We start from the raw sequence: 48471 nt of genomic DNA on the forward strand, positions 1-48471 counted from the left end.
CAGCCCGATGCGGAACGGCTCGGTTCCCCACACGCCCTCGTCGTCGCGGCGGAGCGTCTCGCACGCGCATATCAGCGCCGTGGCGCGCTGGAACTGCTGGATCGTGAGCAGCCGCAGCGTGTACCGCATGAGGACGGCCACCCCGGCACGCGAGTCCAGGCCGCCCAGCGGGGCCTGAAGGCGCCGGATCGCCAAGGTGAACGCGGTCAGGCCGAGGTACGCCTCGGTCTTGCCGCCACCGGTGGGGAACCACAGCAGATCCGCCAGGGCCGTAGCCCCGTCGGCGCGTTCGTCGTGCGCGGGGTCGGCCAGTGAGGGCAGGTTCAGGAGGACGAACGCGAGCTGGAACGGGCGCCAGCTCCGGTTCCTCGTCACATCGACGGACGCAACCGCGTGGTCGAGCGACCGGTCCGGGTCCTTGGCGCGGATACCGGCGGCCATCGTGTGCACCCGCTGAAGGTGCATCGCCCGGTTGGCGAACGCGAAGGCCCGGCGCACGGCCGGGTCGTCCAGCAGCCGGATGCCCGCCTCGATCCTGTCGGCGGCACGCGACGCTTTGCGAAGCGTCTCCTCGACCTCACGGGCGTAGCCGTCCAGGTGCCGCTCCCGATCGGACAGACCGGCATGCTGCCGGTCGATCCAGTTCCGATAACCCGTGACCAGCGGCATCAGCGCACCGGCGAGGTCGCCCGCAGGGCTGCTCGCGAGCCCCGCGAGGTCGCTCATGTCCAGGACGAGGTCGGCCAGCTCGGGCAGGTCGGGATCGGTGCGCACGTCGGGGACGCCGGTGGCGGGCAGCTCGTGGTCGGGCACGGCCACCGTGTCGATCCGGACCGCCCGCATGGGATCGCCCGGCGACGGGATGACCCGCACGCCCGCGCCGTGCCCGACGGCGAACTCTGGGGTGAACCGGTAGGCCATCATCAGACGCTTCTGCTCGGCCTTGTCGGCGCCGTCGCCGCCGCTGGGGACAGAGGGCCGGGGCCGGAATGCCGCCGCGCCGTCCGGTGCCGTCACGCTCATACCGACCTGGAACATCCAGGCCGTGTCGGGAAGCTGCGAAGGCTTGGCCTTGCCGTTCACCAGGAACACCGAGACCAGCCAGTGCCCGTCGAGCAGCCGTGCCCGGCCGCTCACCACAATCTCGGGGTGCTCAGCGGAGAGCCGCTCCGGCTCCAGCACCCCCTCCTTAAGTTTCAGGGTGGCGGTACCGCGCTCGGGCACCCGACGCCACACCGGCTTCGACGACTCCTCGTCCTCGGGGTATACGCGCTCGTGGTAAGCCCACTGCGCCTCGACCACGAGCTCCTGGACATCGCCAGAGACGTAGCAGGTGCAGCCGAGCGACGACGGCGCCAGGCTGACCATGTTCGGTGCGTTGCGGTCACGGTCGTCCTCACCGTGGTCGCCTCCGGCCCCGTCGGCCTTCTCGTCCTGCTCGTCCGGCTCGATCACCTCGCCCTCGGGCGCGAGCCGCCCGAGGATGTAGCGATCGGTGGGCCGCTCCTCGAACTCCTCGTCCGTCCCGGCGAGCGGCCCATGCAGATCCTTCACGACGAGCCCGAGCAGCTCGTCACGGATCTCGGCAGGCCCGGGAACCCGCAGTACCGTGTCGTCGCTCACGGCGTCACACTAGCGCCGACCCCCGACGCTCCACCGTCACTGTCCGCGAATCATGCGAACACTGATCATGGATGCTTCCAGAGGAACCCTCAGTGGATCAGCGCAGGTCGTGGCGACCCGCCTTGATGGTGCCGGTGAAGGCGGTCCAGTCGGCGCCAGTGAACGACAGCCTCGGACCTTGTGGATCCTTCGAGTCACGGACGGCCACGGCCGGACGAAGCGCCGCCACCTCCACACACTCGCCACCAGTTCCGGTGCTGTAGCTGCTTCTACGCCACGGCATTGTTGTCAACTCGACGCACTCACCGCCGGTGTCTCCACTGTGGCTGCTCTTTCGCCAACCGGAATTCTGGTCTGCTCCAGTCATAGACCCTCCACGATGGTTTGAAGCAGGTCCAGGGACTGATCCGCGGACAGCGCCGCACCCCTGATCAAGTTGAAGACTAGCGCGTGTTCGTGAACTTCACGAGAGTCCTCTAGAAGCTGACCTGATGTCTGGCCTTCCACGTAGACGACGTCTCTCTCTCGCTCAGAGCTGAGGATCGTGAAGGAGCCAGCCGTCCCACGATAGGCGCCCTTACTGCTCGGAACGATTTGGAGAGTGATCTTTGGGTCCTGGGCCAGCATGGACAAGTGCAGAACTTGCTCCTTCATTGTCGAGGCTCCACCTGTGGGGCGGTGGAGTACACCCTCATCGACGATCATGGAGACTTGGGCAAGGTGTGTCTGGTGAAGGATTTTCTGGCGTTCAAGTCGAGCCGCAAGTAGCTTCTCGGTCTCGTCCTTGCTCCGCCCTTCTCTGAGGATCTCACGGGCATACTCCGGAGTCTGGAACAGGCCGTGTAACGCTAGAGCGGTGAAGATCTGAAGCACCGTTGCCTGCGCCTCCCGACGGACGTAGCCCGGATATCCGGGCGGGCCCGCCGGGTACTTGCCTTCCTTCTTGATCTCACTCCAGATGGTGTGGAAGGTGCGAGCCGAGGTCTTGAAGTACGTGTCGAGATCGTCGGACGTCGCCTCTGACGGAGGCTTCTCGCAGATCTCCAGCTTCTCGATCCATCCTGGTGAGCAGCCGAGTGCCTCAGCCAGCTTGGCTCGTGACAGGCCCGCCGCCTCGCGGTGGGAGCGCATCAGAGCCGCATAGGCCCTGATAAGTGGATCACGTGTGAGGTCACCAGAGTCAGTGGACATGAAACTCCGTTCCGGTTCGTTCGAAGGCCCGGGCGGGTCCGGCGCCTCGCCGGGGGGTGGGCGGTGTGACGCCGGTATGTAGCCGATCGTAACTCCCCGTACAAGGCTGGTCACAAGAATTCGACCAGAGAGTGACGCGAGGTCAGTCGAAATGAGTACAAACGCCCTCACTGACGATCAAATACTTGATCAACTGCGCTCGGAGTTCACGGGCCACCGGATCTGGCGATCGATCCGACATGATGGAGGATTCGGCGGCTGGGTGGCGACTCTCCACGACCCGGCGGCCGGCGTAGATTCCACTATCTTCAGCGACACGGCAGCGGAACTGCGCGAAGCACTCCTGCGAGAACGTGACCGCGCAGCGGCTACGTTCAGCCGTATGCCATGACAGGTTGCGCACGACACCGACGCCGCCGGTGGCCGAAACGGCGGAACCACGCCGGGGCCAAGCCCCTGCCCAGGCGCGAGTCTTCCGACCGTTTTCTTCCGCTGACCCCGTCGGTAGCGAAGGCCAGCCTGAACGACCTGGCTGCTGTACTCGAAGGCAGAGGGTGGACGACGCTCCCGCTGTTCGACCATTCGCAGCCGCTTCTCCGGGTCATCGATGCCCGGGTGCCCCACATCGGCGAAAGCGTCACACTTGTTCCTGCACCGAAGGTACCGTCGGCCGAGCAGGTGCCGTGGTTCCAGTCCTCAACGGGAGTCTTGTTCGCTCCGTGCACTTCTCCGGTGAAAGCGGCGGATGCGATCCACTTCCTGCTCGCCCCCTGGGTCGCCATCGCCCTGCGGGAACGCCGCGATGACCGCGGCCACCGCCGGTGAATACCGCGCGCTCTCAGAAGAGCGCGTCAGGCGGCGCGAACAGCCCATCGTCGATCGAGTGCTGCGAGCTGCCGGCAGGCGTCGACGCGGGCTTACGCTTCGCGGCGCGCTTCCTCGGGGTATGAAGCCCCTTTTGCTGCTCCTGCTCATACCGGTAGTGGTTCAGCGCCAAGAGCTTGTCCAGCACGTCAAGCTGAGCCTGCGGACTGATCGTGAACCGCACACCCTGCCGGGTCTCATGGAATCCATGCCCAAGATCGACCTCGCGCCACGAAGGCAGCGGCGCCGACGCAGTCCGCTCCTCGAACTCTCGGATAGCAGGCTCCCGCTCCTCGTCCAGCGCATAAGCCTCCCGAACCGCCTCATCCACCTCTACATGAGTGTCCCGCATTCGGACAATATCGACACCTGATTCCGAAGGAGAATTTACCTGATTATAGAGATGAGTCAATCCTCCGCCTCGATTGACGCCAACTATTTCCTTTCGCTGCACGTCTAGCACAGAACCAACGAGAGACATCGCCTCTGTTGCTTTGGCCTGAGGGAAGGTCTCAAATCCATCTGAGGGTGTGTATCTAGCATCGACTCTCATCGTCGACTGGCCTTTATTTGTCCACCAAATGAAATGTAGGGCACTAGACAACAGTGACAATTTATCGGGTCGGTCGCTTGCAATTATCACAACCTGCTCACTCATTACTTGGGTGGTCGATATAGCAATCGGAAGACCCGTTTTACTAACCCGAGCAATTGCAATTACATGATCTAGTGAATCAATGGCGGCTAGCATTCCTGGACGCTTCTCAGCGTACTGCCACCAGTAGTCTCGATAGATCTTTCTGTTGTTCCCCAGTCGTATCTTCTTGACTCGCTCCTCCGCTATTGCAAAAACCGAACCATATGACTTCGCTTTTTCTTCGCTCCAGTCATGAAAATTAATAACCCAGCGACTTGCAGAAGAGTCCCAGCGTTGATTTAGGTCCTCGCCAGTTAGGTACGGGAAGAGAACGTCCTTGTTCCGAGGATCTTCGGCGATGAGTGCTTGGGCTTCCTCCGGGGTGAGGATGAAGCCCTTGCCGAGCACGTATGAGCCGATGAACGCCTGGTCCTTGTTGGCGGCGAGGCGGTAGGGCTTGCCGGTGACCCTGGAGATGGGGTCGAGGGAGGTGGTGATGGCCGGGACCTTGTTGCCGTCCAGCACGCGGGTCTCGTCCTTGGAGGCGTGGCCCTCCCAGACGAGGGAGACCTCCAGGGAAGCCGTTCCGGGCCAGGGCTGGGATTTGACGGCGCGGTAGATGTCCCAGTTCCAGTCGGCGGCCTGGTCGAGGCCGACTTCTCTGGTGTCTCCCTGAGCGATGGTGTTCGTAGCGATGATGCCCGTCCTGCCCTGTGGCGCCAGGCCCAGGTTGCGCAGCAGGAAGTAGGAGCACAGATCGGCGCTGCCGCGCTGGTCGCGCGCGATCCAGCGGACCAGGTACTCGCGGACGTCCTCTCCGATGCTCCCGGTCAGTTTCTGGCCGCCGATGAACGGCGGGTTGCCGACGACGGCGTCGAAACCGCCACGTCCGATGACCTCGGGGAATTCAAGTGGCCAGTGCAGCGGACGGATCGGTTCCTTGCGCGGTCCCTGAAGCATCGGAGTGATGAGGTCGCGGACCTTCCCGGCGGCGCTCTCGGCCCTCTCCTGGACGTCCACCAGTCCTGCATCCTCCGCCGATCCGTGGAGCATCGCGTCGAGACGCGTGCTGTATTCGGCGGGGTCGAGTTCTTCCCCTTCGAGGAAGCGAAGGGTGGCGGCGACACCGGCGAGCGCCTCCTCCACGTCCTCGGCGAGGCGGAAGAGACGAGCCTTGTAGTGGTCCTCTTCGCCTCCGTCCGCTTCCTCCCAGAAGGGTTTGCGGTTCTGCTTCTTGTCGAGTGCCGCTGTGAGGGCGGCGGCCACTACGGCGTCGGCGGCGAAGCGCAGGTCGTCCACCAGCCGGTCGGCGAGGGCCAGCTTCGTCGCCAGTTGCTCGCCGTGGACGGCGTCGCGGACCGGCTCGGCCTCGATCTCCTGACGCAGGCGCTCGACCTGTTTCACGATGACGGCGGTTGTGTCGGCGAGGGTGTTGGTGAGCCGGGAGTTGACGCGGTAGCCCTCCTGCGGGTCCAGGTGGAAGGCGTGGAGCTGCTCGATCGAGGTCAGGCCAACCAGGGAGTCGCCTGCGCGCAGGGCGTGGTCCAGGAACGAGAAGGGCTTGTCCTTGGCGAGCGTCACCAGCCACATCGACAGTTTGGCCAGTTCCACGGCCATCTCGTCACGGTCCACGCCGTAGATGCAGCGGGCCGCGACGCGGCGGCGGGCTTCCAGGACGAGGTCCTCGCGGTCGTGGCCGGGCCCGACCGCTGTCTGGACGTCGTCGGGGAGGCCGTCGCGGTCCCAGGCGTCCATGACCCGGTCCGCCAGGTACCGGCACGCCGACACCAGGAACGCGCCGGAGCCCATCGCGGGGTCGAGCACCTTCAGGTCGAGGAGTTCGTCCGCGGACTTGGCATGCCAGGCGGCCGGCTCGGCGCCCTGCGCGGGGCCGGGTGAGAAGCAGAGCGGCGCGAGGGCGTGTTCGACCACCTCGTCCGCGAGTTCGCGCGGCGTGTAGTGGGTGCCGGTCGAGCGGCGGTCGCCGACCCGGCTGATGATCAGCGAGTCGGTCGGGTAGACGGTGGGACGGCCGCGCAGGTCCTTCTCGTACAGGCCCCAGAAACGCGCCGCACGGGATGCGAGGTCAGGGTCGTTGTCGCAGGCCGCGTCGAGCCTGCCGATGGCGTCCTTCGCCGGTTTCGCGGCGAGGGCCTTCTTGAGCTGTGACGCAGTCGCGCCGCTCTTCTGTGCCAGCCAGTCCGTGAAGTCGTCGCCGTCGGCGGCGGCCTCCAGTTCCGACAGCGCGAGCTTCACCTCCTGCTTGCCGATGAGCCGGACGTACGGCTCGCCGGTGACGGTGCAGGAGAACTCCAGCAGGCCCTCGTAGACGTGCCCGATCTGCTCGACGCCGAGGCCCTTGTAGGACAGGCGCTCCCCGCGCTTCTTCAGGAACAGCAGCGCTTCCAGGATGGCGTGGACGACGAGGTCCGAGACGGGGAGGTGCTCAAGCCAGGGGAAGCGTTCCGGGTCGAACAGCCGTCCACCGTACGGGGGGATGCGCATGGCGTCGTGCTGGGAGCCGCCATGCACGGCGCGGAACGTGGCGATGAGCCGGGGCCACGCGGCAGCCCGCCGGTCGCCGACGCCCTGCCCCTGCCGAGCCTCATCCTCCAGCTGGTTGAAGAGTCTGCTGACCGAGTACGACAGGTCGTACAGCCGGGTGCCGACGGGCATCAGCCGCGCCTCCTCGGCGTACAGGAGGAAGACCAGCCGCATCATCACGACCAGGGCGCTGCGGTAGGCGTCGCGGGGATCCACCTCCCCCAGCATCCGGCCGCCCACGGCCCTGTCGAGCTGCCCCATCTCGGCGACCAGCAGTTCGACGGCGTCCCGCACCTGGGCGCCGAGAGTGTTGGTGATCTCCGCCTGGGCCTCGGCGCTGCGTGCGAAAAGGGCCGCGAGGCTCGTGGAGTGGGCGCCGTCCGGTGCCGTCGCCGGGGGGAGGACGCGCTGTGCCGACAGGAGCGTCGCGAACGCGCGGAGAAGGTCCGTCTCCTCCAGCCACAGGTCGGCGTCGAACGCCGCGATCGTGGTGGCCTCGTTCGGACGCGCGTGCACGAGGGTCCACGATCGGCCGTTGGTCAGCAGTGCCAGCGGCATGCCCCGGCGGCGGCACAGCTCGGCCGCGTGCTCCGCGGGTGTGCCGCCGCCCGGCCCCGCCTTGTCCAAGGGCTCGCCCCATGGACGCCGGTACAGGTGCAGGCGCTCGGCCCGGCCGCCCTTGCCGTCGGGGCCGTACAGCACGCCGTCCGGCCGCGGACGGGGATCGCCCGGTGCGGCGCGGAGCGCGCCCGGCACGGCCGCGCCCTCGGCGATGACGCCGCCGGTCATCCGCAGCACTTCGCGCAGGATGAAGCCGCACCAGGCCGCGTTCAGGACGTCCGGCGCGTCCTGAACCTCTCTCCATGCGCGCCGTAGACGGTCCATCACCGGAGCGGGGACGGTGTCCAGGCCCTGCCCGAACACCGCGGTGAGGACGGGGACGGCGATGAACGGCCCCTCGGTCGGCAGCAGCCGAACCCAGGTGGCGTGCTGCTGGGCGATGGACGGGGCCTTCGTCCTTGCGCGCGGCGGCATTACTGGTTGCTCCCGTGGGCGATCGAGGCGGGTACGAGGAAGGTCACGGCGGCGGGGAACCACCGGGCCTTGGGGTCGGCGTAGCGGCGGCGGAGCGCCTCGGTCTCGTCCTGGAGTTGCGCCGGGATCGCCGCCAGCCGGTTGCGCAGCGCCTCCCGGTCGGCGCGCAGCTGGCGCTGTTCCACCTCGAACAGGCTGGGCTGCTCCCAGTGCCCGTCGTCGTCGAGCGCGGTGCGGATCGACTGCTCCAGCTCGGCCAGGATCGTCTCCATCGCGGTCACCTCCTGGGCGCAGCGGCCGTCGAGGTCCGCGCCGAGCCGCCCCTTGCGCTGGTTGGCGCGGGTCTCCAGGATGCGGGCCAGACGCGGGTCCAGCTCGTCGTCCCAGAGCGCGGTGAGCCGGTCGAGGACGTGTGCGGGTGGCTGCTCGTGCGACGCCGCGGCCAGCCACGCCTCCAGGTCCTCGGCCCTGACCCGGACGAGTTTGCCGCCCTCCAGCACACCGCCCGCGACGATGATCTCCTCGTGCAGGCGGGTGCCCTCGGCCCCGGTCACCACCACCCGCATGTGCGCGGCGATGGCGGGCGCGCGCAGGAGATCGCCGGGGACCACCCGCGCCGTCACACGGTTCAGCCTCGTGCGCCGGGCGACGTCATGGGCGCTCGACCACAGTTCCGCGCGCAGCAGGCGCAGGCACATCTGGACGAGGCGGTGGCCGAGGTGCAGCAGGACCACGTCGGTGCGGTTACCGACGGCGTCGCCGTCGAAGGTCACCACGCGCTCGGCGCCGGTGAGTGGGTGGTGCAGCCCGTCATTGCGGGCATCCGCCCACGACCCGGACAGCGCCGGCAGCCGGAAGCAGGCCGCCGGGAACTCCGGTGGGGCGGGCGCCGTGATCAGGTCCTTGTTGTGTTCCAGGCGCAGGGCGGTGCGCACGACCCGTTCGACGGTCCCGGGGGACAGGTTCAGTTCGGTGCGGCTTCCGCTGAGGGTCTCGGCGAGCCGCTGGAGGTCCTGGGCGAGGTCGTGTTTGACCTTCAGCGCCGCCCGGCTCCCGCGCTTGGCGATCTCGCCGTCGGCGGTCTGCCAGTCCGTTCGCCTGCCGAGCATCTTCTGCTCGACCTGGACGGCGATCACGTCGCCGGCGCTGCCGAGGTCCTCGCGGATCTGCTCGACCTTCCTCGCCGCCACGAAGAGGAAATGCAGCTCGTCCTCCAGTGAGCCGTCTTCACGCGGCTGCGCGCCCTCCCATCCCTGCGGGACGAAATGGAACACCTCGACGCGGTCGGCCGTCTGACCGTGCCGGTCGATGCGGCCATTGCGCTGCTCCAGCCGGTTCGGGTTCCACGGGATCTCCCAGTGCAGGAGCCGATGGCAGTGGTTCTGGAGGTTGATGCCCTCGCTGGCGGCGTCGGTGGCCAGGAGGACGCGGATCTCGCCGCCCTTGATGTGGGGGTCCTCCTGGAAGACGTTCTTGACGTGCTCACGTTCCTTGACGTCCTGGCCGCCGTAGAGCTGGCCGATCCTCGCCGCCGGGTACCCGGCCGAGATCAGCCGGTCCCGCAGCCAGCGCTGGGTGTCGAGGTACTCGGTGAACACGATCACGCGCTGGTCGGTCCAGGTGCCGTCCGGACGGCGCACGATCGGATCCAGCCAGTCGAGAAAGGCCGAGAACTTGCTGTCCCGCCGGTCCGCTGCCAGGCCCGCCCACGCCTGGAGTTCCCGGAGCAGCCGCTTGTCGTCGGCGCTGAGCGGCGCCATGACACGTCGAGCGGCGCCGAGTGCTTCGGCCTCGGTCTCGGTGTAGGCGTCGTCCTGCTCGGCGGTCTCCTCCAAACGTTCGATCAGAGGACGCAGGACGCGTTCGCCCGCGTGTGCGCTCGCCTTTTCGAGCCCGTCCGCTTCGCCCGTCGCACGCTCCCTGTCGAGCATCGTGCGCAGATGCGTGCTCACCGTCTCGTGGAACGCCTTCGGTGAGGAGAACAGGCGCTTCTTCAGCAGCATCGTCACGAAGTCCGCGGCGGTCCGATCGCCGTCGGAGGAGCCGGCCTTCCGGCGGTTCGCCGCATAGGTGGCGAGTTTGGCGTGCGCCTCTCGCTCCTCCTCGGAGTAGACGGTCTCCAGGTAGGACGTCACGCGCTCGGGGAACTCCGGTGACCCGTCCCACCGGCGGGGCAGCTCGCGCTTGAGCCGCCGGACCATGATCTGGGCGAGTTGCTCCTCACGCGGCGGGACGTTGCGCGCGAAACGCTGGTCGTCGAGGAGCTCCAGCAGCGCCGTCCACGACTCCGGGTATCCGTTGTGCGGGGTCGCGGACAGGAAAAGACGATGCTCACAGTGCGGTGCGAGCTCGCGGATGGCCTCGGTCCGCTTGGAATCCATCGCGTAGCGGCCTCGGGTGGTCGGCGCGCACGTGTGGACCTCGTCCACGACCAGCATGTCGAACCGGCGAGGGTACTTCGGGGCGTCGGGCAGGATCTCGCGCAGCAGGCGTCTCGGGCGGTCGCGCTTCAGCCAGTCGATGCTGACGATGATCCGCGGATAGTGGTCCCAAGGATTCACATACAGACCCCGCGACCTGCGCAGTTCCTTGAGCAGCGCGGAGTCGAGGACGACGAAGTCCAGGCCGAACTTGTCCCGCATCTCGCCCTGCCACTGGAGGGTCAGGCCGGCGGGGCAGACGATGAGCATCGTCCGGGCCCGGTGGCGCAGCATGAGCTCCTGCATCACCAGACCCGCCTCGACCGTCTTGCCGAGGCCGACGTCATCGGCGATCAGCAGGTTGGTGCGGGGCATGGACAGGGCCCGCACGACCGGGTCGAGCTGGTAGTCCTTGATCTGCACGCCCGAGCGGAACGGCGCCTGGAGGACCGTCCGGTCGGCCGAGGCGATGGCGCCCCACCGGACCGCGTCGAGGAAGGCGTCCAGTTCACGCGGGTCATCGATGCCCTTGCCCGGATGGGGCAGGGCATGCTGGTCGTGGGCGACAGCGCCGGGCTCCAACTCCCAGACGACCTCCAGCCGCTCGTCGCGGGCGTCGTCCTCGATGCTGATCAGCTCGACCAGGTGCGGTGTGCGGCCGGTCAGCACATTGTCGGTGGCGCCGCTGACCGTCCCGGGCATGATGTTGGCGGCGACCCACACGCGGTTGCGCACCGTGACGAGCTGTCCATGGGCAGGCACATCGCTGTCGAGGGCCACCGTCTCCGTCATACCTGCCCCCACCTCACGTGAACGCGCTCCGTCATACCCCCGGTGGACATCGTGCCTTACCAATCACGAGAATTCACCGGGAACCGCCCGCATCATCGCACCCTCTAAGCCGACACATGGAGGCGACCAAGCGTGCCGAGACTAGCGATCGCAAAGAGCTTTCTGACAGGCTACGCAAACCTGGAGAAATCGGTACGCAAGTCGGTCGATGAGGCGATTGCCAGATTCGAGCACCATACCTTCGCGGGCCTGCACCTGGAGAAGCTGCACGGAGCCCTTGACCCGCACGTGCGCACGATCCGCATCGACGGAGGCCGGCGTGGCATCGTACTCAAACCCGACACCGGCGACGTCTACTGCCTCCTCGCGGTCATGGAGCACGACGCCGCGATCAAGTACGCCAAGAGCCGGAAGTTCAGCGTCAACCAGAGGCTGGGCGTACTGGAGGTCCGCGACGCCACCGCGCTGGAGCAGGTCAAGCCCGCCCTCGACGCCCTCGCGCAGACGCGGACGGAGAAGCTGTTCGCGGAGTACGGCGACGGCGATCTGATCAACCTCGGTCTGGACGCGGAGGTGCTCCCGATCGTCCGGCTCCTGACAAGCGAGGACCATCTGGTGGCGCTGGAGAGCATGCTTCCGCAGCCCCAGTACCTCGCCCTCGTGGCCCTCGCGAGCGGCATGAGCCCGGAGGAGGCGTGGGAGGAGATCTGCCGGTTGCTGCCGGACGCCCTGCCGCCAGCGGAGGTGGACACCGACGACCTGGTCACCGCGATGGAACGGACACCGGGAGAGGTGGTGTTCGTCTCCGGCCCCGACGAGTTGGCCCAGATGCTCGCCCACCCCTTCGCACTATGGCGCGTCTTCCTGCATCCGGCCCAACGACGTCTGGCTCGGCGCCCTTCCTTCAACGGCGCCGTCCAGGTCACCGGTGGAGCGGGGACGGGCAAGACGGTCACCGCCCTGCACCGGGCCCTCCACCTCGCGGAGAAGGGCGGTTCCGTGCTGATGACCACCTACACAACGACCCTCGCGGAAAGCCTCGACCGCCAACTCGACCTGCTCATCGACGACGCCGGGGTTCGCGACCGGATCACAGTGATCAATATCGACAAGCTCTCCTACCGGACCGTCAAGAACACGAGCGGCCACAACCCGAAAATCGCGGGAAGAGCGGAAATCCAAGCCCTCTGGGAGATCGCTATCGAACAGACCGGCGCACCGTTCTCGGCGGCTTTCCTGCATCGCGAATGGGAACAGGTGATCCTGGCCCAGGACCTCGCCGGCCGGGATGCCTACCTCCGCTCCGAGCGGCGGGGGCGAGGGCGGCGGATCAGTCCCGGCCAGAAGGAAAGGACCTGGGCGGCGATCTCCCGGTTCCTGGAGTTGCTGTCCGACTCGGGCGCGCACACCTACACACAGATCGCCTCCGAGGCCGCGCGGATCCTGGCCGCCGAGCCCGTTCCCCGCTATCAGCACGTCATCGTGGACGAGGCTCAGGATCTGCACCCCGCGCAATGGCGCATCCTGCGCGCCGCCGTCGCCGTCGGACCAGACGACATGTTCATCGTCGGTGACCCGCATCAGCGCATCTACGACCACCGCGTGTCGCTGAAGAGCCTCGGCATCACCGTCACCGGGCGCAGCCACAAACTGCGGCAGAGCTACCGCACGACCGCCGAGATCCTGAACTGGGCCGTCCGGCTGCTCGGCGTGGAACCGGTCGCCGGGCTGGACGACGCGCGGGACGACCTGACCGGCTACCGGTCGTCGTTGCACGGCAGGCGACCGGTCGTCAGGGGCCTCCCTGACCGGAGGGCCGAACTGGACGCGTTGGAGGAGCAGGTCAGAGCGTGGCTCGATGCCGGTGTCGAGCCTCATGCCATCGGGATCGCGACCCGGTTCACCAGCGGTCTCACCAGAATCGAGAAGGCGCTTTCGGCCGCCGGAATCGACACTGCCTCCCTGGCGGCGACCGGGTCGGCGCAGGATTGCGTGCGAGTCGGCACCATGCATCGTATGAAGGGCCTGGAGTTCCGCTGCGTCGCGGTGACCGGTGTCGACGCCGGGGCCGTCCCGGCTTCGGCCGCACTCACCTCCCAGGACGAGGACCCGACCGCGCACGCCCACGACCTCCAGCGAGAACGTTGCCTGCTGTTCGTCGCTTGCACCCGGGCACGCGACGCCCTGTACGTCTCCTACGCCGGTCGACCGAGCGCGTTTCTCCCAGATCACCACAACTGAGCTCGCTTGCCAGCAGCCTGCCCAGATCCAACATAGTGAAGAGATTCTTACACAATCCATCCAGAAACAGTCGCTGGACCTGAACGGTGGACGGAGTCAGACTAGGGGTGCGACGGGAAAGAGGCGGAGACCCCGCCCCACCCCGATCGCCCCGCGCGGGAACGTCACGGCCCCTCGGGCCCACTGCGATCCCAAAGGAACGAACCATGTTGGTCATGCTCGCGTTCGTCATCGCCCTCGCCGTCCTCGGCCCCCTCTTCGGTTCCGACAGCCGCGACGGCCTGGACTGGACCTCCGACAACTTCTGGCTACGCCGCCTATCTCGGACGGGACGGGTCAGAAAGAGCGATAGTCCCGCACCGGCATGCGCGGGCCGCGCCTCGGCGGACGCATGCCGGACGATCCCAGCAGCAGGGTGACCCGGTGACGGTGCCCCGCGTACGGCTCCAGCAGTTCGAGCATCCCGGCGTCGTCCACCTTCCGTCCGACCAGCGCCCAGCCCACGATCCCGGGCAGGTGGTAGTCGCCCACGGAGACGGCGTCGGGATCCCCGGCCGCGCGCTGCCGGACCTCGGCGGCCGTCCAGATCCCGACACCCGGCAGGGAGCGCAACCGCCGCTCCGCCGGGTCGTCCTCCAGTTGGCGGGCGACCCGCGCCGCGCCGATGATCGTCCGGGCTCGGACGGCCTCCAGGCCCGACCGGTGCCACTCCCACGACGGGATCCGGATCCACACCGCGGGCGGCGGCGGCACGCGCATCCGCAGCACGGCGGGCGCGCCGGGGGCGGGCGCGCCGAAGCGGCGCAGCAGATACCCCCAGGCCCGCCACGCCTCCTCGGCCAGGACCTTCTGCTCCATCACCGCGGGGACGAGCGCCTCGAAGACACGGCCCGTCCGGCCGATCCGCAGGTTCGGGCGCCGCTTCAGCTGTTCCCGGACGATGTCGTGCCGCGCCTCGAACGCCTCCGGCGCGTCGCCCTCCCCGAGCAGGGCGGGAACCCCGTCCAAGAGCCATCCGGCGCCCGGCCCCCAGGCCGTGCAGTCGATGACGTCCCCGACCCTCTGTAGCCGAACGGTTCCGGCGCCGTCCGGAGTGTGGGATGTTCTCCAGATCGCACCATCCCGGTCGGTCCGGAACGCCGGATCGTGGGGGCCTCGCCGATGCGGCGCGAGGACCGCGTACAGGTCGACCGGCCACGGCGGGCGCCATGTGCGCCGTCTCCCGGAGCCGTGCCCGGGGAGCCGCCCAGCGGTCGGCTCCCCGGCCACCCGGACGGACGCCGCGCCCGTGTCCTGGCGGTCAGGCATCGCTCGAGAACCGCACGGCCGTGGGCGGCAGTTCGATGCCGGGCCAGATGCGCAGGCCGCCGCGCAGCTCGTTGCCCGGCCCGACCACCGCGCCGTCACCGAGGATGACCTCGTCCAGGACGGCGCCCGGCCCGACCCGCGCGCCCCGGCTCAGCACCGACCCGCGGACGGTGGCGCCCTCGGCGACGAACGCCTCGTCCAGGAGCACGCTGCCGAGGACCGTCGCGCCCGCCTCGACCACCGCGCCGCGCCCTACCGTGGTGCCGCCGCGCACGACCGCGCCGGGCGACACGCTCGCGCCGGTGAGGGTGAGCCGCTCACCCGGGTCGCCGGGCATCGCGGGCGAGGCCAGCCGTCCGAGCACCAGGTCGCACGAGCCGCGGACGAACGCCTCGGGCGTGCCCACGTCCAGCCAGTACGCCGACTCGACATGTCCCATCACGACCGCGCCGGACGCGATCAGCGACGGGAACGTCTCCCGCTCCACCGAGACGACCTCGTCCTCGGTGATGGTGTCGATCGCCGAGCGCCGGAAGACGTAACAGCCCGCGTTGATCTGGTTCGTCACCGGGTGCGAGGTCTTCTCCAGAAACGCGGTGACGCGCCCGTCCGCGTCGGTGGGCACGCAACCGAACCGCGACGGGTCCTCGACCTCGGTGAGGTGCAGCGTCACCGCGGCGCCGGCCTGCTCATGCAGCTTGACCTGAGCCGGGACGTCATGGCCGGACAGGATGTCGCCGTTGAGGATCAGCACCGGGTCGTCGGGGCCGCAGGTCAGCGCGCGCGCCGCGTTGCGGATCGCGCCACCGGTGCCGAGCGGCTCGTCCTCGCTGACGTAGGCCAACTCCACACCGTGTGCGCGCGCGCCGAAGGCCGCTTCGAACATCTCCGCGCGATAGGACGTGGCGAACACGATCCGCTCCACACCCGCCGCGTGTGCCCGCGCAAGCTGGTGCGCGAGAAAAGCGACGCCCGCCGTGGGCAGCAGCGGCTTCGGCGTGGAGATCGTCAGCGGACGCAGGCGAGTGCCCTGTCCCCCCACCAGCAGGATCGCTTCCACAGGGTTCCTTTCGCGCGCCAGGACATAGGTCCAGCAAGCCTAGAGGCCCCACCCCACGACCTCAGCCGTCACGCGAGTGCGCTACCTGACCGGCGAGGCGATGCCGAAGGCGAGCCTCGCCGGGAAGATCGCGAAGCGATGTCGCGCTCGCCCAAGCACGGTCAAGGGCGAGCTGCCAGGCGAGTCCTTGGGCCGGGATTGCAACAAGAACTACTTCGACACAGCTCGTTGGTAGGAGGCGATGTGGGCTCGCGCGGAGGCGGTCCAGCTGAAGTCCTGGGAGCGCGTGTAGGCGGCCTCGGAGAGTTCCGCACGGCGGGCGGGGTCGCCGATGAGGGCGGTCAGGGCACGTCCGATCCCGTCGGGGTCGGGTTCGGTGTAGGCGACGGCGTCGCCGCCGACCTCCGGCAGAGGGCCGCGGCGTGTGGTCAGGACGGGCGCGCCGCACGCCATCGCCTCAAGGACCGGCAGCCCGAACCCCTCGCCGCGGCTCGGCAGCGCCACCACGAGGGCGCCGCCGAAGAACCCCGGGAGGGACGCCCATGACAGGTAGCCGGGGCGCAGTACGCGGAGTTGGAGCGGGACGGTCGCGAGCGCGGCGTCCACCTCGTCGTCCCAGCCTCCGCCGCCCGCCAGGACGAGCGCCGGGGGCTCGGCCAGTTCGGCGCAGGCGCGCACCCAGCCGCGGATCAGGTTCGGGACGTTCTTGCGCGGCTCCAGCGCACCGAGGTAGGCCACGTACGGGCGGCCGTGCAGGCCGAGCCGGTCGGACACCTGCTTGGTCTCCAGCTCGGCGGGACGGTGGAACGCCTCGTGATCGACACCGTGGTAGGCGACGTCGATGTGGGACGGTTCGGCGCCGAGCAGCCGGACCAGTTCGTCGCGCGTCGCCCGGGACGGCGCGATCAGCCGCGTCGCCCGCCGTGCGGCGGTGCGGGTGGCCGACTTGACGTAGGTCGTGCGGACCGGGTCGTGCACCTCCGGCTCGGCGAACATCGTCACATCGTGGATCGTGACGACGGTCGGCAGGCTGGCGCTCACCGGCATCGTGTAGGTCGGCAGATGGATGACGTCGGCGGCGACCGCCTCGGCGACGTACGGCAGGCCCGACTGTTCCCAGGCCAGCCGTGATGCGCGGTGCGCGAGGGCCGCCGGGCCGGCGACGATCCGCGCGCCGGGCGCGAGTTCCCCGTACCTTTCCTCGTCGGCGCGCTGGCAGGCGACCGCGAGGTCGGCGCCCTCCGCGTGCAGGGCGGCCAGCAGGCCGTCCACGTACCGCCCGAGCCCGCCTCTGTCGGCGGGCACGGCGGTGGCGTCCAGCAGGATCCGAGGCGCCACGGTCCACTCCCCCATCCCGGCCCCCTCTCAAAGATCAGGGGCCGCAGTGGCGTAGATCACTCTTTACCCCCGAGCCTACGCCCGTCGGGGCTTGATGCGTGCGATCTCGGCCGCTCCAACCGGCCCTGGCCGAACGGGGCCTGAGGTCTGCCTTAAATGTGCCTCAGCCCGCCGCGCTGACGCCCCGACCACCCTCACGTACCGCGCTTTCGGGCGTGGATCAGGACGATGCTGCCGCGCTCGTTCGGCGCCTTCCGGTCGGCGAGCGCGACCAGCGGCGTGAGCGGCGCCGCCGCGTTGAAACCCACCTTTCCACCGTACGTCGACAGCGACAGGTACAGGCGCTCCGTCGCGGCGGTGCGGAACTGGTAGGAGTGGCGCACCAGGTCGAGGCCGCGCTCGTCCATCAGCTTGCGGAGGCTGTCGTGGGTGTAGGTGTGCTGGACGTGGTACTTGGCCTTGTGCGCGTCGCGCAGCTTCGGCCAGGCGTCGGCGCGGCTCAGCACGTCGGCGGACATGAAGATCTCGCCGCCGGGCTTGAGGACGCGCGCCATCTCGTCCAGCGACTTCCCGCCGTCGTCGAAGTGCTCGATCGCGCACACCGACAGGATCGCGTCGAAGGTGGCCTCGCCGAACGGCAGCCGCAGGGCGTCGCACTCGATCAGCGCGGGCGCGTGGGCGAGCGTCCGGCCGTAGACCATCTTCGCGCGGGCGAGGTCGATCGAGACCGCGTCCGCGCCGCGCCTGCGCGCCTGCCCGGCCCAGTAGCCGTCACCGCCGGCGACGTCGAGGACACGCCGGCCGCGCAGGTCCCGCCCCATCCAGCCGAGGAGCGTCCCCGCCTCGCGGTACCGGCACACATGTACCTGGTGCCCCATGAAGGCGACCACATCCGAGAGTTTCATCATCCCCAACTGTAGGGCGAGCGGACGGCGGCGAGGTCGCGTTCGCCTACCCTGGGCGGGTGAGGATGAAGGTCATCGCCATGCGGACCCTGCGCGTGCTGCTGGTGCTGCTCGCCCTGGCGTTCTGCGCCTACAGCGTGATCGACCAGTGGGACGCGACCACGCGGGCGTTCCGGGAGATGTCCTGGGCGACGCTCGCCGGGTCCCTCGCGGTCGGCGTGGCGGGCCTGTTCGTCTGGATGCTCGGCTGGCGGACGTTCCTGTCCGGGCTCGGGTCGCCGCTGTCGATGCGGGCCGCGTTCCGGATCTCGGCGATCTCCCAGCTCGGCAAGTACGTGCCGGGCAAGGTGTGGGCGCTCGTCACCCAGATCGAGATGGCGCGCGAGCACAAGGTCCCCGCCGAGCGCAGTTTCGGCTCGACGCTGCTGGCGGTGGCCTCGTCCACCGCGTGCGGCCTGGCCGTCGCGGCGGTGACGCTGCCGCTGACCTCCGCCGCCGCCCGCGAGAAGTACTGGTGGCTGTTCCCGCTGGCGCCCGTCATGCTGGCGGCGCTGCACCCGAAGATCGTGACGTGGTGCCTCGGCACGATGCTGCGGCTCATCCGGCGGCCTCCGCTGGAGCACCCCGTCAGCCTGGGCGTGACCCTGCGGGCGATCGGCTGGACGCTCCTCGGCTGGGCGCTGTTCGGCGTCCACACCTGGCTGCTGTGCGTCGCCGTCGGCGGTGACGGGGCGGGCCTGCCGTTCCTCGCCACCGGGGCCTACGCGCTCGCGTTCGTCGCGGGCTTCCTCGTGTTCATCGCGCCGGGCGGGATCGGGGCCCGCGAGGCCGCGCTGACCGTCGTGCTGACGCCGGTGCTCCCGGCGGGCGCGCCGGTGGTCGTCGCCATCGCCTCCCGCGTCGTGCTGACCGTCGCCGATCTGCTGAACGCGGGCGCCGCCCTTCTGCTGGGACGTGGCCCCGCGGCACGTGCGGGCGGCGGCACCGCGCCCGGCCCCGGGGAACCCGGGAATGAACCCGCCCGTGACGCGCTTGTCAGGGGTACACCGCAAACGAAGGAGGGACCGTGACCGGCCCCATTACCGTGACCGACGCGACGTTCGACGAGCAGGTCCTGAAGAGCGACACTCCGGTACTGGTCGACTTCTGGGCCGAGTGGTGCGGCCCCTGCCGCATGATCGCTCCCATCCTCGACCAGATCGCGCAGGAGCAGGGCGGCAAGATCCGGATCGCGAAGCTGGACTACGACGCCAACCCGCAGACGCCGCAGAAGTACGGTGTGATGGGCCTGCCCACCCTGCTGCTCTACAAGAACGGCGAGGTCGTGGAGCAGATCGTCGGCGCCAAGCCCAAGCGGGCGCTGCTCAAGGTGCTCGAACCGCACCTGTGAGCACGCCGCCCGTCAGCGCTTGGAGGTAGGCGGCCCACACCGGGCCGTGGTCGACCGGGCGGACGCCGGAGCGCAGCCGCTCCGGCTCCCCCGGCGCGTAGAACCGTTCGAGGGCGCCGGTGAGGGCGGGCACGTCGTCCGGGGCGCAGATGAGGCCGTCCTCCCCGTCCCGGACCTGGCCCGCGAACCCGCCCACGTCGGTGGCGATCACCGGCAGGCCGTACTCGTGGGCCATCCACACGTTCTGCGACGCCGTGGCGGTCCGGTACGGCAGGACGAGCGCGTCCGCCGCGGCGAACAAGCCCGGGACGTCCGCCGCGGGCACGTAGCCGGGGCGCAATTCCACGCGCTCCGACAGCCCCAGGTCGTCGATCAGCCGCCTGGTCTCGTCCAGACCGCCCCAGAACTCGCCCGCGACGGTCAGCGCGACGCCGGCGGGGCCGGCGGCGAGGGCGCGGAGCAGGACGTCCAGGCCCTTGTACGGGCGGACGATCCCGAAGAACAGCAGCCGGTTCCGGACCGTCCCGTCAGTCCGCGGGGCCTTGGCGGACGCCGGCAGGTGCGCGGGCATCTCCGCCACCCGGATCGGACGGCCGGTGAGCCCCCGCGCCACGTCCGCCTGTGCCTCGGAGTGGACGAGCACGCCGTCGACCCGCCGCAGCAGCCGCTTCATCAGCGGCACGTCGTACGGCTTGCGCTCGTGGGGAAGGACGTTGTGACACAGCGCGACGACCGGCGTCCGGCGCCCCAGCCCGGCCAGAATCCCCAGGTAGGACGGCACCTGGACCGGGCTCAGCACGGCCGGCACCACCAGATCGCAGGAGCGCAGGGAACGGCCGGTGCGCCACCAGCCGTCCGGACGGCGCCAGTCGAGCCGCCGCCGCGTCGCCGGGAACGGCTCGCCCTCGGGCTCGGAGATCGTCTGCTCGCCCGGGTACAGGAACTTCGGGTACTGGGCGCGCCACGACTCGATCACGACCTCGTGACCGGCGGCCGCGAGCCGGTGCGCCAGCTCGGTGGTGTGGTGGGCGCCGCCCCCCTTGTAGGGGAACGCGGGCCCGACGACGGCGATCCGCATCCCGTTCTCCGGCATCGCGCTAGACGTCGCCGCGCGAGCGGACGATCAGGTCGGCCAGCAGCGCCAGCGATGCGATGATCAACCCCGTCACGAAGATCATGATGGTGTTGTTGGCGAAGTAGCCGAAGTGCACGACCATGTCGAACACGCCCTTGAGCAGCCCGATCACGATCAGCCACAGCGCGGGCGGCATCAGCACCTTCAGCGGGTTGAAGTACATCACCATCCGCAGCACCTGGAGGATGTAGCGGTAGGCGTCCTTGGTGAAGTGGAACTTCGACTTCCCCGCTCGCTTGGCGTAGTCGATCGGCATGTACCGCACGGGATGCTGGTTCGACAGGAACGCGATGGTGATCGTCGTGACGCAGGAGAACCCGGGCGGCAGCAGCCGCAGGTAGGGCAGCGACACCTCACGGCGGAACGCGCGCAGCCCGGAGTTCAGGTCCGGGATCTTCGTGTTGGTGAGCCGCTCGGCGACCTTGCGGATGAACCACTTGGCGGGAACGCGCAGCGCCTTGTGCGTGCCTTCCTCGGTGGTGCGCGCCCCGACGACCTGGTCCACGGACGGGTCGCTGTCGAGGACGTCCACGAACTCGGGGATCCGCTCGTTGGGGTAGGACATGTCGGCATCGGTCCACACGACGATCTCGCCGCGGGCCTGCTGCGAGCCGATGCGCCGGACGGTGCCCGAACCACTGTTGTTCTGGAACGCCATGATCCGCATGTGCGGGAAACGGGGCGCCGCCTCCTCCAGCCGCGCCAGCGTCGCGTCCGTGGAGCAGTCGTCGACGGCCAGCAGCTCGTAGGTCTTGCCGCTGTCGTCCATCGCCTTGGTGATGCGCTCGATCTCGTCGATGACATGGTCCTGCTCGTTGTAGCAGGGCAGCACGATCGTGACGTGGACCGGATCGGGGATCGGATCGGCGGGCAGGGGCCGCGGCTCCCGGCCTGGACGGGGAACCGACTCGACGGACGGCGGCACCGCCTCGGTGGCCGGCGGTACCGCCTCAGCGGACGGCGGCACCGGCTCGGCGGACCGCGGCACCGGCTCGACGGGCGAAGGCACCGGCTCGACGGGCGAAGGCGCCGGCTCGGCGGGCTGGGGCGCTGACGTGACGGGCTGGGTACTCACGCAGCGCGAGGATACTCGCACCGGCGTACCGCAGCCTCCGTTACGGGCCCGGCGGTTCGGCGATCCACACGTCGACGCTGAGGCCCCAGGTGCCGCCGGGCGGCCCGTCCAGGGTCCGGCCGTCCTGCCGCGTCCGCAGCCGCACGGCCTGGGTGACCGGGCCGTACTGCGCGACCTGCTCCCGCTCAGCGGCCATGATCACCGGATGTCGGCCCGCCGCGAACACCTTGCCGATCACCCGGCGGACGTCGGCCGGCCTCGCCCCGGGGACCGTGCGCGCCGCGGGCAGCCCGCACATGCTGCGGATCACCTGGAGGAAGCGGTCGGCGGTGGCCCGCTCGATGACCACCACGGAGCGACCGGGCCCGAGCCTCGCGCACAGGTCACGGACGGCCGCGCGCTCGTGCTGGTCCGTCCGGGAGACCATGAAGGCGCCGGACGTCAGGACGATCGGCACGAGCAACAGCACCACGCCCGCACCGGCCACCGTCCGGACGACCCTCGGCCCGTACCCGAGGCGGCGGATCCGCTTCACCGTCCACGCCGCCGCGAACACGGTGAACAGCAGCAGCCCGGGAATGACCAGCCCGATCAGCCGCCGGGACGCCCACGGATGGTCGGGGGTGATTCCGGGGCGCAGCAGCACCTGCACGGTCGTCCACACCACCACCGCGTACGGCAGCAGCCACTCCGGCGACCGGCCGCGCATCAGCCGGCGTACCAGCAGCGCAGCACCGAAGGTGGCCAGCAGCAGCGCGGGCACGCCGATGTACCAGACGACCCAGTGCAGGGACAGCTCCGAGTACTGCCGGGTGCCGTCCATGGCCATGTGGTTGATCCGCTGGACCTGCTCGATGAAGTACGAGTTCAGCTCGTCGTCGGGATTGTCCGGGACACGCCGGACCGTCTGCACCAGCGGCCGGATTGCGAACCCCAGCATCACCAGGAGGGTGAGGACGCCGGCGGCGCCGGGCAGCCGCCCCCGCCCGACCGCCGCCGCGAGCGCGCGCAGTCTCGGACCGGTGCGCCGCCATCGCACCAGCAGCACCAGGACACCGGTCGCGGCGACGATCAGCGAGGTGAGGACCAGCAGGGGGTCGAGCGAGGCGTGCAGGTACCGCAGGTACGGGCGGGAAAGCGCGTAGCCCTCGACCAGCCCGGCCGCGACACCGGCCGCGAGCCCGGCGGCCAGCGGGTACCCGGGCTGTACTCCTCTGGAGGTGCGACCCCCCACACCCCCCGGAACAGATTGGTGACGGCGGGCGATGAGCAGCCCGGCAAACGCCACCACCGGAAGCACGTCGCGCAACCCGTCGATGCGGACGAGCACGATCAGCCCGAGCGCCGCGCCCGCGAGGAACGCCTTCACCCGCGCCGACCGTACCTCCTCCCCGCGGACGTCGTGGAGCATCGACAGCCCGCCGAGCAGCAGCACCAGCGCGGGCAGCTCGCTGAACGTCGAGCGGGACGCCCACAACATCGGCAAGGTCAACGCCAGCAGCAACGCCCCGGCGGGCGCCCAGCGCGGCCCGACCAGCCGTGCGACGAGCCCGGCGAACGCAAGGACGACGCAGGCGCCGAGCAGCGGCGCCATCAGCAACATCCCCTGCGTGCCGCCGATCCAGCCGCCCAGGGCCAGCACCATCGGCAGCCCGGCCATGAACTGCGGGACGATCGACCCGCCGTCCTCGTAGAAGGCGGGGCTCGCGTACCCCAGCGCCTTGTCGTCGCCGCCGAAAGCCCATTCCATCCGGGGGATCGGCAGTGAGCCGTGGTCGGTCAACCAGGTCGCGAACTGCACGTACGAGGCCGGGTCGCGGCGCACGATGATCTGCTCGGAGCACATGACCACCTGGAGCACGAGGAACGCGACCGTGACCGCGAGCACGGCGCCGGTCGCCCACCACGGCGTCGCGCGGCCGTTCAGGTCGGCCGGGCCCGACTCGCCGGAGGGGTCCTCGCGCGGCCGGGACCGCAGCCCCAGCCAGAGCGCGAGCCCCGCCACGGGCACGAACAGGCAGATCGCCGGGCCCGGACGGAACACCCCCGCAAGCAGCAGCGGCAGCGACACCGCCAGCCACGCGACGAGGAGCAGCGCCGGGGCCACGGTGACCCGCGCGAGCAGCCGACCCGCGCGCCGGCCCATGAGGTGGTCGTCCATCGGAGCGGAGCGTAGCGGTACATGCGCCGCAGCGGCCCGTACCCGCCCGCACCCTCGTGTGGGACGACTCCCCCCTCGGAACAGCTCTGTCTCTGCGAGGGGACGCCCCCCGGAACAGGCTCTACTCCTGTGGGGGGACGACCCCCCACACCCCCCGGAACGGCTTTTGGACCTCTACGCTCGCCCCATGACCACACACGCCAGCGGCGGCACCGGCGACGGGACGGGCCCGGCGGACCTGCTCCGGCGGCGGGTAGCGGACGACCCGTCCCGCCCCTTCGTGACCTACTACGACGACGCGTCCGGCGAACGCGTCGAGTTGTCGGCCCGCACGTTCGACAACTGGGTCGCCAAGACGGCGAACTTCCTCGTGGACGGTCTCGGCGCCGAGCCGGGAACGCGGGCGGTGCTCGCGCTGCCGCCCCACTGGCAGACCGCGGTGTGGTTGACGGCCTGCTGGTCGGCGGGGCTGATCGCGGAACCGGTGGATCCGGAACCCGTTCGTGCCGGAACTCAGAGGGGCGACGCCGAACCGTTCGGAGGGTCCGAGCCGTACATCCTGGCGGCGACCGAGGAGGTGCTGGACGACGTGATCGCGAACGCGAACGCCTACGCCGGCGCGGACGAGGTCGTCGGCCTGTCGCTGCACGCGCTCGGCGGACCGCTCGCCGATTGCCCGCCGGGGGTGACCGACTACGCCGCCGAAGTACGCTCGCACGGCGACCGGTTCACTCCCGCCCCGGAGGTCACACCAGAGGCATCCGCGCTCACCGTGAGCCCCGAGCCGAATGTGACAAAGACCACATTCTCCGGGACGGCCCTGGTCGGCGCCGCCCGCTCGGCCGTGGCGAAATGGGAGCTTGACGCTCGGAGCCGTGTCCTGGTTGACATGTCGTTCGCCACACTCGACGGGGTTCTGGCGGGCCTGCTCGCACCACTAGCCTCAGGTGCTTCCGTCATAATTCAACGAAACTTCGACAAAGCCGTACTCGATCGTCGGGTCACGCTGGAGCATGTGACGGCGGTGGCCGGGCTTCCCGGATGGAATGAGGCATCCGGGTCCCTGCGCAGGCTCGCCTGACCTACGCTCTCCCTTGCTCCCGCTACGACCGTCATGCCATCCGATCCCCCGGAAAGCGGGCTTGCCCCCGGACCACGGAGCCGATGAACAGCAACCCGATGTACATGGAGTACGTCGACGACGCCGATCCGCAGACGGCGCCGCCTCGACGTGGTTGGCGCATCCTCGGCTGGGTGTGCATCGGTCTGTCGGCGGTCATGGTCGTCGGTTCCCTGACCGCCTACGGCCTGTACCGCAAGGCGTTCGGGAACATCTCCCACGAGGACGTGAACGCACAGCTCGGCCCGAACCGGCCGAAGAAGCTGAACAGCGCGATGAACATCCTGATCCTCGGCTCCGACACCCGTGAGGGCTCCAACGCCAAGTACGGGCGCTCGATGAAGAACGAGCCGCCGCGCTCGGACACGATGATCCTGCTGCACCTGTCCCCCGGCGGCGGGCAGGCGATGGGCATCAGCTTCCCCCGCGACCTGATGATCCGGATGCCGGCCTGTAGGACCAAGGACGGCCGGACGATCCCCGCCTCGTCCCGCGCGCAGATCAACTCGGCCTTCACCAACGGTGGCGCGGCCTGCGTGATGAAGACGATCGAGAGCATCTCCAACATCCGCATCGACCACTTCATGCAGGTCGACTTCAACGGCTTCAAGTCGATCACCAACGCGGTGGGCGGCGTCCCGGTGTGCCTGCCGAAGGACGTCAACGACCCCAAGTCCAAGCTCCGGCTGAGCAAGGGCAAGCACAACATCCAGGGCGAGACGGCGCTCGCCTACGTTCGCGTCCGGCACGGTCTCGGCGACGGCTCCGACACCGACCGCATCAAGCGGCAGCAGAAGTTCATGGGCGCGCTCGCGAACAAGGCGATGAGCGCCGGGGTGCTCAGCAACCCCCGCAAGCTGCTGTCGCTGATGAACGCGGCCACCAAGTCGCTCACCACCGACGAGGAGCTCACGCCGCAGGTCATGATGAAGATCGCCCAGGGCATGCAGGGCATGACCTCGGGCAAGCTGCGCTTCGTCACCGTCCCGTCCGGCCCTGACCCGGCCGACCCGAACCGGGTGGCGCTCACCACCGCCGCGCAGCCCTTCTTCGCCTCCATCCGCAACGACAAGACGGTGCCCACCGAGCCGAAGCCGGGCAGTTCCAAGATCCCGCCGAGCCAGGTGCGGGTGCGGGTCTACAACGCCAGCGGCATCGAGGGCCAGGCCCGGCGGGTCGCCGACGACCTTGAGTCGCAGGGCTTCCAGGTCAGCGTGGGCGGCAACGCCTCCACCACCACGATCACCAAGGTCCTGTACGGTTCGGGTGCCGACCAGCAGGCCCAGACGCTCACCGCGCTGATCCCGAGCAAGCCGCAGGCCGCCGCCCGCGTGCGCGGTGGCAGCCCCGGTGTCGTCGACCTGATCGTCGGCTCCGACTGGACGGCCCTGAAGAACGTCAGGGGAGGTATCCCCAAGCAGGACGGCGAGATCAAGGCCAACGACGACATCTGCAAGGGAACCTGACCGCGCAGCCATGACGTACACCACCCGGCCCTCCGCGCCCGGCACGGCCCAGCCCGGCACCGTCCCGGCTGACACCGTCCCGCCTGGCACGATCCAGCCTGGTGCGCTGCCGCCCACGGGAGCGCAGCAACCGGATCAGCCCTGGGCCGCGGAGGTCCCGGTCGAGCCGGCGGCCCCCGCCCCCGACGCGGCGCCGGCACGGCCGCGCAAACCACGCGACCCGTTCTTCGACAACACGAAGTACCTGGCGATCCTGCTGGTGGTGGCGGGGCACTCGCTGGCCAACCTGCAGAACGTCCCCCTGGCCAAGGGCCTGTACATCTTCATCTACATGTTCCACATGCCGCTGTTCATCGTGATCACCGGCTACTTCTCGCGGAACTGGACGTTCTCCGGCGGCAAGGCACGCAAGCTCATCACCAACGTGGGCGTGCCGTACGTGGTGTTCGAGTTCGCCTACTCCATCTACGACTGGCTGGCGGGCCGCAACGAGCTGGAGATCAGTCTGCTCAACCCGTACTACCTCACCTGGTTCCTGTGCGCGCTGTTCCTGTGGCGGCTGTCCACCCCGGTCTGGCAGCAGATCCGGTGGCCGCTGGCCGTCGCGCTGGTGTTCTCGCTGCTGTCCTACATGAGCGACCTCGGCGGTACCTTCGACATCCACCGGGTGGTCGGGCTGCTGCCGTTCTACGTGCTCGGCCTGTGCCTGAAGCCGGAGCACTTCGAGCTGCTGAAGAAGCCCGTCGCCCGGCCGATCGGCTTCGTCGTCCTCGCGGTGGGGCTCGGCTGCTCCTACCTTGTGATGAACCACATGTCGCGGGACTGGATCTTCTGGAAGCACCCGCACTTCGAGCTCGGCGTCGGCAACTTCGCGGGGACCGTGATGCGGCTCGGCATGTTCGTCAGCGCGACGGTCCTCGTCGCGGCGTTCCTGGCCATCGTCCCGCGCCGGCAGTACTGGTTCACCCAGCTCGGCGCCGCCACCCTCTACGCGTATCTGCTGCACGGGTTCGTCACCCGGCTGCTGAACTTCACCGGCTGGTGGGGGGCGGAGTGGATGCACACCCCGCTCGGCGTCTTCGCGGTGATCGCCGGGGCGGTCGTCGTCGGGACGTTCCTGTGCTCCAAGCCCGTTGTGCGATGTATGAGCTGGGCGCTGGAACCCAAGATGACGTGGGTGTTCACTCCGCTACGACGCCCCCGGTCCCGCGGTTAGAACAGCGCCCGCCGCGCGGCGTCCTTGATCGCCGGGGTTGCGGCAGTCTGCCGCATCTGGCCACGGCGCCGCCGCACGGGCACTAGAGTCGCCATGTTTCCACGTGAACGACGGTGACGTACCAAATGAATCTTTCGGAGACATGACGGAAACCCTCCCCCAGTCACGCCCCCCGGCCGACGAGCCTTCCGGCCGGCCCTCCGGCGAGGCCGCCCCTCCCCCGCGGGCGCGCGATGCCTACTTCGACAACGCCAAGTTCTTCACGGCCCTGCTGGTCGTCGTCGGGCACGTCTGGGCCGAGTTCGGGGACAGCCACGCCACCCACGCCGCGTACATGGTGCTGTACGGCTTCCACATGCCGGTGTTCGTGTTCATCTCCGGCTACTTCTCCCGTGGATTCATGCGTTCCACGGAGAAGTTCCGAAGTATTTTCCCCACACTGATCGTTCCATATGTCATTTTCATCGTGCTTTACCGGTTGCAACTTGTCTTCATCAACGATGTCGATTTCCGGTTGAGCTCGCTTTTGCGCCCGCATTTCCTCATGTGGTTCCTGGTGGCCATGGTCTTCTGGCGGCTGAGCGCGCCGCTGTGGGGTCACCTGCGCCATCCGGTCGTGGTGTCGCTCGCGCTGGCGCTGGTCGCGGGAACCTGGGCGTTCACCGCCGACTCGACGCTCAGCCGGACGGCGGGGCTGCTGCCGTTCTTCGTGCTCGGGTTGACCATCGAGCCGCGGCACGTGCACGTCCTGCGCCGCTCGTGGGCGCGGTGGGCGGGCATCGGCGTCCTGCTCGCCGCGTTGCCCATCGCCTACGTCTGGGAGCGCGGCACGGTCATCCCGAAGATCAACCGGGGCTTCGTGTGGTGGACGCTGGGCTACGAGGACATGGGCTACTCGACGCTCCAGGGCATGGGCGGGCGCGTCCTCGCCACCGTGCTCGCACTCGTGCTCGGCGCGGCGTTCCTCGCCGCGGTGCCGCGCGGGCGGGCCTGGTACACCCGGATGGGGACGCGGACGATGTACGTGTACCTGCTGCACGGCCTCATCGTGAAGACGTTCGACTACAGCGGCATGCTCGACAAGCCCGTGTTGCACAACCCGCTCGGAATGGTCGCGGTCACACTCGCGGCGCTCGCGCTCGGCGTGGCGCTCGCCACGGCGCCGGTGCAGCGCGCGACACGCTGGGCGGTCGAGCCAAAAGCCAGGTGGCTGCTCAAGCCCTCACATGCCAGGACATAAGCTCTCACTACCGTCTGCGGGTATAGTCCAGTTTTCATCGAGTAGTTGATTGGCCTTCGCGTGAGCAGTGGTAACGGCATCTCCCTGAGCATCATCGTGCCCGTGCACAAAGTGCAGGGCTACATCCGGCAATGCCTGGATTCGATCCTCGACCCCGACCTTCCGAACCTGGAAGTCATCGCCGTCGACGACGCCTCGCCGGACGGGTGCGGGGAGATCCTCGACGAGTTCGCCGAGCGGGACTCACGGGTCCGGGTGCTGCACCTGCCCGAGAACGTCGGCCTCGGGCATGCGCGCAACGCCGGGCTGGACGTCGCGACCGGCGACTACGTCTGGTTCTTCGACAGCGACGACCACGCGACCGAGGGCGCCGTCCGCGCGATCAGCGACCGGCTCGCCGAGACCCGCCCCGACGTCCTGGTCTTCGACTACGCGCGGTCCTACTGGAACGGCAAGGTCAAGCGCAGCATCATCAACGACCTGTTCCGGGAACCGCCCGCGCCGGACGTGTTCACGCTGGAGGAGCGTCCGAGCGTCCTTGAGATGATGATGACGGCGTGGAACAAGGCGATCCGCCGGGAGTTCCTCCTCGATCTCGGGCTGCGCTTCAGCGGCGGCTACTACGAGGACGTCAACGTCACCTACCCGATCCTGATGGCCGCCGAGCGGCTGAGCCTGCTGGACCGGGTCTGCTACATCTACCGGCAGCGCCGCCGGGGCGCGATCACCAAGACGACCGGCGCCAAGCACTTCGACGCCTTCGCGCAGTACGACCGCATCTTCGCCTTCATGGACGAGATGGGGCCGAAGGCCGATCCGTTCCGGCAGCTGATGTTCGACCGGACGATCTGGCACCTGCTGGTGATCATCGAGCGCGGCGACCGGGTGCACGAGTCGGAGAACGAGCGGTTCTTCGGCGAGATGTCCAAGACCTACAACCGGCACCGGCCGGAGGGGCACGTCCCGCCCGACGACAAGCCCCATCTGGCGGACAAGCACCGCCTGATCCAGAAGAACGACTACCGGGGCTTCCAGCGCCTCGGTCCCGGGTCGGTGAAGGCCAAGGCGAAGAAGCCCGCCCGCAAGGCCAACAACCTCCGCCGGCGCGGCGTCCTGTACTCCAAGGAAGTGGCCAAGGACCGCTACTACCAGATGCAGCGGCGCCTGCCCATCGACGAGAATCTCGCCGTGTTCGGCGCCTACTGGTACCGCGGCTACGCCTGCAACCCGGCGGCGATCTACGAGAAGCTCAAGGAGCTCGCCCCGCACATCCGCGGCGTGTGGGTGGTGAAGCCGGGCGCGCGCAAGGACATGCCGGAGGGCGTGGAGTACGTCGTGTCCGGGTCGGCGGACTACTACCGGGCGATCGCCCGCGCGAAGTACTTCGTCAACAACGTCAACTTCCCGGACGCCTACGTCAAGCGCCCCGGCCAGGTGCACATGATGACGCAGCATGGCACCCCGCTGAAGAAGATGGGGCTCGACCAGATGGAGTTCCCGGTCGGCGCCAAGGACATGGACTTCAAGGAGCTCATCACCCGGTCGGACCGCTGGGACTACCTGCTGTCGTCCAACCCGCTGTCCACCGAGGCGTGGGAACGCGGGTTCCCGTGCAACTACGAGATGCTGGAGATCGGGTACCCGCGCAACGACCGGCTCGTCCGGGCGACCGAGGAGGAGCGGCAGCGGCTGCGCGCGGCCCTCGGCGTCCCCGAGGGCGCGACCGCGATCCTGTACGCGCCGACGCACCGCGACTACCAGCGCCACTACAGCCCGATGTTCGACATCGGCCGGTTCGTCGAGCAGCTCGGCCAGGACCATGTACTGCTGCTGCGGGCGCACTACTACTACAAGCTCAAGAACATGGCCGCGGACATGGGCTGGCCCGAGGGCCGCGTCATCGACGTGTCCAAGCACCCGTCCGTGGAGGACCTCGCCATCGCCTCGGACGCGCTGCTCACCGACTATTCGTCGGTCATGTTCGACTACGCCAACCTCGACAAGCCGATCGTCATCTACGCCAACGACTGGGAGACCTACAAGCTGACCCGCGGGGTCAACTTCGACCTCACCGCCACCCCGCCGGGCGTGGTCGCCACGACGGAGAGCGAACTGGTCGACGCGTTCGTGTCCCGGGCGGCGTGGAGCGACACGGCCATGAAGGCGCGCGTGAACTTCCGGACCCGCTTCTGCCCCTGGGACGATGGTCAGGCGGCCGAACGCGCCGTCCGCCGGATGTTCCTGGGCGAACAGGTTCCCAACCCGCCACAGTGAACGCCCTTCCCGCTCCAGCACCGCCGGCGGGCCCGGCCTCAGGCCGGGCCCGCCGCCCCTATCGTGTCGTGTCACGTCGTCTTGTGTCACGACGCGGTGTCCCACAGCATTCCGTCTCACGACCCGGCGCCGGTCGCCGGGTCCTTTAAGTGGTCGAAGGAGTGGGTCGCTTGTCCACCAGCCGGATCAGCGTCATCGTCCTCTCACACGGCGCCGGTGAGGCGCTGCCCGACACGCTGGCGTCCCTCGCGGCGCAGTCGCACGACCGGCTGGAGGTGCTCGTCATGGACGACGGCACCGGCGCCGCCGCCGGGACGGCGCTCCCCGACGACCGCTTCCGGCTCGTCCGGGAGGGCGCGCTCAGCCGGGGCGCGGCCCGCGGGCACGGCGCCGCGGCCGCGGACGGGGAGTTCCTGCTGTTCGTGGACGGCGGCGACGAACTGCCCCCGGACGCGCTCGAGCTGCTGGTGTCCGCGCTGGAGCGGTCGGGGTCGGACCTCGCGATGGGCGCCGAGGCCGGCAGGAAGCGGACGGGCCAGGTGTGGTCGTGGCAGCCGCGCAAGGCGTCCGTGCCGCCCGCCACCGGCACCGACCTGCACCGCCAGCCGGACCTCATCCTGAACCGGCAGGTCACCGGGAAACTGTTCCGCCGCTCCTTCTGGACGTCCGCCGGGCTGGAGTTCCCCGACATCGGCCGCTACGACGACCTCGCCGTGACCGTCCAGGCACTGCACCGGGCCAAGGCCGTCGACGTCCTGCCCGAAGTGGTGCTGCACCGGCGACGGGCCCGGTACGGGCAGACGACGGAGGCGCAGGACATCGCGGACGGGTTCGGCGCCGTCACGCTCGCGACCACCTGGCTCACCGAGCACGGCGAGGCCAGGGACGCCCGCCGGCTCCAGCTCGTCTCCGTCAGCACCGAGCTGCGCGTGTTCCTGGACGTGCTGCCCGACCTGCCCGCCGAGGAGCGCGAGCAGGTCGTCGCGCAGGCGGTGGCCTTCGCGGCCTCGGTCCCGGCCAAGGTGTTCGCCGAGGCGCCCGCCCTCGTCCGGCTGAAGTGGCACCTCGCGGCCACCGGTCACACGACCGAGCTGGTGAAGGTCGTGCGGTACGAGCGGGGCAAGTCCTCGCCGTCGATCGTCCGCGACCCGCTGCGCCGGTACGTGGTGTACCCGTACTGGAAGGACGGCGCGCTCGACATCCCCCGCGAGGTGTACCGCGCCCGCGACGAGGTCAAGATGCGGGGCCGCGTCCACGCGGTGAGCTGGGACGGCGACCGGCTCACCGTGACGGGCGAGGCGTACATCAACTCGGTCAGCTCGCGTCGCCGCTGGACGTCGCTGAAGGCGGTGACGCTCCGGTCCGGCAGCAGGAAGATCACCGCGCGGGCGCGCCAGACGCCGAAACCCGGTCGTTCCGGTGGGTCGTCCCCCCAGCGAAAGCAGGGCAAGCCGTCCGGCTGGTCGGGGTTCGAGTTCTCGCTCGACGTGGCCAAGCTCCGCGACCACGGGGCATGGGTGGAGGGCACCTGGGACGTCGAGGCGTCCGTGCTGAACTCCGGTGTGTTCCGCAAGGGCCCGCTGCGCGGCGGCGGGTCGGGCAGTGGCGCGCACCCGCCCTACCGGTACGTCGCCGGGGACGTCCGGGTCGTCCCGCAGATCGTGGACGGGAACCTGCGCGTCCTGGTGGAGAAGGTCCGGGTGAAGGCCACCGGGCTGCGCTGGGACGGCGAGTCGCTGGTCGTCGACGTCGCGGCGGCGGGCGACCCGCCCGCGGAGCTGACGCTGCGGCTCGGCGACACCACCGTCCAGGTCCCGCTGGAGGGTGGCGACGGCACCGCTGGAGGAACGGCTGAAGGGCCACTGCACGCCCGGATCGACCCGGCCGCGCTCGCGGACGTGCCGATCTCCGAGGACGCGATCGACGACACCCGCGACTGGACCGTGGCGGCCGATGGCCGCCCGCTCGTCCTCGCCGAGGGCGTGGACGACGCCGAGCGGCCGTTCGGCGCGCTGGAGGTCGCCGCGGGCCGCGGGCCGAGCGGCTACCTGCGCGTCCGGCTCACCACGACCCGGCTGCTCGTCGCCGACTGCGCGTGGCGTCCGGACGGCACTCTCGCGCTCACCGCGACGCACGCCGCCCACCCGGGCGGGCAGATCGTGCTGCGCGGCCGGGCCCGCCGCAAGGAGTTCGCGTTCGACCTCGTCGCCGACGGGTCCGGGACGTTGCGGGCCGAGGTGCCGGTGGCGGCCGTGCCGAGCGTCGCGGGTGTGCTGCCGTTGCGGCCGGGCCGCTGGGACGTGCTGTTCCGGCCCGCCGGGGGCGGCCGGGCACTGACCGTCCGGCTCACCAACGCGGCGCAGAAGCAACTGCCCGAGGCGCTGGAGGTGGCACGGCGCGGCTACGACCTGGAGGCGAGCGACGGCCGGCTCGTCGTGGCGGTGACCGGCGATGTGTCCCAGCAGGAGCGCAGCGCCGGCCCGAAGATCCGCGAGGAGGCGCGCCGCCGGGTCGACCGGGACGGGCTGCGCGACACCGTCCTGTTCTCCTGCTTCAACGGGCGGCAGTACTCCGACAGCCCGAAGGCGATCCACCAGGAGCTCGTCCGGCGCGGTTCGGACCTGGAACAGCTCTGGGTCGTCAACGACGCGCAGGTGGAGCTGCCGGACACGCTGAAGGCGGTACGGCTGAACGGCGAGGAGTGGCAGGAGGCGGTGGCCACCTCCCGCTACATCGTCACCAACCACCGGCTCGGCGACTGGTTCCAGCGCCACCCCGACCAGTCCGTCCTCCAGACCTGGCACGGCACCCCGCTGAAGAAGATCGGCAAGGACATCAAGGAGGTGCACTTCGCCTACGCGCCCGGCATGAAGAACGCGCTCCAGGCCAAGTCCACCGGCCCCGCCGTCCCCGAGTGGAGCCACCTGCTGTCCCCGAACCCGTTCAGCACGGAGATCTTCCGCCGCGCGTTCGCGTTCAAAGGCGAGATCATCGAGGCCGGGTACCCGCGCAACGACCTGATGCACAGCCCCGAGGCCGACGTCGTCGCCAAGGACGTCCGGGCGCGGCTCGGCATCCCCGAGGGCAAGAAGGTCGTGCTCTACGCGCCGACCTGGCGCGACGACCAGTACTACAGCAAGGGCCGCTACAGGTTCGACATGCGGCTCGACCTGGAACGCGCGCGGGAGGCGCTCGGCGACGACCACGTGCTGCTCGTCCGGCTGCACACCAACGTCGTGGACGGCATCGCCGAAGACGACGCCGGGTTCGTCCGGGACGTCTCGCTCTACCCTGACATCACCGAGCTGTATCTGATCGCCGACATGATGATCAGTGACTACTCGTCGGTGATGTTCGACTACGCCAACACCGGCCGGCCCATGCTCTTCTTCACCTACGACCTGGCCGACTACCGCGACCGGCTCCGCGGCTTCTACTTCGATTTCGAGGCCGAGGCGCCGGGACCGCTGGTGGAGACCTCCGACGCGCTGATCGAGGCGATCCGCGACGTCGAGTCCGCCACGGCCGGCCACCAGGACCGCTACAAGGAATTCGTCAACCGGTTCTGCCCCCTGGACGACGGTCACGCCGCCGCCCGCACCGTCGACCACGTCTTCCGGTCACCGATCTGAACGGCTCCCCGTCATGACTCCTCCCAAGGTCAGCGTCATCGTTCCCGTGTACAACTGCCGCACGTCGGTGGAGGTCACGCTGCGTTCGGTATCCGACCAGACGCTGGACCTCGGGCTGATCGAGGTGATCGCGGTGGATGACGGGTCCACCGACGGCAGCGGCGACGAACTGGAACGGCTCGCGGGGGCGCATCCCGGTCTCACGGTCATCCGTCGGCCGAACTCCGGCGGCCCCGGCGGTCCCCGCAACACCGGAATCGAGCGCGCCCGCGGCGAGTACCTGTTCTTTCTGGACGCCGACGATCGACTCGGCCCGCAGGCATTGGAGCGCCTGTGTGCCATGGCCGACGAGCAGGGTACCGACGTCGTCATCGGCAACTACGTCGGCGTCGGGCGGGGCGTGGCGCGGTTCGAGCACAACGTCCCGCGCGTGACCGTGGACGATCCGGACTTCGACGTCTACAGCAGGTCGCTGACCGCGCACAAACTGTTCCGCCGGGACTTGGTGGAGCGGCACGGCATCCGCTTCCCCGAGGGAATCCGCTCGGGCGAGGACAAGGTGTTCACCAGCCATGCCCTGCTGTGCTCCTCGGGCGTGTCGATCGTCGCCGACTACGACTGCTACTACCTGGTAGAGCGCGAGGACGGCACCAGCATCATGCAGACGGGAGGCGCGGCTCCTGCGGAGTACTACGCGAAGGCGGCCCGGCCGCTGCTCGAACAGGTCGTGGCGCACACCAAGCCCGGGATGGTCCGCGACCGGATGCTCGTCCGGCACTTCCAGCGCGACGTCCTGCACCGGCTCAACGGCGCGTTCCTCGCGGCGTCCGCCGACGACCGGCGCGCGACGCAGGACGGGGTGCGCACCTTGTGCGAGGACTTCCTCACCCCGGCCGTCCTCATGCGGATGCCGGCCCGGTACCGGTTGCTCGCCCACTGCGCCCGCAGCGGCCACCAGGAGTTGCTCCGCAAGATCGTCGAGGCGGGACTGGCGGACGATCCCGTCCCGGTCATCGCCGACAGGGACCGCGTCTACATTCTGTATCCCGGGTTCCGGGAACCGAGCGCGGCCATCCCCGACGCCTACTTCGACGTCACCGACCGGCTGCGCGTCACGCGGAGCTTGACCGCGCTCGACTGGGACGGCGACCGGCTTCGTGTCGAAGGCACCGCCGTCATCGACCGTCTCGGCCCTCAAAAGCAGTCGGTGACGATGCTGCTGCGCAACAAGAAGTCCGGCGCCGAGTACCGGGTGCCCTGCGAGCAAGGCGGCGCGGACTTCACGGTGGACCTCGACCCGGCGACGGCCGCGTCCGGCTCGCCGCTGCCGGCGGGCACCTGGGACCTGCACATCGAGGTGACGCACGACCAGATGGCGAAGGACGGCCGGCTCGGCGCCGACCGCGAAGCGGGGGTCACCGCGCCGGCGCGGCGGTTCATCGCGTCCCGGAACGGTCCCGGCGCGGCCGTCACCCCGTTCTTCACTCACGGATACGACAACCTGTCGCTGACCGTCGTGCCACGTCCCGGCGCGCTGGAGAAGCTCCTGCGGGTCGAGGAGATCGGCTGGGGCGGCGGGGCGCGCCTGCGGGTCCGCTGCCACGTGCCCATCTCCCCGACATCGGCCGAGCACGTCGGCGTGGCCCTCCAGGTGGAGGCGCGCGGCGGCGGAGAGGCTCGGGAGGCCGAGGTCCGGTCCGTCCCGGGCGCGGACGGTCTGGAGTTCACGGCGGTCACCGACCTGCGCGGGCTGACCGCCGGACGCTGGGACGTCCATCTGGAGTTCACGGTCGGCGGCGAGACCGCCCGGATGCGGATACCCATGGCGGCGGACAGGCCGAAGGCCCCGGCCGTGCCGTGCGCGCCGCTCGGGCTGCGCCGCGCCTCCCTCTACCGGACGGCCGGCGGGAACCTCGCCGTCCGCATCGTCACCGGGAAGGTACCGGCGATGGCCCGGTCGGCGGGGCGCCGCCTCACCCGGAGGTAGCGGCCGTGGTCTCGTCCGCGGACGGCTCTTCGGATTCCCGTGTCCGCTCCGGCCCGTCCGGCGGCACGGTGTCCGCGGACACGGCCCGGGGCGGCGGGAGCAGTGCCAGGCCGAGCGCGACGCACGCGAACGGGACGGCGGGCAGCACGTAGCGGTAGTCGAAGTCGGCGGTCGCGGCCGGGATCACCAGCAACGCGAGGCTCGTCCCCCACGGCATAAGCGCGCCCGTCCCCCAGTGCCGGACGGGGCCGAGCACCCGCCACCGGCCCCCGCTCCGGACGTACGGGAGCGCGGCGGCGAGCCCGGCGAGCAGCAGGATCCCGAGGATGGTGCCGGGCATGACCATCCGGTCCTGGTACTTCTGCACCGTCCCGGCCCACGGGTGGACGACCCTCGGCTCACCGCCGCCCGGGTCGTACCGCTCGGCCAGCAGCGCCTGCTCGTCGCTCCACGCCTCGCCCTCGGGGAACTCGTACTGCAACCACGTCCACGGGGTGGGGTAGGGCTTGCGCTCCCACTCGAACGACCGGAACGTGTCGCGGACGATCACCTGCGCGTAGTCGCCGGGCTGCGCCTCGATCGCGTCCCAGGCGAACTCGCTCGCGAGCTTGTCCGCGGTGGGACCGGTGATCCAGCCCGGGATCTCCCGGAACGGCGAGTCGCGCGTCCACATCGCGGCGAACGCCGGCGACATCCGCGGGTCGCTGTTCTTCGGGCACATGATGACCAGCTCGGGCCGCGGCTTGATGAGGCGGCAGTCGGCGAAGTCGGCGGTGCGCCCGTACAGCCAGATGCCGTTGGCCTTGGCGAGCTTGTACTCGCCGTATTCGGCGTGGAACCAGGCCACGTAACCCGCGATCGGCAGGGCGAAGGTGACCACGGCCACCGCGCAGGCGCGCCAGCCCGCGCGCCGCAGCAGCATCCCCACCAGGATCACCGCGATCAGCGGCAGGCCCGCCGACCGTGTGAGCGCCGCGCACGCCGCGAGCAGCCCGGCCAGGCCGCCGAGCCACCAGGGCAGACGCCGCCGCCACAGCGCCGCCGTGACCGCCGCGAGCAGCAGGAAGGTGAACAGCGAGTCCGACATGAGCATGTGCTCAAGGGCCACCTGATGGACCGGCAGCAGCACCGGCAGCGTCAGCGGGGTCGCGATCAGACCGGGGACCCAGGCCCGCCACGCCCACCGGCCGGCCTCCCCGTCCGGGCCGAACGGCCAGGCCGCCCGCGCGGCGCGCCACACCAGGACGTACACGAGCACACCGGTGAGAACCCCGATGGCGTGCTGTACCGACACCATCACGGTGAAGCTGTGGAACGGCTTGATCGACCACAGCAGGAACGAGTACCCGCTCGGACGTGTCTCGCCGGGCTTCAGCTCGATCGCGGCCCGCAGGTATCCCGGCGAGTCGCCGAACCACAGCGGCGCGGGATACCCCTTGACCGCGACCACCCGTATCCACACCGCTACCGCGAGTACGCAGGTGAACGGCAGTTGGGCCACGGCGGAACGGCCCGCCCGGCCGGCTTTCTCGCGCACCCGCAAAGCCTATCGAGGTCGGCCGGACTCGCGTGCCCGCCCCGTACCGGCGCAAGTCTTCGTCAAGCCTCTCCCGCGTTCGGCGCTTCGGATGACCACCGGGTTACGACTCCGTGAGAATAAGGAGGACCGCAACCGGACAGCCGATACGATCGTCAGCGGCCGGGAGCGCCCCCCGGCGCGGATTGAGCTCCGGTACGAACGAGAGGACAACCACCCCATGGCGAACTTCACGCTGGAGGACGTTCGGCAACGGACGTACAAGGCGCGTGACGCCTGGTGGACGGTACTGCTGGTCGATCCACTCGCGTCCCGGCTCGTCAAGTTCACCGCCAACCGGACGCGGGTGACGCCCAACCAGCTCACCGTGGGTGCCCTGATCCTCGGCCTGGCCGCCGGCGGGTGCTTCGCCGTGGCCGGCTGGCCGTGGCTGCTGGCCGGTGCGCTGCTGTACCACCTGTCGTTCACGCTCGACTGCATGGACGGCAAGATCGCGCGCCTCAAGGGCACCGGCTCGGTGTTCGGTGCCTGGCTCGACTACATCTTCGACCGGGTCCGGGTGCTGGCCTGCGCCATCGCGCTCATGGCCGGACAGTACGCGGCCACCCACAACGTCGCGTACGTGTGGACGGCCGTCGCGGTGGTCTTCCTGGACATGCTGCGCTACATGGACGCGCTGGAGATCTACAAGGTCCGCTCGCAGATGCGCGCCACGCTGAACGCCGCCCGCGAGGAGGCCCGGGACCTGGAGCTGGCCGCCCGGCGCGCCAACGGCGAGGTGCTGGACGCCGACGAGGTCGGCGAGGACCTGCGGTCGGCCGAGGGCGCGCTCCGCGAGGACCCCGAGGCCGACATGGAGAACCGGGTCGTCGGCGACGACCCGGCCGCCAAGGAGCTCCAGCAGGGCTTCGAGGCGCGGTTCCCCTGGTACGCGCGGATCCGCAACGTGCTCATGGCGGGCCGCATCCGCCCGCACCTGATCAGCGGCATCGAGTTCCAGATGGGCGTGTTCATCGTCGCCCCGGTGGCCGCCGCCATCGTCCCCGGCGCGGTGATCCCGGTGGTGGCGCTGAGCGCCCTCGGCATGCTGACCTTCGAGCTGATCATCATCTACAAGTTCTGGCTTGCCAGCCGCGACTACAGCCGCAGCATGGCCAAGCTGAACGGCAAGATCGAGGAGTACCGCCTCCAACTCCCCGCCGCCCGCCGCGAAACCGCGGACGCGGCCGTCGGTAGCGGCGGCTGATCCGCCACGTTCGTCCTCTGACGCCGAGGTCCCCCGAGAGCCTGCTCTCGGGGGACCTCGCAGTTTCCGGTACTGCCGTTCCGGGTGGTGCGGTCAGGGGGTTCTGGCCGGGGTTGCTTCGGTGGTCGTGGCGAGCATGTCCGTCCACTGGCGGCACACCTCGTCCAGGCCGTAGGCCGCGCGGACCTGGTCGCGGGCCAGGAGGCGGTCGTGCTCCCAGCGACCAAGGGACACGGTGGAGGCGATCGAGGCGGCCATCGCGGACGGGTCGGCGTGGATCCACCGCGCGTCGTAGATGGTCTCGGCGCCCGGCCAGCCCAGCAGCACCGGCACCGCGCCGGACGCCATCCCCTCGGCGGGCGCCAGGTGGAAGCTCTCGTCGTCGCTGGTCGACAGCACGAACCCGATGCGCCGCAGCCAGGACGCCACGTCCCGTCCGTAGGAGTCGAACACGACCCCGCCCGCCAGCAGCGGTGAGCGGCGGATCCGGCGGAACACCTGCTCGTAGTGGGCGCGCTCCTCCTCCTTCTGCCAGATCCACCAGTACTCCCAGGGGAGCTTGGTCTTGACGAACAGGGTGAAGCGGGGATCGTCGCGGCGCAGCTCCTCCAGCGCGTCCAGAGCCAGGTCGAGCCGCTTGCGGGACGGCGCGATGCCGATCATTCCGAGGTGGTGCTCGGCGCCGGTGAGCTTGGGCCGGTCGAGCTGATGGTCGTCCACCCAGTTGGGAATGGTGGTGACCTTGCCGGTGGGCCAGCCGGTGAGCTCGCGGGTCAGGTCGGCGTAGTGCGGGCTGACGCAGATGATCTCGTCCACGGCGTCGATGGGCAGGTGCCGCGGCCAGCGCGCGTACAGCTCGAAGCGGTGCAGCCGGACGACCAGCCGCTGCCCTGGACGCTTGTGGTGCGCGTACCAGATCGCGTTCGGGCCGCACCACTCGCAGACGATGACGTCCGCCCAGTCGGCCAGTTCCTGGCTGCGATCCTCGTCGTGGACCTTCAGCGCGGCCCACTTGTCGACGCGGACCTCCATGTCCGGGCGGGAACGGAGGTAGTCGAGCAGCCGGGTGAAGAACTTGAGGTCGTGTCCGGCGACGCCGACGCGCAGGCGCCGCTGCCCGCCCGGCGAGGCGGCGGCCGCGGCGGCGGAGCCGGTCAGCGCCTCGTCCAGCGCGGCGAGGCCGTCGTCTCCGGCCGTACCGAGGCGGGCGGTCGTGCGCTCGTGCTCCGCGGCGGCGGCGAGGACGGTCGGGGACGGCTCGGGGAACGTCTGCGCGAGGCAAACGCGCAGCCGCCCGGCCGCCGCGTCCAAGGTGAACTCGGCGGCCGCCGCGCGGCAGCGCTCGGCGGCCAGCGTGAACACGTCGGGGTTCTTGCCGATGAGGGTCAGCGCGTCCAGAACGTCGGTCTCCGTCGCCGCGAACAGCGGGTAGTCGACGCCGAAGAGCCGCTCGTGCATCGGCGTCCGGTTGAGGACGACCGGAACGCCGAGCGTCCCGCACTCCAGCACCTTCGTCGACAGCTCCAGGCTCGCGTCCATCTCCGGATGCCGCCACGACAGGCCCACGTCGCAGGCCGCGGTCAGCCGCATCGCCTCGGCGCGGGGATGCCCGCCGTGCCAGACGACGCCCTGGCCGCTCTCCAGGGCCGTCCGCATCCGGGTGGCGAAGCCGGGATCCTCCGGATCGTCGTGGATCTTGTCGCCGACCATGTTCAGCTCGGCGTCCACGCCCCGGATCGCAAGCAGGCGCGGCAGCGACGTCATCTCGTAGGTGTTCCAGCGCGGCGCGAACTTGCCGGTGTAGACGAGCTTGAGCGCGCGGCCGTCCGGTGCGCCGGACGGCCTCGGCTCCAGGCCGTCCGGGAGGACGACGACGGGCGGGAACAGCACGCTCTTGCCCGCGGTGGCCGGGACGGCGCTCTCCAGGAAGCCGCGCAGTTCCTCGGTCTGGCAGAGCAGGACCCGGGAGGCGTCCGCGATCCGGCGCAACTCGCCCTTGGACGAGCCGTCGAACTGGGCGGCGGACTGGGGGACGTCGGTCAGATAGGTCCACAGCCGTCCGGCCAGCGGCCCGGCCGACAGCTTGCCCGCCAGGCGGCGGCCGCGCACGATGATCAGATCGAAACCACCCTCCGGGGGCTCGCCCTCCCCCGAACCGCGCCGCTCCTCTTCGTCCACGCGGGCGAGGACGGCGGCGGCGGTCTTCGGGGGCATCGCGCCCTCGATGTCGATCAGGCCCTCCGCGTGCGGGCTGCGCACGGTGACCCCGGGCAGGGCGCGCAGCGGATCGACGAGCCGGCCGGTCCTGACGGGGGCCTTGAGGACCAAGGTCACCGCGCAGCCGGCGCGGGCCAGCGCCTGGACCATGCCCTGGGCCCAGATCGCCGAGCCGTCGATCAGGTTGAGATCGACGTCGCCGTAGACGAGGGCGCGAGGTCGCACAGGAGTTCCTTTCAACGGGCCGGGACGAGCAGTTCGGCGAGCCTGCCGGGTGTGGCCGCGACGGCGTCCCACTGGAGGCAGGCCAGGGTGGCCGGGGGCGCCTCGCCCCACAGGACGAGCGGCAGATCACGGGAGGCGGCCAGCTCGCGGACGTCGTTCAGCGCGCGGTCCCGGTCGTACATGCCGGGGACGCCGAGATAGGCCCACGGGCCGCCGGGCTCGCCGGCCGCGGCGTCCACGACGAGCATGTCCACGTCGGCGGTGTCCAGCACGATCGTGGCGTCGTGCGGGTACAGCGGGATGACCTTCGCCTGCTCCCGGAGCGTCGCCGCCGCGCGCGCGCCGAGTACACCCGCGATGACGAGGCCCTCGTAGGGCGCGGAGACGAGAAGGCGGTCCTCGGGCCTGTCGACCCGGTCGAGCTGGATCCGCTCGCCGTCGGCCGAGCCGGAGTCCGATACGGGGACGTTGCGCTTGCGCCAGAGCCGGTACAGCTCCTTCGGCAGCTTCACGCCGCGCCGCCGAGGGTTGCGCGCCGCGCCCGCGACGAGCCGCCCGAACTGCAGGGTCGTGGACGTCTCCAGCGCGTCCAGCCGCCGTTCCAGCTCCTGCACCCGCGACTCGCGCTCGCGCAGCGTGGCCCGCAGCCGCGCCACCTGCCGGTTGGCCTTGGCGTTATTCACCCAGGAACTCCATGATCACGTCGGCGATGCGGGGACCGGCCTGCCCGTCCCACAGCGGCGGCTTCGAGTCGTGCGCGGGGGACGACCCTCCTGGCCCCCCGCTCTTCAGGGCCTTACGGGCTGCCGGGACCAGTTCCTCGAAGGTGACGAGGCGGTTGGTGCCGTGGGTGATGGTGATGGGTCGTTCGGTGTTGGGGCGGACGGTCAGGCAGGGGACGCCGAGGATGGTGGTCTCCTCCTGGAGGCCGCCGGAGTCGGTGACGACGGCCGCGGCGCCGCGGACGGCGGCGATGAAGTCGATGTAGCCCAGGGGTTCCAGGACGTGCACGCTCGGGTGGTCGTCGAGCCCGGCGGCCAGCAGGGTGGCGCGGCCGCGCGGGTGGACGGGGATGACCAGGTCGGCGAGGTCGGCGACGCCGTGCAGGTGCCGTACCAGCGCGGCGGCGGTCTCGGGCGCGTCCACGTTCGCGGGGCGGTGCATCGTCGCCAGGACGTACCGCTCCGGCAGATCGTGGGCCGCGCGCACCTTGGCGGTGTCGAAGCTGTCCAGGTTCGCCAGCAGCGTGTCGATCATCGGGTTGCCGACGAGGTGCGCCCGTTCCACCGGGACGCCCTCGTTCGCCAGGTGCCCGATCGCCTCGGGGCTGGTCACCAGGCACAGGTCGGACAGCTGGTCGGTGAGCCGCCGGTTGACCTCCTCCGGCATGCTCATGTCGAAGCTGCGCAGCCCGGCCTCCACATGGGCGACCGGGATGTGCAGTTTGGCCGCGACCAGTGCGGCGGCGATCGTCGAGTTCACGTCGCCATACACGATGACGAGCGCGGGTGAACGGCTCGTGAACTCCTGTTCCAGCCCGATCATCAGGGCGGCCGTCTGCTCGGCGTGCCCGCCCGAACCCACGCCGAGGTTGACGTCCGGCTCCGGGAGGCCCAGCTCCACAAAGAAGATCTCCGACATCCGCTCGTCATAGTGCTGCCCGGTATGGACCACCGCCTGCTCGGCGCCCGCGGCGCCGAGGGCGCGGATCACCGGGGCGGCCTTGACGAAGTTCGGTCGCGCCCCCAGGACGTGCACGATGGGTGCCAACACAATTTCCCTTCTGTTCATCGGGGTTGCCTACGCTCGCCCGCCGTGCTCAAAAAACCCGTCTACCTGCTGGGACTCACCTGGCGCCAGCTCCGCGACGATCCGGGGCGGGCACCCCGGCTGGCCGTCCGGCTGCTGGCGCGGGTGACCCCCGGCCCGCTCGGCGGCCGGCTGCGGCGCTCCCGCCTCGCCGTCCCGCGCCCGCGCGGCCTCCAGCGCGAGACCACCGAGCTGCGCGCCCTGCTGGCGCACACGCCGCCGCCCCGTCCCGCCCGTCACGCACCCCCCGCCCAGTCCGGGACGCGCGTCCTGCAACTGGTGACGAACGCGCTGCCCCGCACGAACGCCGGCTACACCGTCCGGACGCACCGGCTCGCCCTGGCGCAGCGGGAACTCGGGCTGGACGTCCAGGTCGCGACGCGGCTCGGCTACCCCCTCAGCCAGGGCATCGGCGACGCCCGCCCCCGGGTCGAGGTGGACGGCGTCCCCTACCACCGGCTGATCCCCTGGGCGCCGCCGTCCAATCCCGTCCGGGCGGTGAACAAGGGCGCCGACCTGGCCGGACGCCTCGTCCGCGAGCTGCGCCCGGACGTCGTGCACGCGGTCAGCAACCACCTGAACGCGGCGGTCGCGCTGGAGCTCGGCCGCCGGCACGGGCTGCCGGTGGTCTACGAGGTCCGCGGTTTCCTGGAGGACTCCTGGCTCTCGCGTGACCCCGCCCATAAGGAGACGGACGAGTTCTACCGGCTCACCCGCGAGCTGGAGACGCGGCGCATGGCCGAGGCGGACGCGGTCGTCACGCTCGGCGAGGCGATGCGCGCGGAGATCGCGTCCCGCGGCGTCCCCGCCGAGAAGATCTTCACGGTGCCCAACGGCGTGGACGAGGCGTTCCTGCAGCCGCTGCCCGATGCCGCCGACCTGCGGGTCTCGCTCGGCATCCCGGCGGACGTGCCGGTCGTCGGCCTGACGTCCTCGTTCTACGGCTACGAGGGCATCGACACGCTCATCGACGCGGCGGCGCTGCTGCGCGACCGGGGCACGCCCGTCACGCTGCTGCTGGTCGGCGACGGCCCCGAGCGCGGCGCGCTCGAACGGCGCGCGGCCGGGCACGGCGTTCACGCCGTGTTCACCGGGCGCGTGCCGATGGAATCCGTTCGTCGCCACCACGCCGTCCTCGATGTGTTCGCGGTCCCCCGACGGGCTGACCGGGTCTGCCAATTGGTCACGCCCCTCAAGCCGATCGAGGCGATGGCCGGGGGAATCCCAGTGATAGCAAGTGATGTCAAGGCTCTGCGCGAAATCGTAGAACCGGGCGTAACGGGCACGTTAACAGTTCCGGAAGAGCCGGAAGCATGGGCCAATTCGTTGGATGAACTCATTTACGCTCCAGAAAGACGCCGGAAAATCGGGCAGTCGGCTCGGGAGTGGGTGAGGGCGGAACGCACGTGGCGGGCCGTCGCGGCCTGCTACCGGGCGGCATACGCCATCACATAGAACTCGCGAAAGGAGCCGGGTATGGATCTGGTCGTCATCGGACTCGGCTACGTGGGACTGCCGCTGGTGCGGGAGGCGTGCCGGGCCGGGCTGGAGGCCGGCGGTCTGGACCGCGACGCGCGCGTCGTCGCCGGGCTCAAGGCCGGGCTGTCGCACATCGACGATGTCTCGCCCGCCGAGGTCGAGGAGATGAACGAGGCCGGTTTCACGCCGAGCCTGCACGAGGACATCCTGGACGGCGCGCAGACGGTGGTGATCTGTGTTCCCACGCCGCTGTCGGCGGAGGGCGGCCCGGACCTGACGGCGGTCCGCGGGGCGGCCGAGACCGTCGCCCGGCACCTGGAGCCCGGCATGCTCGTGGTGCTGGAATCCACCACCTACCCCGGCACCACCGACGAGGTCGTCCGCCCGATCCTGGAGACCTCCGGCCTGGTCGCGGGCGAGGAGTTCCACCTGGCCTTCTCGCCCGAGCGGATCGACCCGGGCAACCCCGTCTACGGGGTGCGGAACACACCCAAGATCGTCGGGGGGCTCACCCCGGCGTGCGCGTCCGCCGCCTCCGCCTTCTACGGCAAGTTCGTGGACCGGGTCGTGGAGGCCAAGGGCACCCGCGAGGCCGAGATGGCGAAGCTTTTGGAGAACACCTACCGGCACGTGAACATCGCGCTGGTCAACGAGATGGCGGTGTTCTGCCACGAGCTCGGGATCGACCTGTGGGACGCGATCGACTGCGCCGCCACCAAGCCGTTCGGGTTCCAGGCGTTCCGCCCCGGACCCGGCGTCGGCGGCCACTGCATCCCGATCGACCCCAACTACCTGTCCTACAAGGTCCGCTCCCTGGGCTACCCCTTCCGGTTCGTCGAACTGGCCCAAGAGATCAACGAGCGGATGCCCCGCTACGTGGTCGAACGCGCCCAGCAACTCCTCAACCGCGAAGGGCGCGCCCTCAAGGGCGCCAAGGTCCTGCTGCTCGGCGTCACCTACAAGGCCGACATCGCCGACCAGCGCGAATCCCCGGCCCGCCCGGTGGCCCGCCGCCTGGCCCGCCTGGGCGCCGACCTCAGTTTCCACGACCCGTTCGTGACCGAATGGCAGGTCGAGGGCGCCGAGGTGCGCAACGCCGGAACGGACCTGCCCGCCGCGCTGAAGGCCACGGATCTGGCGATCGTGCTGGCCGACCACGGCGCCTACGACGCCGCCACGCTCGCCCGGCACGCCCCGCTGCTGTTCGATACCCGCGGCCGGACGCGCGAGATGCGCGGCGAATCCGTCGAGCTCCTCTGAGAGCGTCCCGGCTGGCGGGACGATCCTGTCAGATCCCTGACAAAAGAGCTGTTGGAGGGACTCGCCCGGCGCTGTCCACCTCCTGGACGACGGGAATTCATCGGCAATTTCCATGACCGTCCAAGACTCGGTCAGAGGCGATAATGACGCATGTTGCGGAGTGAGTGTAATGCGGGTCTGTGTTTGCACGATCGTGCATCATCCAGAGGATGCGCGGATTCTGCACCGGCAGATTCGCGCCCTGCTCGACGCTGGTCATGAGGTCACATATATCGCTCCATTCCGGGCGTGCAATGTGACACCGTGGCGCGAGATCAGCCCGGTGGACGTGCCGCGGGCGACGGGCCGCCGCCGGCTCCGCGCCCTGCGCGCCGCCCACCGGGCGCTCAGCGAGCACGCCGCCTACGCCGACCTGATCCTTCTGCACGACCCGGAGTTGCTCGTCTCCATGCCGCGCGAGGTGCGCTCCCGGACGGTCGTCTGGGACGTCCACGAGGACACCGCCGCCGCGCTCACCGCCAAGGGCTGGGTCCCCGGCCCGGTGCGGCCCCTCCTGCGGCCCGCCGTCCGGCGGCTGGAGAAGCGCAGCGAGCGGCGGCACCGGCTGTTGCTGGCCGAGGAGGGCTACCGGGAACGGTTCCGCGAGGATCACCCCGTGGTGCCCAACACCACCTACGTCGCCGACCTGCCGCCCGGCCCGCCCGACGGCCGCCGCGCCGTCTACGTCGGCCACCTGTCGGTCGCCCGCGGCGCCCTCGACATGATCGCGATGGCCCGGCTGCTGGCCCCCGAGGGCATCATGGTCGAGCTGATCGGCGCCGCCGACGGCGAGGTCCGGCCCGCCCTCCGCGACGCCCAGCGCGAGGGCGTGCTCCGCTGGTACGGCTTCGTCCCGAACGACCGGGCACTGCGCATCGCCGAGGGCGCGATGGCCGGACTCGCCCTCCTGCACGACGAACCGAACTACCGGCACTCCATGCCGACCAAGGTCGTCGAGTACATGGCCCGTGGCGTCCCGGTGGTCTCCACCCCGAACCCGCCCGCCGTGGAGATCGTCGAGCCGTCCGGCTGCGGGCTGATCGTCCCCTTCGCCGACCCGGCCGCCGCCGCGAAGGCCGTCCGCCGGCTGCGCGAGGACGCCGAACTCCGCATCGGCATGGGCAAGCGCGGCTACGAGACGGCCCGCGCCCGCTTCCACTGGCCCACCCACGCCGAGCGCTTCGTCACCCAGCTGGAACTCTGGGCCGGCCGCGCCCCCGCCCTGATCGCCGACGCCGAGGCCGTCCCAGAGTTCGAAGAACCCGTTCCCGAGTACTGAGAGCCCGCTCCGTGAACACCGTCAGGGGGACGAGCCGGCGGGCGAGGATCCTGGGCTGGGGGTGAGGGAACGCCGCACGACCGCGGAGGCTATGCGGGCGGCGGCGCCCGGAGGACGGTTCGCGTCCACGACCACGATGAGGCGGCCGACGCGCAGCGCGATCGTCCCGGCGGTCGGGCCGATCTCGTACGCCTCGTCGCCGCCGATGTCGCGCCGCTGCCGTGCCTGCGCCTGCGTGGACTGCAACGCGTCCAGCAGCCGTGCGGCCGATGCCTCATCGGGGGCCACCCACCGCACGCTGACGGTCAGTCCCCGCACCACCGGTTCCTGTTCGGCGGAGCCGCGCGGCGAGGGCGTGCCGCCGGGTTCGAGTTCGGGTGCGCCCGTGACAAAACTCGGGGGGTCAGTGACCTGATGGTCGGGTTTGTCGGGATCAGCTCTGATTGAGCCGTCTGCACCCTCCCTGCCCTCCTCATCCTCCTTGCCCGGGCCGTCCTCGCCCCGTCGTCCGTCCTCACCGGCACGTTTCGGCTTCGGCGGCTCGTAGGTACAGGAGACCGGGTGCGGGAGCTTCACCGTGCCGACGCTCGCGTGCCCGGGTTCGGTGACGTAGGAGTCCAGACGCGCGGCGGCCAGGTCGGGTTCCTTGAGCAGGTCGCAGGCGTCCGGCCAATCGCCCACCGGCACGCCGCCGAGCTCGGCGGGGCCGGTGCCCGCCGCGCCGCC

The 48471-nt window shown here is 70.1% G+C and carries 31 protein-coding genes (1 of these 31 running past the window's edge); 14 read left to right on the forward strand and 17 right to left on the reverse strand.

Annotation, left to right across the window (positions count from 1 at the left end; genetic code table 11):
- The 5 genes from drmA to drmD all read right to left on the reverse strand — a co-directional run.
- On the reverse strand, nucleotides 1–1623 hold the 5' end (the start) of the coding sequence (drmA, locus tag AMA02S_RS07855) for a DISARM system helicase DrmA (protein ID WP_067453779.1). 1911 nt of this gene lie to the left of the window's left edge; 1623 of the gene's 3534 nt are visible here — the first part of the coding sequence; its start codon is at nucleotides 1621–1623; the stop codon falls past the left edge of the window.
- 97 nt (nucleotides 1624–1720) lie between these two features.
- Complete coding sequence (locus AMA02S_RS07860; protein ID WP_084264806.1) at nucleotides 1721–1990, reverse strand: DUF397 domain-containing protein; 270 nt, start codon at nucleotides 1988–1990, stop codon at nucleotides 1721–1723.
- Nucleotides 1987–2814 (reverse strand): helix-turn-helix domain-containing protein, encoded by an 828-nt coding sequence (locus AMA02S_RS07865; protein WP_084264808.1) that lies wholly within the window; start codon nucleotides 2812–2814, stop codon nucleotides 1987–1989. Before AMA02S_RS07865 ends, AMA02S_RS07860 begins: the two co-directional genes overlap by 4 nt.
- Nucleotides 2815–3652: 838 nt before the next feature.
- The gene (locus AMA02S_RS07870) at nucleotides 3653–7894 is read right to left on the reverse strand and encodes an Eco57I restriction-modification methylase domain-containing protein (protein WP_067453789.1); all 4242 of its coding nucleotides are present in this window, start codon (nucleotides 7892–7894) and stop codon (nucleotides 3653–3655) included.
- Entirely contained in the window at nucleotides 7894–11106 is a 3213-nt protein-coding gene (gene drmD / locus AMA02S_RS07875) for a DISARM system SNF2-like helicase DrmD (RefSeq protein ID WP_084264810.1), read from the reverse strand. The genes AMA02S_RS07870 and drmD overlap by 1 nt, the downstream gene beginning before the upstream one ends.
- Nucleotides 11107–11238: 132 nt before the next feature.
- Between drmD and AMA02S_RS07880 the strand changes: the two genes are divergently transcribed.
- Entirely contained in the window at nucleotides 11239–13347 is a 2109-nt protein-coding gene (locus AMA02S_RS07880; RefSeq protein WP_067453791.1) for a UvrD-helicase domain-containing protein, read from the forward strand.
- Between the two features lie 336 nt (nucleotides 13348–13683).
- Here AMA02S_RS07880 and AMA02S_RS07885 read toward each other — a convergent pair whose 3' ends face one another.
- The 4 genes from AMA02S_RS07885 to AMA02S_RS07900 form a co-directional block, all read right to left on the reverse strand.
- Nucleotides 13684–14655 (reverse strand): DNA-3-methyladenine glycosylase family protein, encoded by a 972-nt coding sequence (locus tag AMA02S_RS07885; RefSeq protein ID WP_245667392.1) that lies wholly within the window; start codon nucleotides 14653–14655, stop codon nucleotides 13684–13686.
- On the reverse strand, nucleotides 14648–15715 hold the full coding sequence (gene manB, locus AMA02S_RS07890) for a mannose-1-phosphate guanylyltransferase (protein ID WP_067453793.1): 1068 nt from the start codon (nucleotides 15713–15715) through the stop codon (nucleotides 14648–14650). Before manB ends, AMA02S_RS07885 begins: the two co-directional genes overlap by 8 nt.
- A 210-nt stretch (nucleotides 15716–15925) precedes the next feature.
- The gene (locus AMA02S_RS07895; protein WP_067454076.1) at nucleotides 15926–17053 is read right to left on the reverse strand and encodes a glycosyltransferase family 4 protein; all 1128 of its coding nucleotides are present in this window, start codon (nucleotides 17051–17053) and stop codon (nucleotides 15926–15928) included.
- Between the two features lie 194 nt (nucleotides 17054–17247).
- Nucleotides 17248–17958, reverse strand: coding sequence for a class I SAM-dependent methyltransferase (locus tag AMA02S_RS07900; protein WP_157430457.1), 711 nt, complete (start codon nucleotides 17956–17958; stop codon nucleotides 17248–17250).
- A 65-nt stretch (nucleotides 17959–18023) separates the two neighbouring features.
- Between AMA02S_RS07900 and AMA02S_RS07905 the strand changes: the two genes are divergently transcribed.
- Together AMA02S_RS07905 and trxA are read left to right on the forward strand one after the other, a co-directional pair.
- Entirely contained in the window at nucleotides 18024–19028 is a 1005-nt protein-coding gene (locus AMA02S_RS07905; protein ID WP_067453800.1) for a lysylphosphatidylglycerol synthase transmembrane domain-containing protein, read from the forward strand.
- Complete coding sequence (trxA, locus tag AMA02S_RS07910; protein WP_067453803.1) at nucleotides 19025–19348, forward strand: thioredoxin; 324 nt, start codon at nucleotides 19025–19027, stop codon at nucleotides 19346–19348. Before AMA02S_RS07905 ends, trxA begins: the two co-directional genes overlap by 4 nt.
- Here the strand turns inward: trxA and AMA02S_RS07915 are convergent.
- The 3 genes from AMA02S_RS07915 to AMA02S_RS07925 form a co-directional block, all read right to left on the reverse strand.
- Entirely contained in the window at nucleotides 19323–20426 is a 1104-nt protein-coding gene (locus AMA02S_RS07915; RefSeq protein WP_067454079.1) for a glycosyltransferase family 4 protein, read from the reverse strand. The two genes, trxA and AMA02S_RS07915, sit on opposite strands and share 26 nt — an antisense overlap.
- Before the next feature lie 19 nt (nucleotides 20427–20445).
- The gene (locus AMA02S_RS07920; RefSeq protein ID WP_439951586.1) at nucleotides 20446–21357 is read right to left on the reverse strand and encodes a glycosyltransferase family 2 protein; all 912 of its coding nucleotides are present in this window, start codon (nucleotides 21355–21357) and stop codon (nucleotides 20446–20448) included.
- A gap of 241 nt (nucleotides 21358–21598) precedes the next feature.
- Complete coding sequence (locus tag AMA02S_RS07925; protein ID WP_245667393.1) at nucleotides 21599–23719, reverse strand: hypothetical protein; 2121 nt, start codon at nucleotides 23717–23719, stop codon at nucleotides 21599–21601.
- A 187-nt stretch (nucleotides 23720–23906) separates the two neighbouring features.
- Between AMA02S_RS07925 and AMA02S_RS07930 the strand changes: the two genes are divergently transcribed.
- From AMA02S_RS07930 to AMA02S_RS07960, 7 genes are all read left to right on the forward strand, one after another.
- Nucleotides 23907–24800 (forward strand): TIGR03089 family protein, encoded by an 894-nt coding sequence (locus tag AMA02S_RS07930; protein ID WP_067453809.1) that lies wholly within the window; start codon nucleotides 23907–23909, stop codon nucleotides 24798–24800.
- 83 nt (nucleotides 24801–24883) lie between these two features.
- On the forward strand, nucleotides 24884–26305 hold the full coding sequence (locus tag AMA02S_RS07935; protein ID WP_067453812.1) for an LCP family protein: 1422 nt from the start codon (nucleotides 24884–24886) through the stop codon (nucleotides 26303–26305).
- A 10-nt stretch (nucleotides 26306–26315) separates the two neighbouring features.
- Nucleotides 26316–27521 carry an acyltransferase family protein gene (locus AMA02S_RS07940; RefSeq protein WP_067453816.1) on the forward strand — a complete coding sequence of 402 codons (1206 nt, stop codon included), beginning with the start codon at nucleotides 26316–26318 and terminating at the stop codon, nucleotides 27519–27521.
- 142 nt (nucleotides 27522–27663) lie between these two features.
- Entirely contained in the window at nucleotides 27664–28761 is a 1098-nt protein-coding gene (locus AMA02S_RS07945) for an acyltransferase family protein (protein WP_067453818.1), read from the forward strand.
- A 96-nt stretch (nucleotides 28762–28857) separates the two neighbouring features.
- Nucleotides 28858–31035: a bifunctional glycosyltransferase/CDP-glycerol:glycerophosphate glycerophosphotransferase gene (locus AMA02S_RS07950; RefSeq protein WP_281181852.1), complete on the forward strand. Its 2178-nt coding sequence runs from the start codon at nucleotides 28858–28860 to the stop codon at nucleotides 31033–31035.
- 170 nt (nucleotides 31036–31205) lie between these two features.
- A complete protein-coding gene (locus tag AMA02S_RS07955) occupies nucleotides 31206–34667 on the forward strand; it encodes a CDP-glycerol glycerophosphotransferase family protein (RefSeq protein ID WP_067453821.1) in 3462 nt (1153 codons plus the stop codon).
- A 13-nt stretch (nucleotides 34668–34680) separates the two neighbouring features.
- Nucleotides 34681–36654 (forward strand): glycosyltransferase, encoded by a 1974-nt coding sequence (locus AMA02S_RS07960; protein ID WP_067453824.1) that lies wholly within the window; start codon nucleotides 34681–34683, stop codon nucleotides 36652–36654.
- On the opposite strand, the gene AMA02S_RS07965 is transcribed toward AMA02S_RS07960, so the two are convergent.
- Nucleotides 36641–38191, reverse strand: a complete 1551-nt coding sequence (locus tag AMA02S_RS07965; protein ID WP_157430458.1) for a hypothetical protein — start codon at nucleotides 38189–38191, stop codon at nucleotides 36641–36643. The two genes, AMA02S_RS07960 and AMA02S_RS07965, sit on opposite strands and share 14 nt — an antisense overlap.
- Before the next feature lie 220 nt (nucleotides 38192–38411).
- Between AMA02S_RS07965 and AMA02S_RS07970 the strand changes: the two genes are divergently transcribed.
- Nucleotides 38412–39437, forward strand: a complete 1026-nt coding sequence (locus tag AMA02S_RS07970; RefSeq protein ID WP_067453829.1) for a CDP-alcohol phosphatidyltransferase family protein — start codon at nucleotides 38412–38414, stop codon at nucleotides 39435–39437.
- A gap of 93 nt (nucleotides 39438–39530) precedes the next feature.
- Here the strand turns inward: AMA02S_RS07970 and AMA02S_RS07975 are convergent, their stop codons facing one another.
- Genes AMA02S_RS07975 through wecB form a run of 3 tightly spaced genes read right to left on the reverse strand, consistent with a single transcriptional unit; the run spans nucleotide 39531 to nucleotide 43670 of the window.
- Complete coding sequence (locus tag AMA02S_RS07975; RefSeq protein WP_439951583.1) at nucleotides 39531–41879, reverse strand: glycosyltransferase; 2349 nt, start codon at nucleotides 41877–41879, stop codon at nucleotides 39531–39533.
- An 11-nt stretch (nucleotides 41880–41890) separates the two neighbouring features.
- A complete protein-coding gene (locus AMA02S_RS07980; protein ID WP_067453835.1) occupies nucleotides 41891–42562 on the reverse strand; it encodes a hypothetical protein in 672 nt (223 codons plus the stop codon).
- Entirely contained in the window at nucleotides 42555–43670 is a 1116-nt protein-coding gene (gene wecB, locus AMA02S_RS07985; RefSeq protein ID WP_067453838.1) for a non-hydrolyzing UDP-N-acetylglucosamine 2-epimerase, read from the reverse strand. The genes AMA02S_RS07980 and wecB overlap by 8 nt, the downstream gene beginning before the upstream one ends.
- Nucleotides 43671–43694: 24 nt before the next feature.
- On the opposite strand from wecB, the gene AMA02S_RS07990 reads away from it, so the two are divergent.
- The 3 genes from AMA02S_RS07990 to AMA02S_RS08000 all read left to right on the forward strand — a co-directional run bounded on the left by AMA02S_RS07990 (nucleotide 43695) and on the right by AMA02S_RS08000 (nucleotide 47745).
- Complete coding sequence (locus AMA02S_RS07990) at nucleotides 43695–45143, forward strand: glycosyltransferase family 4 protein (RefSeq protein ID WP_245667394.1); 1449 nt, start codon at nucleotides 43695–43697, stop codon at nucleotides 45141–45143.
- 21 nt (nucleotides 45144–45164) lie between these two features.
- Nucleotides 45165–46427 (forward strand): nucleotide sugar dehydrogenase, encoded by a 1263-nt coding sequence (locus tag AMA02S_RS07995; RefSeq protein ID WP_067453840.1) that lies wholly within the window; start codon nucleotides 45165–45167, stop codon nucleotides 46425–46427.
- Nucleotides 46428–46722: 295 nt separating this feature from the next.
- Complete coding sequence (locus AMA02S_RS08000; protein WP_439951584.1) at nucleotides 46723–47745, forward strand: glycosyltransferase family 4 protein; 1023 nt, start codon at nucleotides 46723–46725, stop codon at nucleotides 47743–47745.
- Nucleotides 47746–47766: 21 nt separating this feature from the next.
- On the opposite strand, the gene AMA02S_RS42780 is transcribed toward AMA02S_RS08000, so the two are convergent.
- Nucleotides 47767–48471: hypothetical protein (locus AMA02S_RS42780; RefSeq protein ID WP_218004875.1), on the reverse strand; the 705-nt coding region annotated here is incomplete at its 5' end.

This window comes from Actinomadura macra NBRC 14102, assembly GCF_001552215.1.
Lineage (GTDB): Bacteria > Actinomycetota > Actinomycetes > Streptosporangiales > Streptosporangiaceae > Spirillospora > Spirillospora macra.

Bases quoted from the DNA above. Each gene is read 5' to 3' on its own strand.
- AMA02S_RS07925 (WP_245667393.1), bottom strand. From the start codon at position 23,719: ATGGACGACCACCTCATGGGCCGGCGCGCGGGTCGGCTGCTCGCGCGG.
- AMA02S_RS07900 (WP_157430457.1), bottom strand. From the start codon at position 17,958: ATGAAACTCTCGGATGTGGTCGCCTTCATGGGGCACCAGGTACATGTG.
- AMA02S_RS07935 (WP_067453812.1), top strand. From the start codon at position 24,884: ATGAACAGCAACCCGATGTACATGGAGTACGTCGACGACGCCGATCCG.
- AMA02S_RS07970 (WP_067453829.1), top strand. From the start codon at position 38,412: ATGGCGAACTTCACGCTGGAGGACGTTCGGCAACGGACGTACAAGGCG.
- AMA02S_RS07865 (WP_084264808.1), bottom strand. From the start codon at position 2,814: ATGTCCACTGACTCTGGTGACCTCACACGTGATCCACTTATCAGGGCC.
- AMA02S_RS07940 (WP_067453816.1), top strand. From the start codon at position 26,316: ATGACGTACACCACCCGGCCCTCCGCGCCCGGCACGGCCCAGCCCGGC.
- AMA02S_RS07870 (WP_067453789.1), bottom strand. From the start codon at position 7,894: ATGCCGCCGCGCGCAAGGACGAAGGCCCCGTCCATCGCCCAGCAGCAC.
- AMA02S_RS07915 (WP_067454079.1), bottom strand. From the start codon at position 20,426: ATGCGGATCGCCGTCGTCGGGCCCGCGTTCCCCTACAAGGGGGGCGGC.
- AMA02S_RS07960 (WP_067453824.1), top strand. From the start codon at position 34,681: ATGACTCCTCCCAAGGTCAGCGTCATCGTTCCCGTGTACAACTGCCGC.
- drmD (WP_084264810.1), bottom strand. From the start codon at position 11,106: ATGACGGAGACGGTGGCCCTCGACAGCGATGTGCCTGCCCATGGACAG.
- AMA02S_RS07905 (WP_067453800.1), top strand. From the start codon at position 18,024: ATGAAGGTCATCGCCATGCGGACCCTGCGCGTGCTGCTGGTGCTGCTC.
- AMA02S_RS07885 (WP_245667392.1), bottom strand. From the start codon at position 14,655: ATGCCTGACCGCCAGGACACGGGCGCGGCGTCCGTCCGGGTGGCCGGG.
- AMA02S_RS07930 (WP_067453809.1), top strand. From the start codon at position 23,907: ATGACCACACACGCCAGCGGCGGCACCGGCGACGGGACGGGCCCGGCG.
- AMA02S_RS07860 (WP_084264806.1), bottom strand. From the start codon at position 1,990: ATGACTGGAGCAGACCAGAATTCCGGTTGGCGAAAGAGCAGCCACAGT.
- AMA02S_RS07945 (WP_067453818.1), top strand. From the start codon at position 27,664: ATGACGGAAACCCTCCCCCAGTCACGCCCCCCGGCCGACGAGCCTTCC.
- wecB (WP_067453838.1), bottom strand. From the start codon at position 43,670: ATGAACAGAAGGGAAATTGTGTTGGCACCCATCGTGCACGTCCTGGGG.
- AMA02S_RS07995 (WP_067453840.1), top strand. From the start codon at position 45,165: ATGGATCTGGTCGTCATCGGACTCGGCTACGTGGGACTGCCGCTGGTG.